General features: G+C 45.2%; 45 protein-coding genes and 1 pseudogene. 23 read left to right on the forward strand and 23 right to left on the reverse strand.

Features of this window, described 5'->3' with window-relative positions:
* Positions 1–397 precede the first annotated feature (397 nt).
* Complete coding sequence (locus tag HLM86_RS08150; RefSeq protein WP_076589539.1) at positions 398–2,242, reverse strand: ABC transporter ATP-binding protein; 1,845 nt, start codon at positions 2,240–2,242, stop codon at positions 398–400.
* A gap of 300 nt (positions 2,243–2,542) precedes the next feature.
* Here HLM86_RS08150 and HLM86_RS08155 point away from each other — a divergent pair, with 300 nt between their 5' ends.
* Both HLM86_RS08155 and HLM86_RS08160 read left to right on the forward strand, forming a co-directional pair.
* The gene (locus HLM86_RS08155; RefSeq protein WP_170882571.1) at positions 2,543–3,508 is read left to right on the forward strand and encodes an arginine deiminase-related protein; all 966 of its coding nucleotides are present in this window, start codon (positions 2,543–2,545) and stop codon (positions 3,506–3,508) included.
* A 120-nt stretch (positions 3,509–3,628) separates the two neighbouring features.
* Complete coding sequence (locus HLM86_RS08160) at positions 3,629–4,552, forward strand: LysR family transcriptional regulator (RefSeq protein WP_170882572.1); 924 nt, start codon at positions 3,629–3,631, stop codon at positions 4,550–4,552.
* A gap of 27 nt (positions 4,553–4,579) precedes the next feature.
* On the opposite strand, the gene HLM86_RS08165 is transcribed toward HLM86_RS08160, so the two are convergent.
* The 4 genes from HLM86_RS08165 to HLM86_RS08180 form a co-directional block, all read right to left on the reverse strand.
* Positions 4,580–5,554, reverse strand: a complete 975-nt coding sequence (locus tag HLM86_RS08165; RefSeq protein ID WP_170882573.1) for a TAXI family TRAP transporter solute-binding subunit — start codon at positions 5,552–5,554, stop codon at positions 4,580–4,582.
* A gap of 22 nt (positions 5,555–5,576) precedes the next feature.
* Positions 5,577–6,446 carry a beta-keto acid cleavage family enzyme gene (locus HLM86_RS08170; protein WP_170882574.1) on the reverse strand — a complete coding sequence of 290 codons (870 nt, stop codon included), beginning with the start codon at positions 6,444–6,446 and terminating at the stop codon, positions 5,577–5,579.
* Positions 6,437–7,768, reverse strand: a complete 1,332-nt coding sequence (locus HLM86_RS08175) for an aspartate aminotransferase family protein (protein WP_170882575.1) — start codon at positions 7,766–7,768, stop codon at positions 6,437–6,439. Before HLM86_RS08175 ends, HLM86_RS08170 begins: the two co-directional genes overlap by 10 nt.
* A gap of 148 nt (positions 7,769–7,916) precedes the next feature.
* Positions 7,917–8,834: a polyprenyl-phosphate transporter gene (locus tag HLM86_RS08180; RefSeq protein ID WP_076589545.1), complete on the reverse strand. Its 918-nt coding sequence runs from the start codon at positions 8,832–8,834 to the stop codon at positions 7,917–7,919.
* A gap of 634 nt (positions 8,835–9,468) precedes the next feature.
* On the opposite strand from HLM86_RS08180, the gene gltS reads away from it, so the two are divergent.
* Entirely contained in the window at positions 9,469–10,695 is a 1,227-nt protein-coding gene (gene gltS, locus HLM86_RS08185; protein ID WP_170882576.1) for a sodium/glutamate symporter, read from the forward strand.
* Between the two features lie 54 nt (positions 10,696–10,749).
* On the opposite strand, the gene HLM86_RS08190 is transcribed toward gltS, so the two are convergent.
* The 6 genes from HLM86_RS08190 to deoD form a co-directional block, all read right to left on the reverse strand.
* Complete coding sequence (locus tag HLM86_RS08190) at positions 10,750–11,880, reverse strand: HlyD family secretion protein (protein ID WP_170882577.1); 1,131 nt, start codon at positions 11,878–11,880, stop codon at positions 10,750–10,752.
* Positions 11,880–12,263 (reverse strand): DUF3302 domain-containing protein, encoded by a 384-nt coding sequence (locus HLM86_RS08195; protein ID WP_076589548.1) that lies wholly within the window; start codon positions 12,261–12,263, stop codon positions 11,880–11,882. Before HLM86_RS08195 ends, HLM86_RS08190 begins: the two co-directional genes overlap by 1 nt.
* Before the next feature lie 193 nt (positions 12,264–12,456).
* Entirely contained in the window at positions 12,457–14,037 is a 1,581-nt protein-coding gene (locus HLM86_RS08200) for a GGDEF domain-containing protein (protein WP_076589549.1), read from the reverse strand.
* Positions 14,021–15,505 (reverse strand): hypothetical protein, encoded by a 1,485-nt coding sequence (locus tag HLM86_RS08205; RefSeq protein WP_170882578.1) that lies wholly within the window; start codon positions 15,503–15,505, stop codon positions 14,021–14,023. Before HLM86_RS08205 ends, HLM86_RS08200 begins: the two co-directional genes overlap by 17 nt.
* Before the next feature lie 124 nt (positions 15,506–15,629).
* Positions 15,630–17,099 carry a lactate dehydrogenase gene (locus HLM86_RS08210; RefSeq protein ID WP_076589551.1) on the reverse strand — a complete coding sequence of 490 codons (1,470 nt, stop codon included), beginning with the start codon at positions 17,097–17,099 and terminating at the stop codon, positions 15,630–15,632.
* A 64-nt stretch (positions 17,100–17,163) separates the two neighbouring features.
* Positions 17,164–17,874, reverse strand: coding sequence for a purine-nucleoside phosphorylase (deoD, locus tag HLM86_RS08215; RefSeq protein ID WP_076589552.1), 711 nt, complete (start codon positions 17,872–17,874; stop codon positions 17,164–17,166).
* A gap of 350 nt (positions 17,875–18,224) precedes the next feature.
* Between deoD and HLM86_RS08220 the strand changes: the two genes are divergently transcribed.
* The 5 genes from HLM86_RS08220 (at position 18,225) to tpx (ending at position 23,106) form a co-directional block, all read left to right on the forward strand.
* Positions 18,225–19,175: a YbgA family protein gene (locus HLM86_RS08220; RefSeq protein WP_076589553.1), complete on the forward strand. Its 951-nt coding sequence runs from the start codon at positions 18,225–18,227 to the stop codon at positions 19,173–19,175.
* A gap of 1 nt (position 19,176) precedes the next feature.
* On the forward strand, positions 19,177–19,962 hold the full coding sequence (locus HLM86_RS08225; protein WP_170882579.1) for a MerR family transcriptional regulator: 786 nt from the start codon (positions 19,177–19,179) through the stop codon (positions 19,960–19,962).
* Between the two features lie 3 nt (positions 19,963–19,965).
* Positions 19,966–21,381 carry a deoxyribodipyrimidine photo-lyase gene (gene phrB, locus HLM86_RS08230; RefSeq protein ID WP_170882580.1) on the forward strand — a complete coding sequence of 472 codons (1,416 nt, stop codon included), beginning with the start codon at positions 19,966–19,968 and terminating at the stop codon, positions 21,379–21,381.
* 1 nt (position 21,382) lies between these two features.
* Entirely contained in the window at positions 21,383–22,303 is a 921-nt protein-coding gene (locus tag HLM86_RS08235) for a L,D-transpeptidase family protein (RefSeq protein WP_076589556.1), read from the forward strand.
* Positions 22,304–22,599: 296 nt separating this feature from the next.
* On the forward strand, positions 22,600–23,106 hold the full coding sequence (tpx, locus tag HLM86_RS08240) for a thiol peroxidase (RefSeq protein ID WP_076589557.1): 507 nt from the start codon (positions 22,600–22,602) through the stop codon (positions 23,104–23,106).
* A gap of 269 nt (positions 23,107–23,375) precedes the next feature.
* Here tpx and HLM86_RS08245 read toward each other — a convergent pair whose 3' ends face one another.
* Positions 23,376–23,603, reverse strand: coding sequence for an Lpp/OprI family alanine-zipper lipoprotein (locus HLM86_RS08245; protein ID WP_076589558.1), 228 nt, complete (start codon positions 23,601–23,603; stop codon positions 23,376–23,378).
* Between the two features lie 350 nt (positions 23,604–23,953).
* Between HLM86_RS08245 and HLM86_RS08250 the strand changes: the two genes are divergently transcribed.
* The 6 genes and pseudogenes from HLM86_RS08250 to HLM86_RS08275 all read left to right on the forward strand — a co-directional run bounded on the left by HLM86_RS08250 (position 23,954) and on the right by HLM86_RS08275 (position 35,053).
* On the forward strand, positions 23,954–25,297 hold the full coding sequence (locus HLM86_RS08250) for a DEAD/DEAH box helicase (protein ID WP_076589652.1): 1,344 nt from the start codon (positions 23,954–23,956) through the stop codon (positions 25,295–25,297).
* Positions 25,298–25,585: 288 nt separating this feature from the next.
* A pseudogene (locus tag HLM86_RS08255) lies at positions 25,586–27,945 on the forward strand (collagenase).
* A 300-nt stretch (positions 27,946–28,245) separates the two neighbouring features.
* The gene (locus HLM86_RS08260; protein ID WP_170882581.1) at positions 28,246–29,571 is read left to right on the forward strand and encodes a sphingomyelin phosphodiesterase; all 1,326 of its coding nucleotides are present in this window, start codon (positions 28,246–28,248) and stop codon (positions 29,569–29,571) included.
* The gene (locus tag HLM86_RS08265) at positions 29,571–30,512 is read left to right on the forward strand and encodes a chromosome segregation ATPase (RefSeq protein ID WP_170882582.1); all 942 of its coding nucleotides are present in this window, start codon (positions 29,571–29,573) and stop codon (positions 30,510–30,512) included. The genes HLM86_RS08260 and HLM86_RS08265 overlap by 1 nt, the downstream gene beginning before the upstream one ends.
* Positions 30,513–30,692: 180 nt before the next feature.
* Positions 30,693–33,119, forward strand: coding sequence for a M9 family metallopeptidase (locus HLM86_RS08270; protein WP_170882583.1), 2,427 nt, complete (start codon positions 30,693–30,695; stop codon positions 33,117–33,119).
* 746 nt (positions 33,120–33,865) lie between these two features.
* Positions 33,866–35,053, forward strand: a complete 1,188-nt coding sequence (locus HLM86_RS08275) for a DUF3103 domain-containing protein (protein ID WP_076589563.1) — start codon at positions 33,866–33,868, stop codon at positions 35,051–35,053.
* 447 nt (positions 35,054–35,500) lie between these two features.
* On the opposite strand, the gene HLM86_RS08280 is transcribed toward HLM86_RS08275, so the two are convergent.
* Entirely contained in the window at positions 35,501–36,265 is a 765-nt protein-coding gene (locus HLM86_RS08280; protein ID WP_076589564.1) for a transcriptional regulator, read from the reverse strand.
* 196 nt (positions 36,266–36,461) lie between these two features.
* Positions 36,462–37,664 carry an MFS transporter gene (locus HLM86_RS08285; protein ID WP_170882584.1) on the reverse strand — a complete coding sequence of 401 codons (1,203 nt, stop codon included), beginning with the start codon at positions 37,662–37,664 and terminating at the stop codon, positions 36,462–36,464.
* A gap of 102 nt (positions 37,665–37,766) precedes the next feature.
* Here HLM86_RS08285 and HLM86_RS08290 point away from each other — a divergent pair, with 102 nt between their 5' ends.
* Positions 37,767–38,666, forward strand: coding sequence for a LysR family transcriptional regulator (locus tag HLM86_RS08290; RefSeq protein ID WP_170882640.1), 900 nt, complete (start codon positions 37,767–37,769; stop codon positions 38,664–38,666).
* Positions 38,667–38,825: 159 nt separating this feature from the next.
* On the opposite strand, the gene HLM86_RS08295 is transcribed toward HLM86_RS08290, so the two are convergent.
* The 5 genes from HLM86_RS08295 to HLM86_RS08315 form a co-directional block, all read right to left on the reverse strand.
* On the reverse strand, positions 38,826–40,049 hold the full coding sequence (locus HLM86_RS08295; RefSeq protein WP_254868781.1) for a multidrug effflux MFS transporter: 1,224 nt from the start codon (positions 40,047–40,049) through the stop codon (positions 38,826–38,828).
* Between the two features lie 339 nt (positions 40,050–40,388).
* Positions 40,389–42,704: a methyl-accepting chemotaxis protein gene (locus HLM86_RS08300; RefSeq protein ID WP_170882585.1), complete on the reverse strand. Its 2,316-nt coding sequence runs from the start codon at positions 42,702–42,704 to the stop codon at positions 40,389–40,391.
* Positions 42,705–43,000: 296 nt separating this feature from the next.
* Positions 43,001–44,245 carry a propionate CoA-transferase gene (locus tag HLM86_RS08305; protein WP_170882586.1) on the reverse strand — a complete coding sequence of 415 codons (1,245 nt, stop codon included), beginning with the start codon at positions 44,243–44,245 and terminating at the stop codon, positions 43,001–43,003.
* Complete coding sequence (locus HLM86_RS08310; RefSeq protein WP_170882587.1) at positions 44,238–45,506, reverse strand: FAD/NAD(P)-binding protein; 1,269 nt, start codon at positions 45,504–45,506, stop codon at positions 44,238–44,240. The genes HLM86_RS08305 and HLM86_RS08310 overlap by 8 nt, the downstream gene beginning before the upstream one ends.
* A 17-nt stretch (positions 45,507–45,523) precedes the next feature.
* On the reverse strand, positions 45,524–46,435 hold the full coding sequence (locus HLM86_RS08315) for a PLP-dependent cysteine synthase family protein (RefSeq protein WP_170882588.1): 912 nt from the start codon (positions 46,433–46,435) through the stop codon (positions 45,524–45,526).
* Between the two features lie 73 nt (positions 46,436–46,508).
* On the opposite strand from HLM86_RS08315, the gene HLM86_RS20420 reads away from it, so the two are divergent.
* Positions 46,509–47,369: an AraC family transcriptional regulator gene (locus HLM86_RS20420; protein ID WP_170882589.1), complete on the forward strand. Its 861-nt coding sequence runs from the start codon at positions 46,509–46,511 to the stop codon at positions 47,367–47,369.
* Positions 47,370–47,576: 207 nt separating this feature from the next.
* Here the strand turns inward: HLM86_RS20420 and arfB are convergent, their stop codons facing one another.
* On the reverse strand, positions 47,577–47,990 hold the full coding sequence (gene arfB / locus HLM86_RS08325; protein WP_170882590.1) for an alternative ribosome rescue aminoacyl-tRNA hydrolase ArfB: 414 nt from the start codon (positions 47,988–47,990) through the stop codon (positions 47,577–47,579).
* 100 nt (positions 47,991–48,090) lie between these two features.
* Positions 48,091–48,519 carry a PACE efflux transporter gene (locus HLM86_RS08330; protein WP_076589572.1) on the reverse strand — a complete coding sequence of 143 codons (429 nt, stop codon included), beginning with the start codon at positions 48,517–48,519 and terminating at the stop codon, positions 48,091–48,093.
* A gap of 89 nt (positions 48,520–48,608) precedes the next feature.
* Between HLM86_RS08330 and HLM86_RS08335 the strand changes: the two genes are divergently transcribed.
* A complete protein-coding gene (locus tag HLM86_RS08335) occupies positions 48,609–49,490 on the forward strand; it encodes a LysR family transcriptional regulator (protein ID WP_076589573.1) in 882 nt (293 codons plus the stop codon).
* Between the two features lie 377 nt (positions 49,491–49,867).
* Here HLM86_RS08335 and HLM86_RS08340 read toward each other — a convergent pair whose 3' ends face one another.
* Positions 49,868–50,998: a fumarylacetoacetate hydrolase family protein gene (locus HLM86_RS08340; protein ID WP_076589574.1), complete on the reverse strand. Its 1,131-nt coding sequence runs from the start codon at positions 50,996–50,998 to the stop codon at positions 49,868–49,870.
* Between the two features lie 103 nt (positions 50,999–51,101).
* On the opposite strand from HLM86_RS08340, the gene HLM86_RS08345 reads away from it, so the two are divergent.
* The 3 genes from HLM86_RS08345 to HLM86_RS08355 all read left to right on the forward strand — a co-directional run bounded on the left by HLM86_RS08345 (position 51,102) and on the right by HLM86_RS08355 (position 54,092).
* Positions 51,102–51,764 carry a response regulator transcription factor gene (locus HLM86_RS08345; RefSeq protein ID WP_076589575.1) on the forward strand — a complete coding sequence of 221 codons (663 nt, stop codon included), beginning with the start codon at positions 51,102–51,104 and terminating at the stop codon, positions 51,762–51,764.
* Positions 51,754–52,968 carry a sensor histidine kinase gene (locus HLM86_RS08350; RefSeq protein ID WP_076589576.1) on the forward strand — a complete coding sequence of 405 codons (1,215 nt, stop codon included), beginning with the start codon at positions 51,754–51,756 and terminating at the stop codon, positions 52,966–52,968. Before HLM86_RS08345 ends, HLM86_RS08350 begins: the two co-directional genes overlap by 11 nt.
* Before the next feature lie 83 nt (positions 52,969–53,051).
* Positions 53,052–54,092 carry a DUF2860 family protein gene (locus HLM86_RS08355; RefSeq protein ID WP_076589577.1) on the forward strand — a complete coding sequence of 347 codons (1,041 nt, stop codon included), beginning with the start codon at positions 53,052–53,054 and terminating at the stop codon, positions 54,090–54,092.
* 161 nt (positions 54,093–54,253) lie between these two features.
* Here the strand turns inward: HLM86_RS08355 and HLM86_RS08360 are convergent, their stop codons facing one another.
* Positions 54,254–54,799, reverse strand: coding sequence for an HPP family protein (locus HLM86_RS08360; protein WP_076589578.1), 546 nt, complete (start codon positions 54,797–54,799; stop codon positions 54,254–54,256).
* A gap of 135 nt (positions 54,800–54,934) precedes the next feature.
* Between HLM86_RS08360 and HLM86_RS08365 the strand changes: the two genes are divergently transcribed.
* The 3 genes from HLM86_RS08365 (at position 54,935) to HLM86_RS08375 (ending at position 57,671) form a co-directional block, all read left to right on the forward strand.
* Positions 54,935–55,495: a TetR/AcrR family transcriptional regulator gene (locus HLM86_RS08365; protein WP_170882591.1), complete on the forward strand. Its 561-nt coding sequence runs from the start codon at positions 54,935–54,937 to the stop codon at positions 55,493–55,495.
* Between the two features lie 267 nt (positions 55,496–55,762).
* Complete coding sequence (locus HLM86_RS08370; RefSeq protein WP_076589580.1) at positions 55,763–56,134, forward strand: RidA family protein; 372 nt, start codon at positions 55,763–55,765, stop codon at positions 56,132–56,134.
* A gap of 397 nt (positions 56,135–56,531) precedes the next feature.
* Positions 56,532–57,671: a histidine decarboxylase gene (locus tag HLM86_RS08375; protein WP_076589581.1), complete on the forward strand. Its 1,140-nt coding sequence runs from the start codon at positions 56,532–56,534 to the stop codon at positions 57,669–57,671.

Raw genomic sequence — 57,671 nt, forward strand, 5'->3', positions numbered from 1 at the left:
CAACGTGAAACGCAGTGATAATAAGGTGTGGCAGCCAGGCAGATTTGTTGGTTGCGTGCTCGTGTCATGATGGTGCCTAGGGATGGAATGAGAATGTCACGACTGTAACGGTTTCTTTTCTAGAAAGCGGAATAAAGATAAGTAGTTACGAGGCAGAGTTGATTTTTCTGCTGGGCGTCATACTTTGCTTACAAGTGCCTGTCCTTGTTTAAAAACGCTTGTTTAAAAACGCTTGTTTAAAAACGCCAGATCACCTCATGCAAGCTGTTCAGCTAAATCCACTTGAAAATTAGTGGCGACAAAATGGCGACAACTGTCAATTGACCTCGGTTCTAGTCGGTTATTGTCAGTATGTCGCCATTGTTCAACTTATTTAGTTTCTATATAAATCAGTTGTTTAAGCAACATCGGTGTCATCTGCGATGAAACCACCCGTTTGGTGGGCCCAAAGTTGCGCATAGATACCTTTGTTCTGTATCAGCTCCTGATGGGTACCTTGCTCAACGATTTGCCCCTTATCTAACACAATCAATCGGTCCATTGCTGCGATCGTGGATAAGCGGTGGGCAATGGCGATCACGGTTTTACCTTCCATTAACTCATTGAGACTTCCCTGAATCGCGGCCTCGACCTCTGAATCGAGTGCTGATGTGGCTTCATCAAGAATGAGCAAAGGGGCATCTTTGAGTAAAACACGAGAGATAGCAATACGTTGCCTTTGCCCTCCTGAGAGCTTAACACCGCGTTCGCCAACTTGGGCATCGTAACCTTGGTTGCCAAACGGGTCGTTGAGGGCTTCGATGAATTCGTGTGCATGAGCTTGTTTTGTTGCGCGCAGCAGTTGTTGTTCTGAAGCCTCTGGGTTGCCATAAAGAATGTTGTCACGAATGGAGCGATGTAGTAGCGATGTATCTTGGGTCACCATTCCTATATTGCTGCGCAATGAATCTTGTGTGACGTCTGAAATTACCTGACCATCTATTTTTATCGCCCCATCTTCTACATCATGAAAGCGCAATAATAGGTTGACCAGGGTCGATTTTCCGGCACCAGAACGTCCTACAAGTCCCACTTTTTCTCCGGGCTTAATATTGAGATTGAGGTGACTGAGAACACCTTTATTTTTTTCGCCGTAGTGGAAGCTAACGTTATCGAACTCTATTCCCCCTTTGTCGACAGACAAAGGTTTGGCATTGGGCTTATCTTCGATGTCGATTGGTTTGGAGAGCGTTTTCATTCCATCGACGACGGTCCCCATATTCTCAAAGAGTGCGCCAACTTCCCACATTATCCACATGGACATACCATTGATACGCAGTGCTAAGGCGATCGCGATGGCAATGGCTCCGACACTGATAGAATTGTCCATCCAAAGATAAATTGAGAATGCACTGATGGAAAACACCAGTAAATAGTTGGTAATTTCAACGGCAACATCGAAGCCAGTGACTAGACGCATTTGACGATAGACGGTGTTGAGGAAACCGCGCATACCATTTTCTGCGTAGGTCGTTTCGCGCTTGCTATGAGAAAAGAGTTTTACCGTCGCAATATTGGTGTAACTGTCGACGATACGGCCTGTCATCGTCGAACGCTCATCGGCTTGCTTTGAGGCGATTTGTTTGAGCTTTGGGACGAAATACAATTGAATGCCAATGTAAATCATCAGCCATGCCAGCATTGGAATGACTAAACGCCAATCTGCTTGGGCCAGCAAAACCACGATCGCAGTAAAGTAGACCAAGACGTAAACAAAGACATCCATTGTCTTCATTACGGTTTCTCTCACTGCCAAAGAGGTTTGCATTACCTTAGTTGCAATACGCCCGGCAAAATCATCTTGATAAAAGTTGAGGCTTTGTTTGAGCAAATAGCGGTGTGCTAACCAACGAATGGACATCGGGTAGTTTCCGAGCAATGTTTGATGAATGAGCAGAGAGTAGGTAACCACTAATATAGGCATGACTATCAGCAGTAATCCACCGTATAACATCAACTGTGACTGATTTTCTTGCCAAAAAGTCTCTGGGTTGCTGTTCGATAGCCAGTCAACCAGATTGCCCATCGCACCAAAGAGCGAGACTTCTACAATGGCGACTATCGTCGCCATAATTGACATAATGATCAGTGGTACTTCAAAGCCTTTAGTGTAGTGGCGACAGAATGCAACTACACCATCAGGCGGCTGTGATGGGTCATCACTTGGAAAAGGTTTTGTGAATCCTTCAAATTTTTTAAACATAATGGGTCCTAATATCCAACGCTAAACAACGAAATGGATAGCAATAGCGTTCATAGATAATGTTATCGTTTACTGTGCTAAATGTAACGAAATATCAATATATTATGATGTGACGAAAAGTATATTATTCAACCAGATCGATGATAAAGTCATAGTGACAATAAAAATCACTGTATAAAGGTGTATTTTCAGTAATAATGGTTACTTTATCCGGTTGAGATAATGTAAATTCAGGCAAATTTGTTTTAACATTATGTCTACAATTCAGGCTAAATAAGTGTGAAATATGAGTCTGTTGCTATGTCAAATCCACAAGTACAGTTAGACAATCCCGTTTTATTGCCTCAGAACGCGAATTGTGTAGTGATGGTGCCACCTAAAGAGTTTGCTTTTAATGCTGAAACCGCTCAGGACAATGAGTTTCAGAATCAGGTCAATGAGACAAGGGCTCATATTCGACAACAAGCGATGCAAGAGTTTGATGCGATGGCACAGCAGTTGCGTCAGGCAGGTGTGCAGGTGGTTGAATTTGATTACCCAGTAGGGAAGATCGAAACCCCTGATGCCGTTTTCCCAAACAACTGGTTCAGTACAACATCAGATGGGGCTCTTTATACTTTCCCTATGGCGTGTGAGAACCGCCAGCAGGAAGTACGCCCTCAGGCCTTGCGTGAAGCGTTAGAAAAAGCCGGACGAGCGGTTGAGTCACAACCATCATTGACGGGCTACCTGGCTGAAGACGCTTATCTTGAAAGCACGGGAGTGATGGTGATTGACCATGTGAACCGTACTATTTATGCGGCCTTATCTCAACGTTGTGATCGAGAAGTATTGGAAGATTATGCCGAGCGCATCGGCTATCCAAGAGTTGTCTCTTTTCAGACAGCGCTACCTTCAGGCAAGCCGATTTATCATACCAATGTCATGATGGCGATTGGGGAAAAGTTCTGTGTTATTTGTGATCAAGTGATCCCTGAATTTGAACGCCGGTTTGTCCTCAAATCACTGGCAAAAAGTAAGCAGGTTATTTCAATCAGTCTCGACCAAATGAATCAGTTTTGCGGCAATATATTAGAGTTGGAGAACCGGGACGGTGAGAAAGTCATCGCTATGTCTCAGTCCGCTTATGATGCATTTTCACCCTTACAACTCTCGCAGTTATCTGGTCACGGGCAGTTGTTCCCCTTCAATGTCAAAACCATTGAATCGATTGGCGGTGGAAGTGTTCGCTGTATGTTGGGTGAGGTTTTCTTAGCTCGTCGTTAAATCGAGTTTGAACAATCGCCTGTTCAACGACAGGCGGTGCAAATGATACCGTTTGCTTTACAAGTGGCTAGGTTAGCTCTTATTCTGCGAGGACGGCGGAATGAATGAGACAGTGGCCTAATGTTGAAAAACAGTGAACTTCCTTCAATGAAGGCGCTACGTGCATTGATTGCGGTGGCACATCACCAAAGCTTCTCAAAAGCCGCGGTAGAACTTTGTGTGACTCAGGGGGCCGTCAGCAAGCAGATTGCCCTCCTCGAAAAAACGGTTGGTCAGCCACTGTTTTCAAGGCAGCTCAATGGCATGGAACTTACCCCTGCGGGTCGACAATACTTACCTAAAGTGGTTGAAGCGCTAGAGGTTATTCAACACGCGACCGCCAGCCTTATTCAAAGCGATACTGACCGAGAACTCTTAAACATTGATGTGACTCCCTCATTGGCCAGTTTGTGGTTACTGCCTAATATTGAAGACTTTTGTCGGCGGCATACTCATCTTCAGGTCAAAGTCCGTACTCGTGAGGATACGCCTTCAAGGCTGGCTGGAGACGGTGATCTTGTTGTACGTTGCTTACCTCTATCTGACCACTATGAGCACAGCGAGTTACTCTGCCATGAAAGACTGTTATTGATCGGTGAGGGTGTATTTAATTCTCATGACCTCGACGTTGGGTCGCTGTTAACACAATATCGATTAATCCCTCATACCACCAGACCACAGTTGTGGGAATGGTTCAAACAGGAACATCAATGTACTGGGGCAATGCACTATTACAGCGTGGGTTATGAGCATTTTTACTTGTCACTTGAGGCGGTGAAGCGTGATAAGGGGTTGGCCTTGGTTCCAGACTTTATGGCGCGAGAAGCCTTGCACAGCAACGAGATCAGTAATCCACTTGGGTTGAGTATATTAAGTGGTTACGGTTATTATCTGAGCGTCCCTAATTACAGGCTTGTGGCCAACAAGGTCCAGTGGTTTAAGACATGGCTTAAGCAAGCGTTGTTAGAAAGCTCATTGTGTCGAGAATTTAACGGCTTGCTCTGAATGGGGCAAGCCGTTGCTGTCATTGTGCTATTTAATTAGCCCGGCCTCTTTATAATATTTGAGCGCACCGGGGTGAAGGGGAGCGGAAAGGCCATCATTGACCATCTCTTCTTTCTTCAGGTTAGCGAAAGCGGGATGTAATCGTCTGAAATCATCAAAGTTGTCAAAAACGGCTTTGACAATATGATAAATGACTTCATCGGGCACCTTGGTTGATGACACAAATGTCGCGCCAACACCGAATGTTTGGGTATCCACTGTATTCCCTTTGTACATTCCACCGGGTACCGTTGCGGTGCGATAGTAACTTGCATCGGACAAGAGCTTATCGACCTCAGGGCTGGCAACGGTGATGATGTTACTGTCACATGATGTGGTGGCTTCTTGAATGGCACCACTTGGGTGGCCGACCACATACACCATGGCATCAATTTTGTTGTCACAAAGCGCCTTAGATTGTTCGGCCGCTTTCAGTTCTGAAGCGAGTTTAAAATCGCTTTTTTGCCAACCATAGCGTTCCATCAGTACTTCCATGGTGCCGCGTTGTCCAGAACCTGGGTTGCCTATATTTACACGTTTACCCTTAAGATCTTCAAATCGTTTGATACCAGAATCCGCGCGTGCAACCACGGTAAAAGGTTCAGGGTGGACGGAGAAGACGGCTCTGAGTTCTTTAAATGGCCCAGCCTTTTCAAATTTACTGGTACCATTATAGCCGTGATACTGCCAATCAGATTGTGCGATGCCAAGATCAAGCTCCCCAGCACGTATGGTATTGATGTTGTAAATTGATCCGCCCGTTGATTCAACGGAGCAGCGTATACCATGTTCTTTTTTTGCCTTATTGACTAAACGACAAATCGCACCGCCCGTTGGATAATAGACGCCAGTGACGCCGCCTGTACCAATAGTAACAAACTTATCTTGTGCCAACGCCGAAAATGTGGTCCCTAAAAGTGCGGCTGTGCATGCCGCTGTCATTACGCTTTTTAGTAATGTCATAACAATTCCTTTTCATTCACTGTCACTGATCCCCGTCAGTTTTACTTGGAGGGCCTGAATCAGTCGCGTTTAGTGCCCTGCGAAAACTATAAGCGTCATCATGAAAAACGTTGAATAATTTATTAATTTTTATGAGGTTTCTCACCTGATCTGCGTTAGTTCGCGCTGGAATTTCCATAGGGGTCATATGATTGTTCTCAAAGCCAACACGCACATCCAGACCGAGTAAGAGAGCAGAGAGCAGGCAATCTTGCTCTTTGCTGCCGAATGCACAAATGGCGACGCGAACATTGTGCTGTTCAAAGGCATCGATGTTGAGCCGCTTTAAGTCCCAAGGACTGGCTTGATGTCTGTTTTTATAGCGCCCTAACACGACGAGAGCATGTTGGTTTTGGCATGGGAGTACCCCTAAAGATCGCAGCAAAAAAAATCGGTCAATATCGGATTGATCATAGAGGATGATTTGGCTCACAATCGCCTGCTCGACGGTCCAAGCAAAGAAATCCTTGGCCACTTGATAGCAGGATTCATCTGCGACTAACTCTCGCAGTGCAAAGGAAGCGGCTTCGGGTTGGATCGCTCTAATCAGGTCCATTTGCTGCTCTGGGGTATACCTTCCGACGGCTTCCGTGGTCAATTGAACAAGGAGAGTATCGCCTACCGCCTGTTTTACTTTGTTATAGAGGCGTCGGTTGGTTTCAATATCTAAACTATGATGTCCGTCTTTATCTCGTGCATGAAGGTGGACCATTGCCGCCCCAGCGTCCCTACACGCAATTACTTCAGACACCATCTCTGACTCAGTCATGGGCAAGTTAGGGTGGTCTGTTTTTGTTTTGAAGGCCCCGTTGGGAGCGACGATAATGGCCCGGTGATTGGATGTTAACCCCATGACTTTGATACCTCTAATAAAGTGGTTTTTAGCTTGCTGACCAACTCTTCAAGGTGATGGTTTTCGATAATAAAAGGGGGAGCCAACAAGATGTGATGGCCGTTTTGTCCGTCAATAGTCCCCGGCATCGGATAACACATTAGGCCATTTTCCATTGCCTGATGTTTAATCGCCAAGTGCGCTTTTGTCTCGATGTTGAGTGGGCTTTTATCGGTTTTGTCCTTGACGAGTTCAAGGCCTAAAAACAAACCTTTACCACGGATGTCTCCAGTAAAGGGGAAATCGCCCAGCTCGCTGAGTAGTAAATTTTTGAGCTGGCGGCCCTGCGTGTTGACGGCGTTTAGCAAGTGATCCTGTGTAATGGCTTCCAATGTGGCGAGGGCCGCCGCACAAGCCATTGGGTGCGCCATAAATGTGTGGCCATGCTGGAAAAATCCGCTACCGTTGGCGATGGTGTCATAGATTCGATCACTACTGAGGGTGGCGCCAATGGGTTGATACCCCGCCCCTAGCCCCTTTGCTATACAGACCAAATCGGGGTCTATGTGCTCTTGTTCGAACGCAAACATGGTTCCACTTCGACCTACGCCACACATGACTTCATCGAGAATCAGCAATACATCATAGCGATCACAGATTTCCCTAATACGTTTAAAGTAGCCTTGTGTTGCAGGCACGGCGCCAGCGGTCGCTCCGACAATAGGCTCTGCAACAAATGCCATCACATTTTCCGCGCCGAGCTGCAATATTTTTCGCTCTAACTGATTAGCACAACGCAGAGAATAGTCTTGCTCTGACTCTTGTTCTCCTTGATAGCGATAAGCATAACAAGGTTCAATGTGGTGGCTGGTGGTCAGCAATGGTAAGAAGGGAGCACGACGCCATTCATTCCCGCCGACGGCGAGCGCGCCGAGTGTATTGCCGTGGTAGCTCTGCTGACGGCCAATAAACAGCGTTTTGTTTGATTGACCCCTTTCAACAAAATACTGACGAGCCATTTTCAAGGCAGATTCAATGGCTTCAGAGCCACCGCTGACAAAATAAGCATGGTTAAACTGGGCTGGCATTAGAGCACAGAGTTGGGAGGCGAGTTGTTCGCACGCTTGGTTGGTAAAGAAGCCAGTGTGGGCAAAAGGGATTTGCTCCATTTGGTTGGTAATGGCTTGTTTGACTAAAGGGTGGCTATGGCCAAGGTTTGATACCGCCGCGCCTCCGCAAGCATCCAAGTAAGCTTTGCCCGTGCTGTCGTAAAGATACACGCCTTTACCATGGCTGATCACAGGCAGATGACGATGGCAGTGTCGATGAAATACATAGGACATAAAGGAGACTCTTTGATGACTGTCCCTTTATCGTGGTTGATGAGAAGGCAAGCTTCAAGTGATTAAAAGTTGACCGCAATGAGTTTTTGGAATACCCCTCGATGTGATAGACCAATGGACGCGTAAGCGAACATTGGCCTTTATTTTATCAACGGCGGTTGTTGTTCCACTTCTCCAAACCTAATACCAAAGCAAAAGCACAAACCATCAGTGCCAGCGCTAAACCGAGTTGAGCGGGTTGTGAGGTGATGGTTTCAAAGTCAAAAGGTGACAAGTTTTTCTCTAGCAATGGGACTTGTTCGCCACTTGAGTTGGTGCGCCAGCTCAGTGTTTCTTTCCATGGCCAGATTTTTGGGAGAGTACCAATCATGAGTCCGGTGAGAAAAACCAACGTCAAGTCTCTAAATCGGTTGAGCAGGAAATTGAGCAGGTGTGAGAAACTAAGTAGGCCGATGACACATCCACTCACAAATAGCGCCAGTACAGGGGTATTGAAGGATTTGACGGCGGCTAATATAGGGCCATACATCCCGAGCATGAGCAAAATGAAGCTACCAGAAATACCGGGCAAAATCATGGCACAAATCGCAATCGAACCTGCGAGTAACACGTTGAAGTGGGTAGGTTCAAGCTGCAGAGGGTGAATCATGGTAATGCTGAACGCCACTCCGACCCCAAGAATCAGAAAAGCCAGCCGGCTGGCACTTTTGGTTTCGATCTGTTTAAGCATGTGAAAGACCGACACCAGTATCAGTCCAAAAAAGAACGACCACAGCGGTATGGGGTGGGTAAGCAGCAGCCAGGATATCAATTTCGCCAGAGTCGCAATGCTCGTCAAGACCCCACTGAATAGAGCAACTAAGAACAAGCCATTAATGTGGCGGAATGCGGCGGATAGCCCCTCACGTTTTGCTAAGCTCAGCAAGCGCGGATTAATACGACGGATGCTTTCAAGCAGAGTATCGTAAATCCCAGTAATGAAGGCAATGGTACCACCGGAAACGCCGGGCACGACGTCAGCAGCGCCCATGGCTAAACCTTTAAGGAAAGTAGATAGGCAATTCATTTGGTTCAATGGTTTAGGTTTGGTTTTGGGATTATATAGGATAACGATCAGAAAAGTACTCAAAAATAGAATTGACAGAATAATTTATAAGATACTTGTTTGATATCGATTTGCACTTTTTTGCAAAATGCGATTATCATTTTGCATATTTATTATAATAAATTGGCCAAAAATTGGACCAATATTCCGATTTTTGGGGGTGTGAAAGTTGGCACGTATTATGCTTTATTAAGAGTGACCCTTATTAAGCCGAGGGTCACCTAGCCAACTGACGTTGTTAGTGAATGAATTTTGTTCACACTATATATAGGCCAATCGCACTCTATTGCGGTTGGTTTTTTTTTGCCTGATAGACCAATAGGTTCTGCGACTCTTCCAGACAATTTCCAAGCTTTTACTCGACAAACTGGACCAATTTTATTAATAATGTCGCCTTCTTTTTGAAACTTTACCCTTAGATATAGGGTCGAGGTGTTGAAGTGGAGTGGGGCTTTCTCACTGTAAAGAGGATATTTTTACAACACAAAATTCAAGCAAAGCCTGGAATTGTTACAACACCTTAGTAGCAATCTGGCACAGAGCATAGGCTCTGAACTCGTTAGGGAAGATGAGTGATAAACTATTAAGAGGTTATATGAATCAGATAATTTCAGTTGGACCACTAGAATCTTTCCTTATTGCTATTGGCGTTTTATTTTTGGGCCACTTTGTCAACGCCAAACTACCTATCCTGAAAAAATTTAATATTCCTGAGCCGATCGTTGGTGGTTTACTCGTTGCCGTTCTTATCACTCTCGTTCATTTTAATGGCGTGAGTTTGGAATTTTCATTGCCTTTGCAAAACACCTTTATGCTGATGTTTTTTAGTACCGTTGGTTTAGCGGCCAACTATACACAGCTTATGAAAGGTGGGGCGAAAGTGTTCATCTTTCTCGCAGTGGCATCGTTCTACATTATCATACAGAACGGTGTGGGGGTTTCATTGGCAACCGCTCTGGGGCTAGATCCTCTGATGGGGCTGATCGCGGGTTCAATTACTCTGTCTGGTGGGCATGGAACCGGAGCGGCTTGGTCGCAGACTTTTACTGAGACGTATGGCCTATCTAATACCTTAGAAATTGCGATGGCATCTGCTACATTCGGCTTAATTGTTGGCGGTATTATTGGTAGCCCAGTCGCACAGAAGTTAATTAACAAGAACAAGTTGGAATCGGCTTACGGCACTGGGACACAGACTCATGAAAAATTTCCAGAGCTAGTGACTTACAACGAGCATGAAGAAGATAAAGTGACCGCGAAAAAAGTCATCGAAATTCTTTTTGTGCTGCTGATTTGTGTCACAGGGGCGAAGTATCTGGAGCAATGGGTCAGTGGTTTAGGCATTAGCTGGCTAATGATACCTGATTTTGTTTATGCTTTGTTCATCGGTGTGTTTATCACCAATATACTTGAGGTGGCTAAAGTACACAAAGTGGATGTTGAGACGGTCGACATTCTCGGTACTGTATCGCTATCCTTGTTTCTTGCGATGGCACTCATGAGTTTAAAACTGTGGAATATCTTTGACTTGGCAATTCCGTTCTTGGTCATTCTCTCCGTTCAATCTGTGATTCTGGGTATTTTTACTTATGTTGTGACCTTCAAAGTCATGGGGTCGAATTACGATGCCGCCGTCATTGCTGGGGGGCACTGTGGATTTGGTTTGGGGGCAACGCCAACCGCGGTGATGAATATGGGATCGTTGGTCAATAAGTATGGACCATCGCCTCAAGCCTTTATGGTGGTGCCTATTGTCGGCGCATTTTTCATCGATATTGTTAACCTAGTGATCCTTCAAGGGTATATTTCTTTCATCGGCTAGGTGGTGATGGTCTTGTTTGATGGAAGCAGGCCTAATCACAGGCCTGCTTTTTTATCAGTGATCCAAATACAGGTAATTTTGCCAGCTCTTCATACGAATCAGTACTTTACGCATAATCGATACATGGGTAAATGTCTCTGAATAAACGGCGACTTCAACGGCTGTCCCCATAGGTAAGTGAAAATCAGACAAATCATCACGTACCTTAAGTGTTACGAAAACACGGCCACTTGTGCGCAGAGCGTCGGTTCCCAGCAGTGCACCACTGGCTTGAAACTGACTCTCACCAATCGCAGGTAGAACATCGACAACTTCTCCTTTAAATACCTTACCCGGCAGGGCTTTGAACATAAACTCGGCTTCAAAGCCCGGTTTAAGGCGTTGGAGTGAGTTCTGACGGAAAGCGGCAGTGTAGAGCGTGGCTTCAGTATGAACAAAAGTCATCACTGGGGCCAAAGGTAAAGGGACGGCCATCACTCCGGGGCGCAGAGCAAGCTGGGTGACAAAACCGTCGGTGGGTGCGGTGACAACCGTTTGTTCGAGATCGAATTCAGCTTGGCGACGTTGAGCAAGCAGTCTCGCCACGGTGGTATTTTCACCGCCGATTTCAGAGTTTAAGTTAATTTCCGCTTGTTCAACTTTGGCTTGTGCGACCTTTACACCTGCTTCCGCTGCTTTAAAAGCTTGTTGGCGGGTATCCAATTGCTGTTCTGTGAATGCCCCTTTGTTATACCCTGCCTGATAGCGTGCAAATTCCCTTTTTGCCTTATCACGGTCTGCGATTGCTTGAGTTTGTGCGGCTTGCGCTTCCTGTAATTCGGATTCTAACCCCAAAGCCCCTTGACTGGCCTCTTTAATCTGAGCTTCAATTTTATCCACTTCGGCTTGAAAGGGAGTCGGGTCAATCTTAAATAGAACCGCTCCTTTTTTCAGTGGTTTATTGGGTTCAACAGGGACTTCAATGACACGGCCACGTACTCCAGAAACAATCGGCGTACTTGAATACACTTGGTTACCCAGTTGGGTAAAAGGGTGATTGTAATTCATGAGAAGAATCAAGGTCCCGACCAGTAAGATACCGCCTAGTGCAGCGGTGGGCACGGTCCATTTGTTAAGAGGGATCTTAAAGAGTTTGAAAAGGGCAATACATAGAGCCGCGTAGGTCAGAATCAATAGTAAATCCATTATTGTTCCTCCCCATTTGATTCATTCTTTGCAGTGTTAACGTCTGCTTGTTGTTTTTTTATATTATTGATGTCTTGTTGAAGCGTCTCGACTTGATCGATTAGGGCATAAACCCTGTGATGAATATCGTGTTGTTCCTGCTCAATTTTTTGGAAACCCCACCCTCTCTCTTGGCGCCATAATGTGGCCCAGATCCATAGAAAAGGCCAAATAGCATGCAGAGTAAACAAGCTGACCCAGCCTGCATAGTGAATCGCATCTTGATGCGGGTGACCGCGTTGTTTGGCAATTTCATAGGGAATATCGTGGATAACTATGATTCCGTAAAAAATGACCAAGGCGACGAAAATCAATAGGCCGAGAGCGAAGTAATCTAAAAACATGCCGATGTTCCTGTTATCGTTAGTATGCAATACATTAAGTATAGGAATAGTCGAGCAATATTATAGCGGTGTTTACTTCGGTGAAGACGTGAATAAAAAAGACATCTTTGGACTTTGAACCGTTCCTGACACATAAATAGCGAATGAATGGACAAAGGGTATCAATTTAAGCGTGATAATATGGTGCTTTTACTTACTCAGTGCAGACCTGATTGCGGCCATTGGCTTTGGCGCGATACAGCGCTTTATCAGCGCGGTAGAAGGTTCGCTGAGTATTTTCCCCATCCCGGTGCAGCGTGATCCCAATACTGACGGTTAGCCCACGTTCACCCAGTATTTTTTGCCAACCAAACTTGAAAATACGTTCTCGATAGTTCTCTGCGTGCATCGTGGCTTGATCAAGGTTGGTGTTTTCAAGGATGACCAAAAATTCTTCGCCCCCAAAACGTACGACTGACGCCCCTCTAAATTTAAAGTAGCTTGACAGTTCGTGGGAGACATTCACAATCGCTTTATCGCCGACGAGATGACTGAGTTCGTCATTAATTGATTTAAAGTGGTCTATATCAATCACCATGATGGAAAAAGGCACGTCATGCAGAAGAAGATCTTTCAATTTCATGTCCAACCAACGTCGATTACGGAGATTGGTCAGTGGGTCGGTAAACACATCCTGCTGTAATTTGGCGACCGTGTGTTTCTGACTTTCGGTGGTTTCTTTGAGTTCACGATTTTCGAGTTCAGACAAGATCAGTTTGAGTTGTAACTCAAAACGGGACAGTCGCCTTAGCTGCGCAGCACCCAGCTCAACGATAGGGATCTGTTTCATCAAATCATTTTCGATGCGAAAAGCGCGTTTTTGACACTCTAGGGCCTGTTTAAATTCACCTTGTTCCTCATAAAGGTTTCCAAGGGCATTGTTCAACTGGAGATTAAGAACAGGGGATGCGTAACGTATGATTCTCTTTTGTGTGCTCTCTAATACCCAATTGGCTAGGTGAGGCTTATTTAATTCGGTAAGGCTTTGTGCGAGCTCTAATCGAATCATGATCGATAGCCACATTGACTCTAAAGTGCCGGGGTTGTATCGGACTTTTCCAAGGCAGCCTATGGCTTGTTGGTTTTGGTCTAAGCGACGGTAAACCTTAGCTTGATAGAGCAGTATTTGCCCTGCGAGTATTTTGTCACTGACCAGAATGGCTAACTCTGAACATTCTTTCAACAAGTCCTTAGCGGCTGAGCTGCGATTAAGTTCTATGTAGCAGGCAAGCATACATAGTTTATAGCGAAGACGAAGAGCGCGGCTAAAGATAGCATGATCGATACTGTCAATTTTCTGATAATAGCGCAAAGCGCGACTGTGATCGCCGTACGCATCACATAAATTTCCCATACCAAGTACTGCCAATACGTAAGCGTCAATCTGGCTGTGTTCAACAGCGATAATCGATGAGGATATAAATTCTTGTAACGCGCCTGAATAGTCACCGGATTGGTAAAGTCGATCAGCAAGGTGTTTTTTAACGTCCAGCAGCAATTCGGCATCGGCGGGTAGCGTAAGATGTTCGAGAGCCCCTTTGAGTTCAACAATGCTCGCTTGTGGTTGCTGGAGTAGGCTTCGATATTCAGCACTCACAATGAGACTTTGTGCCTTTTCTTCTGGCGTGGTCGCTATATGCTGGCGGATGTGGTTCCAAAAAATGATCGCCTCTTCCCCAGTGACTGAAGATACATCTAAACCGGACTCGGCTATCTTATTAAGTAAGGTTTCCATTATGTAATTCCAATGGTTGAGTCTCTTCTAGCTGATCGAGAGTGAACGGGAACGTCAGAATATCCTGAAAAATAACTTTCGGTAGGCACTTATTTAGCCCTTTTCTATGCCAAGGGTAGATTTCAATCATTTTGGCCAGTACATGAAAAATTTCCAGCGCGGCTTCGTCCCGTTCAGCGAGTAACAGCCCAAACCGATCACTGCTGAGTCTGGATAACAAATCGTGATGATGGCACAGGGAATGGGCGAGTTCTGCACAGACTTCAAGATAGTCAGAATCCGGATGTTGAATAACAATAACCGAACGATTTGAATGTTTTAGCTCGGTCTTAAATTGGACTAATTGTTCCCACCAGTAAATCTCTGACACCATTTGACTGAGTTGTTTATCTGGGTCGTATTCATGTTGGCCACGAATTCGGTTAATTAACTTTCTTGCGCGCTGCTCGAGTTGACGCTTTGATGCTCGAGCTCTGTCATTGCTCACTCTGGCGGTCTGTTCACGGAGAATGTCAATGGAATACTTACGGTACTTCTGAAACGCCCGCAGTGCCGTTTTGTGATCGTTTTGTACCTCAGCGACTCGGGATTGTTGGAAACAAATTTGCGACAACAGTTCACCGTTATCGAAAGCGTTGGCGGAACGCTCAGCCTGAACCAGCAAACTCGCGGCTTTCTCGGGCCGTTTTCGCAATAATTCAAGTCTCGCCTGACTAATAAATGAGTGCGCTTTCATCCAAACTAAGTTATGTTTTTCAGCGAGATCCTGCGCTTTTTTTGTCGCAACTTCCGCATCTTCAATTCGCTCAAGCCCAAGCAGAGCTAACCCTCGAAAGTCCCACACTTCAGCTTGCAGTGTCTTGTCATCATGATCTTTTAAGGCTTCCAAAGCCCCATCAAGTGAGGTGAGCATTTCAACATAATTATTGAGCAGGTAGAGATCCCATGCGAGCAAAATTCTAGCTTTGCCTTCCAACCAACTGATTCTGGTATTGTTGGCGACCGTGACCGCCAGTTCGTGCGTGGTACGAGCTAGCTGGTACTCGTGGGTCATACGCCAGACGTTGCCCAAGCCAATCAAAGATTCAATTTGAATCTCTATTTCGTCGATCAGAGCTGATTGTTCAAGGGCATTAATCCAAAACTGCTGGGCAGAGTAATATTTTGCCTGCCCCCAAAAATGAAGAGCATGAATGTGCAGAATTTCGGGAAGGAAATCGTCGGTATCCATTGCATTGAGCCTACTATAGGCTTCTTTAATGTGCTTTAACCCACGTTTATGGTCTTTCAGGAGCAATGAGCAACGGGACATGATGATCAGGCACTGAACTGAGCCTTCTAAGTATAAGGTTTGGTCGGTGCGAATCACACATTGCTCAGCCATCGCGAGTGTTTTTTGCGGTTCACTCTCAACTCGTGCCCTTAAATGCTCAATCTCTGTTTCCAGTAGGTGTTGGCTTTTATCCAATGAGTCAGTCCCTAAACAGCTAGGTTCACAAATAATACGAAAGTATTATAAAAATAGCGGCTGATTCAATTCTAGTAAAAGCTTTTTTGCGCCATTTGCTTGGTGGCGCGCTTCACATCAATTGTTATGACAATAGCTCGCGAAGTGTTAAGGGTGAAACCGTGAGTCCTAACTTCTGCGCTGCTGTTATGCCGCTCTTTCCCTGATAGCATAAATTATGCCATGCTCGAAATATATCCAGCATTGGCATTAGCCCCCCTGGGCGAAGTTTACGTCTGGGCTCATTGATAAAGCTTTCAAAAAGTGTTTGAAACCTTTGCTGATAAAATCGGGTCTGATTAAGGCTGGCTCTATTAAGCCACTCTTTTGGTTGATTATTCGCCCCTGCCAGATAGCAAATCCCTTTTGAGGATTGGCCAAAAGACGAGATGGCCCAACGGTCTCGCCACCAGCCCATATGGACAATATCAATCTTTCCAACAATTTGATGTGTACTCCAGTTCTCATCTTCTTCGACATACATAAGGTCGACATTTTGACGCTTTATCCTTGGCAAACATACACTGAGTGCCGCCGAGCGCAGAACGGGATCCTGAGGCAGATAAATAGAAACCTGACGTTCACTGTGGCATAAATCCAGTACGTGAAGAAAGTGGGCGTATGATGTGTAGGGAGGACGGATCAACGCGCCTTTTGATGGATAATGGAAGGTCGTCAAATTACCCATGGGATCTTCAACATTACCTCGCGCTAGAATGGTTTGGTATTGTTGATCAATTCGCTCTCGCAGAATGGCGGAGGGCTCTGGGACTGGCATACTGGCTTCGGAGCAATGATCGCGTGAAACAAAACGAGCCGGAGACTGATAAGGGTCGTGGTCAAGGCTACCTTGAGGTTCTTCATTGTTGGCATAATTGACGTGTTGGCAGAGGATATAGCCAGAATGAGCTTCTCCGGTGGCGATCCAAAAAACGCCATTATTACTCTTGGGCTGCAAAGATGAAAAACACGACGCCAGTTCATATTTTTCAGCATGATTAACCCAGCGCGCGTCAAACATGGCCAATTTTCTGCGGCACCGACTGGCGATATGATCGAGGTGGTCGTAAAACGTTTTTGGGTTTATTTCTAGCTTACGACATATTTCTCGTACCGAGTAACCAGTAAAGAGAAGGCCTAAGAGGTTTTCCTGAAAAGACAGTTTCTTGTTATCACCTGACCATTTATCAACAAAAGTGGATTGGCATAATTTGCAGCGATAACGCTGACGGTCGCCGCTGTAACCAAAAGCGTGATAGAGGTGTTTGTGGGTGTGAACGGAGATACCCGCATTGTCACAGTCTTGATTGCGACAAGTGGGTAAGCCATCACTATGGAGTTGCCTTAAACGATGCAGTTCGTTTAAGACTTCATGATTATTAAGTAAGGGGGGGAAAGCACCACACTCCCGACAAACCATCGAAGGTCGCTTAGGATTAGCATGTTGCACCACGTATCGATGTGCATCGCTCAATCCAAAGTTGTCACACGCCAATGTTTTACAAAAGTTGAGTTGTAAGCCTTCAGCTTCCTCGGGTAATCTACCGGTCGTCACTTCCACCCCCTCGGGACTATTGGGGCTACCAACGTTGTTTTCGCTGGCAGCAAACCTTAGGTGATCAGATGTTGATGGCGGTTTCTAAAGCCACTTTCATCATGTCATTGAACGACTCTTGGCGTTCTTCTGAACTCAATTTTTCACCGCGAGTGATGTGATCTGATACCGTTAAGATGGTCAGCGCTTTTGCACCAAGATCAGCCGCAACACCGTAGATTCCTGCGGCTTCCATATCTACGCCGAGAATGCCCAGTTTCTCCATTTTTTCAAAAATGTCCGTTTCAGGGGAATAGAAAAGGTCAGCAGAAAATACGTTACCTACTTTAACTGGTACGTTTTGAGCTCGGGACTGATTGACGGCTTCCTCAAGTAAACCAAAATCAGCGATAGCGGCAAAATCGTGGTCATTAAAGCGGATACGGTTGACTTTAGAATCAGTCGAAGCGCCCATGGCGATGACCACATCCATTAGCTTAACATCTTCTCGAACTGCGCCACAGCTGCCAACGCGAATAATATTTTTGACCCCATATTCTGAAATCAGCTCGTGAGCGTAAATGCAGCTTGAGGGGATGCCCATACCATGACCCATAACAGACAAACGCTGGCCTTTGTACGTCCCCGTATAGCCGAACATGTTACGAACGTCACACACTTGTCGAACGTCCTGTAGAAAATTCTCTGCGATGTACTTGGCGCGAAGGGGATCGCCTGGCATGAGAATGGTCTCAGCGAAATCACCGGCTTGGGCGTTAATATGTGGGGTTGCCATAGTTGTTACTCCGATTTTATTAGCGATCTTTTCTAATGATTACTAATTTTGTTGACTCTCAGAAATTGATTGAGGAGATACTAGCTAGATATGACCATAACCCTTGAGATCTGAGTCACAAAAGTGTTCGTTTTTAACCCTATCAATAACATTGATAACGTTTTTTGTTGAAATGGTTAGAGCAATCGATTTGGCAAATCGATTGCTTGAATGTCGAAGAAAAATAACCACGGTGACCTAGTCTGTTTTTAATTGTACAACTTATTTTATTGTATAACTTTAAGGATCTGTGCTAATACTTATACAAAAGTTATTTTTGTACACCTCAAACAGAGTGACAGGAGCATAAAATGAGCAATGTGATTAAAGTCGGTATCAGTTCTTGCGTGTTGGGTGAAAAGGTTCGGTTCGATTCTGGCCATAAGATCAGCAAGTTTGTGACCAAAGAATTAGCGCCTTACTTCGAATTTGTGCCTGTGTGCCCAGAAGTGGGGATGGGCATGCCTGTGCCAAGGCCGACGATTCGTTTAGTTACCGATGAAGAACGGATTTCATTGGTAGAGACCAAAGACCCGACCAAAGAATATACCGAGCAAATGATGGAATACTCACGAAACAAAATTACCGAGCTACAGCAAAGTGAACTTTGTGGTTACATTGTTTGTGCCAAATCGCCAACGTGTGGTATGGAGCGAGTTAAGGTGTACAGAAAAGGTGGGCCAGAAAACATTGGCGTAGGCTTGTATACGCAAGAATTGATGACGAAAATGCCTTGGCTACCTATCGAAGAAGATGGTCGATTGAATGATCCTGTTCTCAAGGAAAATTTTATTACTCGCATTTATACCTTGAAAGACTTTTACGATTCGATGGATGGGAACCCAACCGCAGGAAAAATCGTTGCTTTTCATTCACGATATAAATTGACGCTAATGGCGCATCACCCTCAGTCATATAAAGCATTGGGGCGTCTTGTGGCGAATATAAAAGATCGAGATATTAAAGATTTTTATGAGGAATATCGAGTCGGACTAATGCAGGCAGTGGCGCATCGTGCCAGTCGCAAGAACAACACCAACGTGCTTATGCATCTGCAAGGCTATTTTAAACGTGATTTGGCGAAACAACAGAAAGCAGAATTGTGTGGTGTGATCGATGAGTATCGCCAAGGGACATTACCTTTGCTTGCACCACTCACGTTGATAAAACATTATTTGGCGTCTTACCCGGATGACTACCTCGCGGAACAGGCGTTCTTGCAGCCTCATCCACAAGAGCTGAGATTGAGATACGGATTGTAAAATGAAGAAATACGCAATAAGAGAAATATCAGACCTGACTGGTGTCAAACCCGTCACTCTGAGGGCGTGGCAGCGCCGTTATAGCCTAATTGAGCCTGAACGTACTGAGAAAGGCCATCGACTTTACTCAGAACAGCATCTTCAGAGGATCAATGACATACAAAGTTGGTTAAATAAAGGGGTGTCCATTGGCAAAGTGAAATCTCTGCTTGAAGGAGGAGAAAGTGTTCAGGAGACCATGGTGGCCTCCCCGCTTTATTTGGAGGATGTAGAGTCGGTGTTGGATGCGTTGGCCAATCTCAACAAAGGCAGAGCGGAGACATTGATTCACTCGGTGATGAAAGAATACCCTCTAAACGTTGTTGAAACACAGTTCATCCAACCGATACTCAATGCATTGTCTCTGGTCCGACAAAATTTACGGTCCATACAGTTGGGGCTGTTCAATACCCTAATGTTTAACAAGCTGAATTCGATTATCGAAGCAGAGAATAAAGCGGCGCGAGAGGGCAAGTGCTTGTTTATTAGTTTTGAAGGTCAGGCTGATTTAGGGGCTCGCTTAGCTGCCCTTAGATTAGTCGAAGAGGGCCAGAATATGACGTTGATTGATGGTGTTGATGATCTGTCTGGGCTAGTGACTCACCCACGGGTACGGGAGTTTTCAATGATAAGTGTCTATAGCGACCATTCTATCAGCGATCATCAACTGGGGTTCATAAGGCAACTCCACGACACTTTCTCCGGTAAAATCATTTTGTCTGATATTTTGAGACGGTTACAGGGATAAACCATGCATCTAGTTTGGCTAAGACGTGATTTAAGAACGCTGGACAACTCGGCACTGATTAATGCGATAAATGCCGGCCAACCTGTGGTGTGCGTCTTTGTCGCAACTCCTCAGTCATGGCAGGAACATGGCTTGGCACCGATTCAGGCGGATCTCATCTATCGGAGGTTACAAGTACTCCAGAAAGAGCTGGAAGCACTGCACATTCCTTTTTTGTATAACGAAGTGGATTCCTTTCGAGAAAGCAGCGATTGGGTTGCTGAATTGGCAGTCAATTTAAACGCAAAAAAGGTTTGGTTGAATAAAGAGTATGAGTGGAATGAGCAAGTTCGAGACCAGTCACTGAGCGAACAATTAGCGAAATCGGGTGTTGAATATACAGCGATAGACGATAAGTGTGTACTCGCACCTGGCACTGTACTTAATCAGCAAGGGCATTACTTTAAGGTGTTTACGCCGTTTAAAAGAGCGTATTTGGCCAAATTGGATCATGCAGGTTTTGAGGTCAGAAAACCGACTTTGGTGTCACCTAGCCAGCCATTAGATTATCTCGGCTGTATGACGGTTTCAGAGCAAATACCTTTTCATTACCCGCGTCAATCTAGTGCTCATTATGTTATTGATACCGCCTCGATCATTCAGAAGTTGCGGGATTTTGAACACCATCGTGTGGATCAGTATGACCATCACAGAGATTTTCCAGCAATGGCGGGGACCAGCCAGCTTTCGCCTTATCTTGCCATTGGCGCCTTGTCAGTCAGGCAGTGCTTAGCGCGTCTTAAGCAAGGGCAAACTTCGCCGTTCAGCCAAGGACGTGAAGTTTGGCAAAGTGAATTGGTTTGGCGTGAATTTTATCAGCATTTGATTCACTTTGAAGCCAAATTGAGTAAAGGACGTGCTTTTCTGGAGTGGGGAGAACGTCTGATATGGGATAACGATCCTGCAAAAATACAAGCATGGAAACGCGGTCAAACGGGCTATCCGATTGTTGATGCGGCAATGCGACAGCTTAACCAGACAGGATGGATGCACAACCGATTGAGAATGATCGTGGCCAGTTTTCTGACGAAAGATCTTCACGTTGACTGGAAAGTTGGCGAGCGCTATTTTATGAGTAAACTGGTTGATGGGGATTACGCGGCGAACAATGGAGGCTGGCAGTGGTGCGCGTCAACTGGATGTGATGGCCAACCATATTTTCGTATTTTCAATCCGACGACTCAGGGTGAGAGGTTTGATCCCGACGGGCGTTTTGTCCGGAAATGGGTCCCCGAACTGACCCCAGTCCCCGACAAATTTATACATCAGCCTTGGAAGTGGAGTGGTGTTAAAAGCTTGTCATATCTGGCACCGATTGTTGATCACAAGACAGAAAGAGAAGTAACCTTAAGCCATTACAAACAAGCAAAGGGAACGTGAGATGCTGCGATACATGCTGGCTCTTTGTGGGGGTTTTAGCGCGTCACTACTGGCGGCGACATATGAATTGCCACCAGAGGGCAGCAGTCTGGTGGGACGGACACAATATCACCAAGTACAAAGTGGTGACACCATCGCCGATATTGCAAAGCAGTATGATGTAGGTTTTCTGACTCTAATGGCCGCTAACAAAGGTATTGACCCATTTCTGCCGGCAAAAGATTATGTCTTGACGATCCCGACACGCATTATACTCCCGGACGTTCCACGTGATGGTATCGTGATTAATCTTGCTGAGTTAAGATTATATTACTTTCAGCCAACCAAGAATCAGGTTGATATTTTCCCTGTGGGGATTGGGCGAGTTGGGCGGGATACGCCAGAAATGGTAACGTCTATTAGTCAAAAACGCGTCAACCCAACGTGGACGCCCCCCAAGTCGATTCGTAAAGAGTACCGTGAAAAAGGCATTACCCTTCCTGCTGTTGTTCCATCTGGCCCAGATAACCCACTCGGAGACTACGCGATGCGTTTGGCCTATGGTATTGGCGAGTACCTTATTCATGGGACCAATAAAGAGTTTGGTATTGGTTTGCGAGTGAGTGCGGGATGCATTCGTATGGATCCTGAGGATATCGATTGGCTATTTCCTAGAGTGAAACGTGGAGAAAAAGTCCGCGTCATCAACCAACCCGTAAAAGTGGCGTTGGAACCTGATCGCAGTGTTTTTCTTGAAGCGCACGAGCCGCTGACAAGAAGCGATGGCAGTCAAATTGATTTAGAAATCCCGCAAGCATTGAAATGGTGGTTAGACGAGTTTAACTTTTCAGATTCTAAAGCCCGTGCCGCCATTTTAGCAGAGAATGGTGTGCCGATAGAGGTGGTGTCTCCAGATTTGACGGTATCTAGTGCCGTCGATTGAATAGGGGGGCTCACTTTTGAGAATGGAAAGGGGGAGGTTGGCATCTGCTTAACTGGACACAGAGATAAACTTTTGTGAATAGACAAATAAGACGTCCACTTTATCTTTCTTGTAATCAATGCCTTATTCATTGTTGATCGTATTATAAATATTCATAGAGGTTTATTGGGCATATCGGGTCGTTTTTGGAAAAATAGAGTCTGTTCCCTGTCGTCTCACTATCGATAAGAGAGACACCTAAGCGTTGGCAGGAACACTCTTAATCAGATATTTTTTTGAAATCACTAGAGGTAAGTATGTCCGTAACATTTTTAGGCCAAACCGTTGCATTATCCGGAGTCTTTGCACAGCAAGGTAAGCTACTTCCATCGTTTGAATTATGCGATAAAGATCTGTCCGATTTTGGTCTGGATAGATTTGAAAGCAAAAAGGTTATCATTAATATTTTTCCAAGTATTGATACGCCCGTATGCGCGAACAGTTGCCGCGCCTTCAACACGCTTGCTGAAAAAATGGAGAACACCGCTGTCCTTTGCGTTTCTGCTGATTTGCCGTTTGCGTTAGCGCGTTTTGTTGACACGGACGGTCTTGAAAATATCACGGTTGCTTCTTTCTTCCGTCATTCAAATTTTGCCAACGATATGGGTGTGCTGATCAAAGAAGGCGCTTTGCGCGGATTGGCCTCCCGTGCGGTACTTGTTGTGAATGAATTCGGGAAAGTTATACACGCACAATTGGTCTCGGAAATTACTGAAGAACCTGATTACGACAGCGTTTTAAACGTTGTTCAAGGTGAAAACTAATGGAGGAGTGTTTGTATTGATGGGGCTCTTGGCATCAACGTGGTCACTGGCCAGCTTTGATGTCACTCAGAAAACCGCAGGATGAGATCCGTGTCCAAGCAAAAGCTTATCTGGTTAACCTTACGCAGTCGATCGTATTGGCCCGATTTAGTGACACAAACATAAAGGCAAAAGTGGCGGCATGAGATTAAGCCGCCAATATATCGCCAATTATCGTTTGGTTATTAGTTAACTCATTGATTATAAATGGCTATTTAAATTCGTTAATCTTACTTAGTATAAGACTGAGCAATGTTGTCGATACGATCGTTGGCGCGATCGGCTTCTTCCTGCGCGGACATCGCGTCAGATTGAAGGGCTTTTACATCTTTACTCAGTTGGCTGACCTGATTACTCAGCTCATCAAGTTTTGCAGAGGTGGCTCCATTGGTTCCGGACGCACAACCGGCTAGAAAAAGTACAGAAGATGCCGCTGCTGCGATCAACATTTTGTTCATGGATGAACTCCTTGGCTGTTAGGTATCAAATAAAGGGTGTCTACTATATTTTGCTTATATAGTGACGATTAATAAAGCGTAGACATTAGACATGATTCTAGACTGCAAAATGCATAAAAAAGTCAAAACTAGCCAAGAGTTTAGACAAAATTTCAATTAGTAGAGTTATCTCTCATTGGAAAAGGGATTGAGAGTTGATGCCTGAAAGCAACTTAAGACCAAATCATGCAAGGTGAGATAATTTTATGTGATCGCTATCCTGTACTGAGCTTTCACGGTATCATGTCGCGTTTTTGAAATTTTTTGCGTTTGAGCCATTCTTTAAGCACGGCTTACTCGCACATATTAACTTGGAGAGTACTTTGCACTTTAAAGATTTAGGCTTGGATAACCGCTTACTGAAAAACCTCAACCACCTTGCTTTCAAGAAGGCGACAGAGATACAGCAACAAGCCATTCCGGTGTCGATTGCTGGTAAAGATCTGTTGGCTTCATCGAAAACTGGTTCAGGAAAAACATTGGCGTTTGTGCTTCCTATGCTCCACAAGTCGTTAAAGAACAAGTCCTTTTCTGCCAGAGACCCTCGTGGCGTCATTCTAGCCCCAACTCGTGAATTGGCGAAGCAGGTTTATGGGGAGCTGCGTACCATGCTCGGTGGCCTATCCTATGATGCGACTTTGATTGTCGGTGGTGAAAACTTCAATGATCAGGTTAACGCTTTGCGCCGTTATCCTAAGTTTATTGTCGCAACCCCAGGACGATTAGCCGATCATCTTGAACACCGTTCTTTGTATCTTGAAGGTCTGGAAACCTTGATTCTGGATGAGGCTGACCGTATGTTGGATCTCGGGTTTGCGCCCGAGCTTCGTCGGATCAATGCGGCAGCCAAACACCGACGTCGCCAGACATTGATGTTTTCGGCCACGCTTGATCATGCTGAAGTGAATGGTATTGCCGCTGAAATGCTGGATGCGCCAAAACGGATTGCGATCGGTGTTTCAAATGAAGAGCACAAAGACATTACCCAGCGTTTCTATCTTTGTGATCACCTCGACCACAAGGAAGCCATTTTACAACGCATCCTTGAGGAAGCTGAGTATAAGCAGTTGATTATCTTTACCGCCACCCGAGTGGATACTGAGCGTCTGACCGATAAGCTGAATGCTCAAAAACTCAAGGCCATTGCGCTAAGTGGTAACCTTAATCAGACACAGCGTAATACCATCATGAGTCAGTTTGAGCGTGCCGTGTTTAAAATTCTGGTGACAACCGATGTCGCGTCTCGTGGTCTGGACATTGCTACGGTGACCCATGTGATTAACTTTGATATGCCGAAGCATACGGAAGAGTATGTTCATCGCGTTGGACGAACCGGTCGAGCTGGGAATAAAGGGGATGCAATCTCCTTGGTTGGCCCTAAAGATTGGGATAGCTTCAAACGCGTAGAAGCCTACTTGCACCAAGACCTCAACTTTTCTGAACTGGAAGGTCTTAAAGGTAAGTTTAAAGGCCTAAAACCAGCCAAAGCTGACTATCGCGGCGGTAACAAAGCCACTAAGAAAACCAAACCAAACGCGAAAAAGGCGGCGAAAAAGCCAGCGAAGAGAGATAAAAGCTTTTATCAACATGTTGCAGTGGGTGATACCGTCTTCATACCTAAAAAGAAAGTCGCCCCAAAAGTCGACGACGAGTAATCGAGTAAGCCACCTTATCTGGTGGCTTTTTTATTTCGTCTGCGTTCTGTTTGGTCTATCCAGCGGAATTGATATTAAACGAGTAGCCTATATTGTCTTTACAGAGGAACGTTTTGTCTGAGCACAGGTTTCTGGGTCTTCCCAGACTATAAACTGAGACCGGATAATTAAGTTGTCCTCATTTTTTTCTGCGTTGTTTTTCTTTGTCTAGAGTGAAGGTGGGTCTGATGACCCTTCGCTGTGCCGGCCGTTAGGCACGTTTACTGGAACTCAAAGAGAACAACAATAATGAAACTGAATATCCCCCCAGGTGCAGTCGCTAGAGTCCTAATCAGTGCCAGTGTTTTGTTCATTGGCCAAACCTTAGCCTCCAATGTACCCGTTCCACAGGTCATTGAACGTCACCATGAGCACAATGATGAGCGGGTTCATGGTATTGAAAATTTACCATTAGACTATCAGCCAACCCAGCTAACCGTCACATTCCCGCATACGGAAGAGCAACCTTCTGCTTTAAGCCGTCAGTGTGATCTTGAAGCCTTGTCTACGTCAGACAGCAAACGTCTTATTAGTGAGCTAATTTCTCAGGGTGCTGGATGTATTAATGGACTGTTTTCGGCGCAAAGTAGCATTCAGGAAGTGGCTTTTTCCTCAAACAACATGCGTGACGTGGCCAATTACACCGCGCAGCAGGCAAAACACTATCAAGGAAACGGCAATGATGGCTTAGAGGCCTTGTATCTTTATCTAAGAGCAGGTTTTTATGCGGCATTTTACAACGACAATATAACGTTGGCTGCTTGGGTAAAACCTGCAGTTCAAGCCTCTATCGATGAGTTTGTTGCCAGCCCGCATTTTTACAACAATAGTGATGCACACGGTAAAGTTCTGACGGAAGTCATGATCACAATGGACAGTGCCGGACTACAGCATGCTTACCTTGAAGAAGTCACCCAATGGCTAAAGCGTTGGGATGCGAATTATGCACAGAGCTGGTACATGCGAAGTGCGGTAAATAGTGTTTTTACGATACTTTACGGCGGGAGTTGGAATGAACAATATGTTGATATCATTGGTCAGCAGTCTGAGTTAGTCAAAGCGTTATCGCGCTTTGTAAGGAGTGGAGATTCTATTGGGCGTGACGATGAGTTCATGACCGCTAACGCTGGCCGTGAGCTGGGGCGCTTAACCCAATATAAAAATGTGGCGATTAGTGGCCGTGTCAAGACCGCGCTGGGGCAGCTCTTTGAACAATATGAAATGTATGGATTTGGTGATGCGGTCTGGTTAGGGGCGGCTTATACCGCTTCCTATTATTCCGACTGTGCAGAATATCGTATTTGTAATTTTGGACAACAACTCAAACCCTTGGTTTTGGCCCAAAGCTATTCTTGTAGCCCGAGTGTACGCATCTTGTCGCAGGCGATGACGACAGCACAGCATCAGGCGGCGTGCGATAAAATGGGGTATGAAGACGGTGATTTTCATCAGCGCCTAGAAACCGGTAATCAACCGGTTGCCGACGACCACAATACCCAGCTTCAGGTGAATATCTTTGACAGCAGTGATGCGTACAGTAAATATGCTGGTCCCATTTTTGGTATTGATACCAATAATGGGGGAATGTACCTCGAAGGTGACCCGTCCAAGCCTGACAATGTCCCTAATTTTATTGCTTATGAGGCTGACTATGCCAACCCTGATCATTATGTGTGGAACCTAGAGCATGAATATGTCCACTATTTGGATGGTCGATTTGATATGTACGGTGATTTTAATCATCCGACTGAAAAGGTAGTTTGGTGGAGTGAAGGGATTGCCGAGTATATCGCCCAACAGGATAACAATCAGGAGGCGATCGACACCATAATTGATGGCTCGACCTACACACTCGATGAGGTATTTGAAACCACCTATGAGGGTTTTGATGTTGACCGAATCTATCGCTGGGGTTATTTGGCTGTCCGTTTTATGTTTGAGCGACATAAGGCAGAGATAAACCAAATGCTGACGATGACCCGTAAAGGAAATTGGGCCCAATACAAAGTGAGAGTCGATAGCTGGTCACTCGCGTATCAAGACGAATTTGAGCAATGGCAACAGCAACTGGTCGATGATGCAAACCAGACGCCGCCTACGGCAGTCATCAAGTTCAATAACCCAGGCAAAACGGGTGAATCCATATTCTTTAGCAGTGAAGGCAGTTCGGACCAAGATGGTCAGATCTCCGCTTACTACTGGGAGTTTGGTGATGGAGTGAGCAGTACGGAGGCGAACACCGCACACCTCTTCCGAATGATTGTGCTGTGCGGGATACCATCAATGGGGGCCGCTTGGAACCGGGCACCGCGCAGTGTCTTGCGGCGCAATCTCCTATCTGGCTCAGTGTCGCAGGGGTAAATCAGCCGAGCACGATCGCTTTGACGTCGGCCAATGGGACGGGTGATCTTAAGGTTGAGTACAGTAATTCGGGTTGGCCAAATGAGTTAGGGACTAATGTGGATGGCTGGTCTGATAACCCGGGAAACGCAGAATGCATTCGCTTGTCCCAGCAAACGGGTTATTGGGGTTATATTAAAATCTCTGGTGACTTTAATCATGCGGCGATCGTGGTTGATTTTGATGAGCCGAGCTGCCGAGAACCATGATGACTTACGCGTCTTTAGTGGGGGGCTGAAGGTCAGGGTTCGACTCGATGATGAAGTCGATTGGAGGTGAAGGTTTTTCGTGTGCGTCACTGAAGCTTCGGCCACGCTCAATACAAGAGTGAATGAGTTACTAGTGGATTGGACTAATGAGCGCTTGACCTGAAAGATGAGAGATAAACCCCTAGCAAGATCACATAATTTCATTAACTTACGTGAATTCTTCTTTGTCACATACCTATAACAAATGTGCAACCTATTTATTATAGCTTCGAGTCAACAAACAAAGACAAGGAAAGTAGAATGAATGTTATGCAGTGGAAAATCTTATTGGTGTCATTAGCTGCGGCGCCTGTTCTCGCGGATACCGATGTGTACTTGACCAACAATTCCGACCAAATGCTGACCATTCAGGTCAGCCATGAAGGTTCAGATCTACTCAAATATGGCGATGAGTGGCAACAACATACCCAGACACTTGGGCCATGGGAAACAAAACAGGTTGTGAGCTTCAATCGTTGGGAAGGCGTAGAGTCAGGCGAAACATATCGTTTTAATACCGTGGTCTCCAATGCTATGGGTGAGAGTGTGGTGTTGAATCAGGTGATGGAAGGACACTGGTATAATTCGACTATCGATTTTGGCGTATCTTCATCCGATGTCGAGCTGTCACTCAAAGATGATCGCAAAGTACATCGATATACCACCTCGTCATTTGGTGAGCGTCCGGCAGAGCTAGCGTTTAAATCTGACAATACAGCACGCTATGATGATGTGTACTACACGATCACACCACAGAAAATAGACGAGGTTGTCGAACCGGATGACAACATACTGAAAGTGATGACCTACAACATTTGGGCTTTGCCAGCGATTGCTTCCCACATCAATGATCGCTACGACGTTATTCCAGAATATGTGAAAGGTTATGATGTGTTGGCATTGCAGGAAGTGTTTGCGAGTGGTCGTGATCGGTTCCTGAGAGAATTAGCCCAAGAATACCCTTATCAAACTAAAATGCTTAATAAAGACGGGTTCAATATTTATGATGGTGGCGTGATGATTGTTAGCCGTTATCCGATCGTCAATCAAGCCCAGTACGTGTTCCCCGATTGCAGCGGAACCGACTGCTTTGCTGACAAGGGCGTGAACTATGCGGAGGTGATCAAAGGAGGGAAAGCCTATCATGTCTTCGCCACCCATACTGCATCATATGATACCGACACGGCTCGTACCAACAGACAACGTCAGTTTAAACAAATTCGGGCATTGGCGACATCCCTAACCATTCCTGATCACGAGACGGTTGTTTATAGTGGCGATTTTAATGTCAATAAACGCAAATTTCCCGGAGATTATCAACAGATGTTGGCGAACCTGAGCGCGATTGAACCCCAGTATACCGGTTATACGGAATCGACATTTGATCCTCGTATCAACGATTTTGCAGGGGATCCGGTGTCTGGTGGAGAAAATGTGGAGTACCTCGACTATGTGATGGTCAGCAATGAATATGCTGTAAAATCGGACAACAATAATCGAGTCGATGTCCCACGTAGTACTGATGAAAAGCTATGGAAGCACTTCAATCTCTCGGATCATTTTCCCGTGGCTGCGGTGATTAAATAATGCGATTAGGGGTTATTATTTTGATGCTTGCCATTACAGCAAGCATCCCCTTTTGGCTGTGGCCACAGCCACGTTTGGCTAGCGTTGAGCCGCATCAGCGATATCAACAACAGCCTATCGTCATGGAAACGCCAGCAAAGGTAAGCGTGGTTGACTCCGATGCCATCGCCCCAAATCATGATGAGAATAACGAAGAAATGGCGGCTTTTCTGGTCAGCAGCAAAGGGCGAGATTTGATTCAAGCGATAGAAGCTCTGTGGATAGCGTGTCGCCGTCAGAGTAACTGCGAGCAGGTTTTAGTGGGTCTGCGGACGAAAGTGTCTGAAGCCCGTTACACCCTTATCGCGCAGTACCCTCAGCTTAAAGCTCAGTGGCAAGAGGTATTGGGGGATCTGTCGTTAAATGAGCATACTCCATTGAATGATAAGGTCGCTCAGGTAAAACGTCAGGCGAATGAGATATGGGGTGAACTGGCAGAGGTTATCTTTTCGGACCAGTTTGCTTTGTATGAATTCAGTATTGAGTCTCAGTCTTTACAAAAAAGTGAGTCAGAAGATTATCTGCAGGATTATCAGGACTTACTTAACCAGTGGCAAGGCAGTGCAACGTCCCTTGCGCTTAACCATAGTGAAGCCCTTTACGAAAAAGGGGTCAGTTTGATACCAAAACAGTACACTGATCATCAGCACCGCCAGATAAAACAACAGTTGGCTCAACGATACCTGACCGAGGAACAAACGCGGTCCATTACGGAAAGAGAGCAGCAAGTCGAACGTCAACACGCAAAAGTCAGCGATTATCAAACCCAATTGTCCGCTCTGAATGCGTTTTTGGATCAACAAAGAGCCACGATGGGCGCCTCTATGCCTGAGAGTGAGTGGCAAGCGTATCGGCAACAGCAAGTCAGCAACTTTAGAATTCACTTCTATACTGACGACTGAGATGAGCAGCATGGTTAATTAACCAATTGTTACATAAGAGTTTTATGTAAACGTTTACAGTTGAATTCGATTGGAAATTATCGGAACCAGCCTCAAAGTTACCTGTTAACCCGTTTTAATTAATCTATTGATCATTGATATAACGCGGCCTTAATTAATCAGGTCATTACGTTGTTGAGTATGAAATATTCTAAACCTCTTGGTATTGCCAAGACTCTAGCCAGTTCATTGTTGTTGGCAGGGACGAGCTTTAATGCTTTTTCCGCCTCGGAGTGCGAGTTTGACGCTCTCACTCAATCTTCTGATTGGCTACCAAAAATTACACAAGCAGAGTCGTCTTGTTATCACTCGTGGTTTAATGCACCGAAAACAGCGGCACTGACCCTGTATAGTGAAGCATCGATACAACAAGTCCAAATGGAGCTGTCCAAACAGGTACGTGGGTATCAGGGCCGTGCGGAACACGCTAAATTGATTGCGAACCTCAGTGAGTTTGTTAAGGCGGCCTATTTTTCCCGTTACGCGACCCAATCCGATTACGGTTACTATTCTGAACGATTAAGCCGAGCTTTGGCTGGCAGTTCGGTGAGTTTTCTAAATCTGCCTTATGTTGAGAGTACTGATGCCGATCAAGTTCAGGCGATGTCGGCAATGACATTGATGCTAGATAGTGTCAAACAGTTACCCGTGGCTATCGGGCCTATGTTAGATCTGCTTGAATCTTTTGATCGCAATAACAGTGAGAATCTTCAGTATGTCGATGGCTTGAATAACTTATTTCGGGCGATGAGTGGACATATTGTCAGAGAAGAATTTTACGCAGAGTTTATTGCTCACCCAGAATACCTTCAGCGGCTTGAAAACTTTGTCAATGATAATCGCTGGGCACTCGGAAGCGACGCGGAGTTTCTGATTTACAACGCTGTTCGTGAATCCGGAAGGTTATTGGTCAGCCGTGATGACAGCTTGCGCCAAAGAGTGCTGTCTTTTATGGAACGAGTATTGGAGCGCAATGCTATTGGCAGCGAGGGTGAGATATTATGGGTAGCCGCGGCTGAAATGATCCTCCATTATGCGCCAGAACGTGGCGCTGACTTGGGGCTTAAGCAAAGTAAACTTGTGCTTGAACAACGGTTATTACCCAATCGTTATCTATGTCAGGGACCTGCGATCATTCGTTCTCAAAATTTATCGCAGCGTCAATCTCAACAGGCGTGTGAGGTATTAGCTAATACAGAAACTGAGTTTCATGAGGTGGTGAACTCAGGTGGTACATCGGTTAAGGATGATTTTAATCACAAAGTCGAAGTGGTGGTCTGGCAGGATAATCAGGATTATGTGTCCTACTCCAACTTCCTATTTGGCAACAGTACGGATAACGGTGGTCAATATCTTGAAGGGGACCCAAGTAAAGTCGGGAATATTGCACGTTTTATCGCCTATCGCTTTGAGTCGGGGGAAGCGCTCTCCATTCTCAATCTAGAACACGAATATGTGCATTACCTTGATGGCCGTTTTAACCTGTATGGTGGCTTTAATGAAACATTAAGCCGTGGAAACATCGTGTGGTGGTTGGAAGGTTTTGCAGAATACATGCATTATCGCTCTGGCTATGTCGCGGCGGTCAACTTGAGTTGTAAAACACCGCTGACATTGGCGGAGGTTTTCGCGACCACCTATGAACATGATCTGGATCGCATCTATCGCTGGGGATATCTTGGCGTAAGGTTTATGTTTGAAGAGCATCCGCAAGAAATGGACCGTTTACTTCAGCTGGCCAGAAGCGGAGATTATGAGCGTTGGAGTGATGAAGTGTCACGCTTGGGAATCGAACTCAAGAGCAGTTTTGAGTTGTGGCTTGCGACGCTTCCGTGTGTGCAAACAGACAACGATGATAGCCATGGTGGTAACGGTGATGGGGGTAAAGAGCCTGACAATTCGCAGGACATCCGCCAATTTGGACTGAATGATTCGCAACCGTTTAGTGCGAATCAGTATGACGAATCACTTTTCTACATCGATGTTGGCAATGATGTGACCCAGTTGACGGTTAAGATCCAAGGAGATGGGGATGCAGATTTGTACGCTAGCCATCAGAAAGTCGCACATTATTATGATTATCAGGTGTCCAATTTTCAGCGAGGGAGCGATGAAGAGATCGTATTTTCTCCTCAAGAGAACGGTCTCATAGCACCGGGACGTTATTACTTTAGTCTGTCCGCCCGTGAAGCATTTTCTAATGTTATCGTGACAAGCTCGGCACAAACCCGATCCCCCTCAAAAGGGCAAGATGATCTCACCCCTATTTTGATGGATATTGACCAAGCCCTAACACTGGACGTGAACGCGACTCGATATGTAGGACTTTATATTAAGGAGCCGACGACGGTTAGGTTTTGGATGTCTGCGAAAGGAAGCCGTGGCAGTGACATCGACCTCTTTGTTGGAACGCAGAGCTGGGCGACTGAGGATGATTTTGATGTGTCATCTCAGCGCTCGGGGAGTGATGAGTACTTTGAATTGCCCGTGGATGAAGCGGGGTATCTTTACGTCACGCTGAAGGCTAACCAGCAAGGCGGTCAAGTGGAATTATATGCCATTGACTGATTGACAATATGCTGTATCCCGTAGCGAGTCGAAAGGCTCGCTTTTTTATTAAAGGTGCACTCTAATCAGTGAGATTTTTGCTCCGATTACCTTACTTTTACACCGATATTCTCTGGCGGTGTTTTTGATGCTTGTGTGACCAACGCTAAGGTGACGGCCAAATTGGCGGCTAAATTGAAGGTTTGATAACATCCAGAGACTGTGATTACGCGTGATTGAAGTGCGATATTTACTGGAAAAACACATTGTACAAAAAAAAAGCGTGCCCTTAAGGCTCGCTTTTTTTTATATCTGCATTAAATGGTCCCATTTATGTATATAAATGCATATGAATTGTTCGCTCATAATAGAGTGGCTGAAAATTCATACACTTTATGATTCAGTGCCTTAGGGCTAAATTTGGTTGATAATCGGGTAGAAAGCCTTAAAAATAAAGAGATATCGCGCAAAAACACCGACCCTCAGTAAGATTCAGTCGGGATTCATTTCAAACACAGTCGAACCATCTGCCCTAAGATACTAATTTAGCTAATAATATTGTCACTTGCATAATGACCGGATTATTAATTTTATAATTTCAATAAAAATAAGATTAAATTTCGCCCTATTTGCTTAAAAAGTGATCTTTAGCGGAAAAGTGAAACAAAAAGCAAACGTTTTACTTCCACTTGTTGATATAGCTGTTAAGTTTTTTCTGGTAGGGCAAAAGCTCTACAACTGATAAAAAATAAAATAAGGATCATTTTATGAGACCAAATCTAACTATCAGCATGATGCTAGCAACGGCAGTGGTTGGCTTTCCGTCGCTTGCAAAGCCTTCAAACACAGCAAACACACCCTCTCAAGCTGAGAAAGTCGCTCAGCAGAAACAAGCACTTGCGATGCAAATCAGTGCTCGCTATGCCAATTTAGAATCGTCACTTAAATCACAAATCAGTGAAGAGCATTTGGCAACACCTCTCGAGGACTTGCAATCGGCTCAGCCCTATTCCACCTTTAGCCAGAAGATGCAAAAGGCGGATAAAAGCTACCGAGATATGAAAGGAATCAGTGAGTTCACCGATTCTGTTATGGAATTGCGTATCGCCGATGCCTCAATGGTCCAAGAATGGAAAGATGGGGAAAGCCCACTGTTTGCTTTTGAGCCTTCCGGCGATGATGCAAACTGGCAGTATGTGGAGGCATACGACGTGTATGGGCAGGTGCATCAGTTGGATGTCTATGACATGCCGGATGTGCCTGTGTTTGTGGTTGATAGTAATGGCGCAGAGGAACTTCGAGCGGGTCTATTGGCAATGGAAGCGGAAATGCAACGTCTTGGTCAAGGAACGGAATTGATCACACAAGATTTTGCTCGTAAGGCTGAGAAACGCAAAATGAGTCGGATGACAATGACTCAAGATGTTGAACCATTAAAGACAACGCAATTAACCAAAATTCGCTTGAATGATGATAAAGAACCTTGGATTTCTGGCAAGGCGGAAGTGTACGCCATTATTACTGGGGTCGATCCAAGCCGTGTTGCGCCGCAAATTGATCTGGTTGAAATGCCTTACCTTGATTATTCCAAGCAAGATTATTATCCACAGCAAACCATGATCTTATGGCCTCGTTACCGTTGGGGAGCCGTTGATATGGTATTGATGGAGCGTGATGACGGCACCAACTATAAGGAGCTTGCTCAGAAACTTGTAAAAGCGGCTGAGGAAATTTTGAAAATGATCCCTGATCCTGAGGTTCAAGGCTACGCGATTATTGCTCAAATCACGGGAAAAATCCTTGATGTGATCCCAAGCCATTGGATGACCAATGATGATGATTTTGTCGATGTATATTATACACTTATGCAGAGCACACCTTACGTTAGCCGACCAGGGGCAGGGGGTAATGCGACGGCAACGTTCACGCCAGTGACCATTTCGCCGACGGAATAATACCATCAGAATTGACGCTGCGCATATACCTTGTATATGCGCTTTTTTATTTCACTAAACCCATCCTTATGCTGTGTTCTATGGTGTGGTGCGCTGATGATTGAGCGATGTGGTGAACCATGTCATACAAGGTGAATTTACCAAAGTCTGGTTTTGCCATACCCAATACAGCATGGCGAACGGCTTCTAGTCGTTTGAATGCCCATACTATGAGACGTGCGCCAGCATAGATATCGCTTAACTAAGTGGCAAAGATGAATCTATTGTGAAAGATTTCAGCATTTTCCTCGGGCCAGCTCAAAAAACAATATCCTTTGTATTGGCTGTTGCATACCCGATTAGATTTTTTGGCAAACTTGCTTGAAGTTGAAAGCATTGATCTTAGTCAATGATTGTTCATCGATAGCTCGTAGTTTCCAGCGTATAGAAAGGGTGGCCATGTCTGTGCTACGTTGGTTTGAATTTTGCGGCGATCTGCTTCAGTAACTCCCCATTAATTTGGGGTAATCCGTCGGAAAAATAGATCTGTTGCCCTGACGTCATTCTCAGTAACACATTGGTTTGCTCTCCCATTTGATTGGCGCAGTTCACCGCATGCATTTCGCTGACGGCATGGTCGATTTCTTGTTCGAGTTTCTGTTGTTGCTCCTTGGTCAGCCGGACTCGAGCCTGACAGACTTGAGACAACCTGGGATCGGCCATCGATATTTTTTCAAACCGAGACTTAAACAGCTTATCGAGCGCGCTGCCGTCCTCCATAATGAAACGTTTGCCTGAGTGGTACATCACTTTGTTGCCATGCATTTCCCAGTATCCAAGGATCTCACCAATACTAAGATAGAATCTCAGACTGTGTTCATTCAGCTGATAGTGTTCGGCGATGTCATCCGGCGTTTGATTACGTGAGGTGATGAGATAAATAAAATCAAGTAGATAGGGGTGCTCGGCGAACAACGCATTCTGTTCGTCGGAGAGAAATTGTTCATTATCACGTTGGATCTGAATCGCGATTTGGGTCAGTTCAATCAAATCGCTGTTCAACTGGTGGGCATACATCAGCACTTTATCCAAACCTAAAGCAGGATTATGGAGATGGCGCTTTACCGTGGATAAAGGCACGCCCGCTCTTTCTGATATTTGACTGTAACATAGGCCTTCGCTTTTGATTTTTAAACGAAGCGCTGCGAGTAAAAAATCCGCTCCAATGTGCATAGAGTTTGGTCCTGATGGTTGGCTTGGCTTGCATCCGACGGACAACATTCCGTCGGCGATAAGTGAAATAAAGTCGCGCTAACCTAGTCAATTATAGGTAATTTCCTCGATCTCTGATTGAAACGGGACTTAACGCTCGGTTAAGCCGCTAACGTGGCCAATATGAATGTACTGAGACTTAATCCTTGTGGTCGGCTTAGTGTTTTGTGTTTAGACGTGTGCGCCACCACCAAAGTAGGGGGGTGACGGCGATGATGGCAGGGGCAAAAGCCACGAGCCGAGAAAAATCCAAGCTTAAGTCCTGTTGGGCCTCAACCAGTATGCCAGCGATGCCCCCGCCGACCCCGATAGCGAAATGTTGCAGTGCTCCCTGCAGGCTGATCAGCTTTTGTCTTGCTTGTGCAGGTAAACCGGTGATCAGCTCAGTGCTTAAAATGAGCGATCGGACCGAGCTTGAGATCACAAACCCGACAAAGGCCGTTGCAGCAGTAAAGTTATTGTTTGTCGTAAAGCCGACCCATACCGAGGCACCCATGACAATCGACAACAAGACCAGCAGCCTGCCAATCGCGTCAGCGTTAAGTTTGGCGCGGGCGTAGCCTTGTATCATCATAAAAGCACCACAACCGCCGAAGGTATAACAAAGGCTTAAGCCTTGATCAGACAACTTAAGGTTGAGTATTAACAAGACAGGGAACTGCGTTGACACAACAAAGGTGCCGAGAACGGCGGAAAATATCAGTAAAGCTGCAAAATATACGAGTTTTAAGCCTCTCTTAGGGCGATTGAGGAGTTCAGAGTGCTCATGCTGTGGCGGGGATTGGAGAGGCACGGTTGAGCTGAAAAAATAGCCGGTAAGGACCAGAAAACCGCCTCCAAGCAATTGTAAACCCAAACGCCAGCTTTCAGTCGACGCGAAAACCAGCAGTGTGGGCACGCCAACGGCGAGCGCTAATGGAAAGGCGCTCATAAGCAAAGCGGCGTTGCGTTTTTTATGTTTTTCGCTGCTCAGAAGTAGCAGATAGTTGATATTGATGACTGCCAGAGCGCCAGCGAAAAAGCCCGTCATTACCCGAAGGCCGAGTAAGACATGGAAGTGTGTGACGAAGGCGCTCAGCAATGTCATGAGTGTGAGCCCAGCCAGCAACACCCTTAATAGTTGAGTTTCCCGCCCTAGGTTGCTGGAACCTTGAAAGAGCAAACATGAAGCAGCCGCCGAGATCGCATACGAGCTGGTCAGTAATGCGGTTTGCGAAGGCAGGGCCCCTAAATTTAGAGTAATCGCGGAGCTAAAAGGCACAATGACCAAAGCTTCGAGCGCGATGAGGAAATGGAGAGCAAAGCTCGCATAAACCCATTTGTGAGGGGGTGAGCGAAGAAAACCCAGTAAAGAGAGCATAAATTAGTCCGTGATAGAAACGTGAAGTATTGATTGTATAAATTTATATTTGGCAATAAAGTGGCTAATTTTGATTTAATAAGCTCATAAAATGGGATAATAATTATGGAGTCTAAAGATCAGCAGTGGCTGCTTAGCTTTCACCGAGTGTATGAACTTCATAGTTTCAAGCAGGCTGCTGAGCAATTGGGTCTGCCTGCATCGAACGTCAGTCGACATGTTGCACTGCTTGAAGAACGCCTCAATGTTCGTTTACTGGAAAGAACCACTCGCCGTATGTCCCCCACACCAGCAGGGGAACACTTGTATCACTCAACGGTTCACTTATTATGCTCGCTAAATGAGGTGCTAGAAGAGGTACGTTTGGATGCGCAGTCAGTCACTGGACACCTTCGGGTATTAATGCCCGATATTCCTTTTTTGGGCGATGCCGCAGTACAATTTTGCACCGATCACCCTACGGTATCATTAAGTTGCGAAACCAGTTTAAGCCCAAAAGAGGCTCTTTGTGATGGGTTTGACCTTATCCTCGCTTTTGGACGTGGAAGGCTCATTGATAAGAGCTGGGTGGCGAGGGAAGTGGCTCGATGGCAAAGTGTGGTGGTGGGTTCACCTGATTTGATAGACAAAGTCGGCGCCCCCTATGCACTTGAGGATTTGAAGCAGACTCCTTGCATCAGTAGCCTGACGGCGCTGCAAGGGATGCCTTGGGTTTTTAAAGGCCACGATGCTCAACCGATCAAACAGGCTGTGCGTTCAACCTTTAAAGTTAACAGTGGTTATATGGCCAAAAGTGCGGCGATTAACCACCTTGGGTTTGCGATTCTTCCCAAAGAAAGTTGTGAGCATGAGCTTCAACAAGGGCGATTAATTGAGCTGGAGTTGCAATCTCAGCCAGAGGATCTGGTGCTGTATGCGTTTTATACAGGAAGAAAGCATCAGGCGAAGAAAGTGACGGTTTTTATCGATTATTTACAAAAAGTTAAAACACAATCTGAGTAAGCGGGCAGTCAATCTCGTATTGAGATAAGAACAGAGAAGAACAACGAGAACAAAGAACAACGAGGACAGGCAGGGTAATTACTTGGCAGGGTAATTAGATTGGCCGGTAACAAGATTCAACCCAATGCTCTCATCAGGTTGAATCTATCCGTTTAGGTGTTAGAGCGGCGTGATATCATCAATGGCGGGTTGTGTGGCGCGGTATGCATAATAAGCCAAGGTCGTGGCAAGGAGCAATACGACGACAGAGGCCACAGCTTGAACCAAAGACTCAGGACGACCATCATAGAAATTACTCGCCAAATCAATTGCAACCGCGACGATAATCAACCTAATTGCTGTGACAAGTGAAGCCGCCACGCCGGTAAGGTCGGGAAATACTTGCATCGATTTTGAGAAAAACAATCCGATAGAGAGCCCTGCACCCACTGAAAACAGGCACATGATTCCCGTCAACCAGAGTGGTGAAGACAAGGCGGTTTCAGGGACCAGAAAAAACAAGGCAGTCGCCATGAAGACAACCCCTAGCCCGATATTCTTCAGCTTGTCCATCCCAATCATGTCGATCAATCGTCCGTTGTTTAGGCTAACCACAACAAAGGTGCCGAGTGTCGCTATCTGATAGTATGGAAAGTGCTCTTTCTCTACGTGCAATTGCTCAACATACAGTAGAGACATACTCGAAACATAGACCATGTAAGCAGCTAGGATGAGGCTCGTGACCAGTGTGTTGTACCAAAATGTTGCAGAACACATTACGGTCGTGTACTCAGACATCACTCTTTTGCCTGCGAACCTTTTTCTGCGAGCTGGCGGCAGCGATTCAGGCAGAAAGATCCCGCACGTGAATGCAGACATTGCTACAAGAGCGGCAATAAAAATAAAGTTAGCCTGATAGCCCATTTTTATATTGATCCACCCGCCAATAAGCGGTGCAAAAGCCATCAAGCTGACCACTAAGGTGTTGAGATCGGCAACGAGTTTGGCAGCGGCTTCTTCTTCAAACAAGTCAAATACCATGGCTGCACCGATGATCATACAAGCGGAGCTCCCAAAGCCTTGTACTAACCGAAACGCCAGCAGCTGTTCAATCGTACCCGCTAGGGTGCACCCTAAGCTTGATATCAGAAACAGGGTGAAACCAAACATTAATACCGGTTTGCGGCCAAAATGATCCGACATTGGTCCATATAATAAGGAACCGATACAAATGCCGATGAAATTAAAGCTAAGTATGCGCTGCACCATGACCGCATTAGTGTCCATATCATTTAAGATATCTGGGAAGGTGGGGAGATAGATATCCGTCTCGACTGCTGCTGCAACGAAAACAAATATCATCAGAAAGCGAAACCACTTTCCATGATGAGAAATGGGAAACATCGTTAATCCATATTTTATAATTATATAGTCGAGGCTTAACCGTTTTAATCATTATAACGGCGTATCCAAGAGAATAGGTTGGGGTTGTCTACGAGGAACATTGCGGGTAGAGAGGCGTCACACGCAATCAGATGACATTCCTGTCACTTAGTTGTGAATAAGTGCGGTGTAAATGTAACACTTTTTCATCGTTTGACAAGTATATTGAGCAACAATGGGCATATTTAATGTTCAGAGCAATGCCCATGCAGACAATAATGTCAGTCAACATGAGCACAAAGGGAGCGTCTTTGATGTTGCCAAAAAGCGTGGTGTCACCTGAGAGCGTCTGTGAAGAGACTACTCTACTCTGAATTTATTCACCAGCTCCTGCAGGCTGTCAGACACTTGGGCAAGGCCCATGGCCGCATTATCAATTTCCTCTGACGCTTCTTTCAGGTTGGAGGAGGCCCCTTTCACTCTAGACACACTGTCGTTAATCCCGTTAGAGCTGGCTTTTTGTTCCTCCGTCGCGGCTGAGACTGTTGCATTTATGGTTGATAATTCTTCAACACTGACACTGAGATCCTTGAGGTTGTTGCTCACCTCGTTGACTAAATTGATGCCCTCCTGAGCAGAGACGTTGCTGCTTTGCATTGAATTGACCGTAGAATCCGTTACGTTCGTTAACTTTAAAATGTTGTTTTGAATGTCCACTGTACTGTTCTGAGTTTTCGTGGCCAGTTGTCTGACTTCATCAGCCACTACAGCAAATCCTCGTCCGGTTTCACCTGCTCGTGCAGCCTCAATCGCCGCATTGAGTGCCAGCAAGTTGGTCTGCTCTGCGATTCCGGTAATAATCTTAAGAATATGATTGATACTCTCGACTTCATGTTGCAGCTCACCGAGCTTGTCCGCCGCCATTTTTACCTCAGCCCCCATTTTTTCTACATGCTCGGCGGCTTGGGCGGCTTGATCCGCATTCTTTACCGCGACTTCACGGCATCGGTAGGTATATTCGGATGCAGAGGCACTGCTTTCTGAGACCTCTTGTAATGCTTGGTTGAATTGACTCATTGACTCTGTGACATCGGTAACTTGCTGGGCTTGATCTTCTGCAGATTTGTATGAGCCTTCGGTGATCTTACTGAGCTTTTTGGTCGAATACGTGATCATATCAGTACTGGCTTTGACCGAATCAATAATAATTCTGATTTTTTCAATAAACGTGTTGAAATTTTTGGCCACGGAATCAAATTCAGAAATACTCGACCTTTGGAGGCTCGTATTCAAGTTGGCGTCGCCTGAATTCAGTGCAATAAATTGGCGCTCTAGGGCTGCCAATGGTTTAAGTAAATAACTGATAATAAGAACAGAAATCAGCCCAAAGAGACACACCATAATGAGCGTTGTGATACCTCCTGAGTAAACAATATAATCACCCAGTCTTTCTTTAGGCGCAAAAGCTTCCGCTTCATCAATCTCTGAGAGGATCGCCCACCTTTGTCCCGCGAGTTCTACTGGACCATAGGCAGAGAGAACGGGGATACCGCGATAATCTTCAAAAATATCAAAGCCATTGGTACCGCTTAATGCGCTCTGTACGCCAGACGTATTGACGGGCTGCAAGGCAATACTGGTGTCTTTTAGCTCAATGTCCTTTGCCTCGGAGAGGCCATTGTTGCTTAACGCTTCTAAATACCCAGCTTTATCTTCAATAAAAAACCGGCTTTCATTGCGTAACGTTTTATCTGAGCCCACCAAGTAAATCTCACCGGATTCACCAAAGCCATGTTCTTTCCAGAGGCCGTTCTGCGTCATCAATTTGTTCAGTTCATCAATTGGCATCTGAAAAATCAAAACACCGTGCAACTGTCCTTGGCGAAAGATTGGCGTAGACATAAAGCTAGCAGGAGCATTATAGGAAGGTAAGTAAGGGGCAAAATCCGTCAAAGAAACCTCGCCTTTTTGAAGCGACAGCGCGTTTTTGAACGCGATCCCTATCCCCGTGTTTGCGTAGGGGCCTTGAGTCAGGCTAGTCGCAAAGTCCAGCTCTTTAAAGACACTGTAGACAATGTAACCATTCTTAGGTTCTACCAGAAATATATCATAGTAACCAAAGGTTTGAAGGAAGGATCGAAACGTATCATGGTAGCGCTGATGATCTTGATCGTACTGAGTGCCGTTATTGAGGCTCGCAAGCTTATCTTTGTTACCCAAAGGGTTAGGGTTGCTGGCGATAAAGTCATACTGCATTTTGAATGAGATAGCAGGCAGAGAGGATAACATTTGCGATGTGTCGGCGGTATCCTGATTCGACTGGCTATATTGCTTCGCAAATTGCTGCGTATAGTAATTCTCGACTTTATTTTGATAACCTTCTGCCACAGGCTGCTGCGTTTCATAATTTAAAAAAGAGCGGTTAAAGTCACTCATTGCTTCTTTTGTTGCGACATTGTTTGCCAGAGCGGTAATCTGATTCTCAATCACCGAAAAATAGTTTTCTACCTCTGCACGCACCAATTCTTTGGATGTGGTCAGCCTCTCGCGTGACTGCTGTAACAGCACGGTTCTCATTTCTTCAGTCGACAGGTATGTATTGATGCTGGTACTGGCAACGAGCGAAAGAACTATTGACGCTAAAATAGCGATGATAATCCTGAACTTTAATGACATGCTGATCCTCCATTTGCTTCGGTGAGAGCAATATTGTTATGTCCCTTTAAAACAATGAAATAGTAGAACTATATGCATGCGTTTGCTTTTTTGTCAGGTACAAATAGTCAGAATTAGTGACCTAGATACGGTATAAATGAAAAATGACGTCTATTGATGGATGGGTCAACAACAATGAAAGGCCCAACCTTGATCCGATGAGGAGGTTAACCATCAGTGCACGTCGGATGTTCTCTAGGAAAAAATCCTACGCTCACTGAGGCTATGATGCTTTTTTGAAAAAGGTTTTGGAGTTTCTAACCGCAAAGAAACATCACATCTTGTTTGGGATTATTGGCATAACTGACCTCAGGAAGGGACTCAGAAATAGGTTTTTCTCGATGGCAAAACGTCAGTTTATCAATGGACTGACTGATGTCGATAAAACCACCCACACCAAAGAATTTATCGCCTAATTCAGCCACATGAATATTTCTGTTTTGGTCAATGTCACCCGCTCCGAGAATCGCGTGGTCAATATCACCAGACCATATTTTTGTAAAAATCTGATTTTGAGAAAGGTGTTTTTTCCCATTGTAGCAATATCCAAACCCTTCGCCATCGTAGAGGATATCTCCAAGCATCCCAGATTCAATGTAAGTGGAAAAGGGCCGTCGGTTAGGTGTGTTGCGAATGATATTAACAGCGGGAACAGGCAGGCCAATACCGACAATCACTTTTTCATCTAAGGTAATACGTTCAGAGAGTTGTTCAGCAAGCCTCGAGGCGACTTCACAACGTCGAGAAAGATTATCTGGATTGAGGTGATAACGATGTGGCAAAAACGTGACCTTGTGTAAAGCAGAAGGTGCAATAAACACCTCGTCAAAGAGTGATGCGTCACAAACCAATTGAGGTTGCTGAACAATGCGATCGGGGATCTGAATAGCAATTTTTGCTCCTCTGGCTTTTGCCGCTTTTAGACAAACGTCTAAATCGAGGTCGATCGGGTCATTTTCCAACACAATCATCCCATTTTTTGTTCTGCCACTGCCTCTCATCAGTAGTAAATCACTATTGGGTATGGTGTACCCTATCTTGTTTTCAACTCGCCGACTGACTGTCAGTTTAGGGCAGTGATCTCTGTTGGCCAATGTCCCTTTATGTACAGGGTCAATAAACGTGCCGATACCGATGTGACTCGTGACGGTTCTCTCTTCGGTACTTAAGAGTAAGCTGGCGATTCCCTGTGGGATATTATGGACTTCAATTTGATTCTGTTTTAGTGGGGCATTGATATGGTCTACAGTCCCAAAAAAGCCGCCAATCACCCAATCGACATGATGGCCGCACAGTAGTGTATTGAAGCCAGCGTGCCACCCGTTGCCTGGCAAAGAGGATCCGATGAAGCCATATCTCTCACTATATCGACCATTCCAACTGGCTTGAGCTAACAAGTTAATGAGATATTCGGGAGAAATCGCACTGCCAAAGGCGAGGATATCGACAACATCCACGCCTTTCAGTAGGTGGCGAAAACGCATGACATCATTCTCACGCATAAGTTCTTCGCTCCTGCTTGTTGGTTAGAGATTGGACAATGACCTCAGCGTCCCGCACCGTGAGAGAGGTGGCCTCGGTAAAATAGCGGCTACCGTTGGTTAATGGGCCGAGACAAAAGATCGAGCGATGATCTTTCACTTGGCAGGTATGGTCGACATCGACACCAAAAATTGAGTGTCGGGGTAAACGGCTTTTTTCGACAAAATCGAGACGACTGGATTGGTTAAATCCTAAGACCTCGTGGCTTTTTGATGATTGAGGGTCATAGGCCCCCTTTTCAATGGTTAGCTGTTTGTCGTTGATCAGGGTGGCGAGCTTTTTGGCATTTTTTAATGGAAACATCGCTCGTGTTTCGATAAACGATGAACGCTTTTCGAAAAACCGACGCTTATCCTGATGAGAAAGCTGTTGATAAACCTGTAAGTAATTGGAGGTACCGTTATAAAGCTTCCTTTGCCATTCAGGAAGGGTCGACTCACAATACTGAATTTCATCCGTTAGGCTAAAGTTAGGATCATAAACAATGCCTTTTTCAGTTTCATTGTTTAAACAGTGATGGAAGCGATTCAATACCCCTTCATACGTAATTTCGCTATCCTGTAATCCATCAAATATAGAATCGCCATCACTTTTAAATTGGCTTCTAACTCTTGGGAATCGGCCTGAAAGTGAACGGCAATTTAATTTGAAGTTTGGATTAGTTTTATGTGCGAATAAAATAATATCAATAGAGCTTAACCCAGAGCCATACAAGGTGATAGGTTGACTTGAATCACAGTTTTTTATTTTTTCAAATAAAGATTCATTTAATAAGTCACTGCCAAATCCGATACTGATCACAGAGGCATCAACACAATATTCTCGATCATTGGAAATGACATTGCCATTACTGTTAATATAGTCAGCACGTGGTAAATTTTCACAATTAACACCTTGTTGATATAAGGTGTCTAAAATCCTTTCTTTGACAGATTGTAAATACTTACCATATAAATCACGTGGGATGTAATCATCATCTTCATAGTGTTTGTTCTTATTGTCCAACCACTGATTAATGGGCAGGACATCATTAAACTGAGTTAATGAGTCCAGTCGGGTATTCATAATAAAAATGTCTGGTGCGGCTTTGTAAGCATAACCGACTTGTTCATGGTCTTCTGAAAACAGGTATATGGTTTGAATGGTATGATCATGCTGAGTTATCTGGTTTAGTGTGGCAATACAACCTGCTCCACCACCAACAATTCCAAGTGTATTCATGAAATAATCCTTACCCGCTACAGACCGGCTGAGAAGTAGCGTTCTGATTGGCTAGCAGCAACCGTTAATATGGTCTTTCCTTCATTTTCCTTTTTCTTGGCCAGTTCGATGGCGCAAGTTAACGAAGCCCCGGAGGAAATACCGATTAAGAGCCCTTCATTTTTAATAATATCGCGCGTTGTTGTGAAGGCGCGCTCTTCATCGACCACGTAGATTTTATCAATCACTTCTGTGTCGACTGTGTTGGCAATAATGCCAGGGCCGATGCCCAGAATACCGTGGTTTGAATTGACCGACTCAAGAGGCGTTATGCCACTTAAAACAGCAGCCTGACTGGGTTCTATTGCGATGACTTGTGTGTTGGGATTGTGTTGCTTTAATGTGTTGCCTATTCCGTTACAATGTCCGCCCGTACCAATACCTGCGATGAAGATATCGGGCGTGCCAGAGAAGAAATCAATAATTTCTCTGCCCGTTTGCTGATGAGCTTGCGGGTTGGCTGGGTTGTTGCCTTGATCAACGAGGAAATGGCCAGTTTGCTGAGCGATTTGTTGTGCTTTTTTGACCGCACCCGCGTAATTTAACTCTCTTTCCGTGAGAACGATTTGTGCTCCGAGCATTGTCAGTAGTTTTTTACGCTCTTCAGAAACATATTCAGGCATGACGATAATGAGTTTAATCCCCATTGAGGCACAAATACCCGCCAATGAAATGCCAGTATTGCCTGTTGTGGCTTCCACCAATATGGTATTTTTCGTTATGTCACCTGATTTTATTGCTGACTCCAGCATTGATTTAGCCGCTCGGTCTTTTATTGAGCCCCAAGGGTTTAAAAACTCCATTTTGACATAAATATCACAAAATAAATCATTTGAGGTATTTTCTAGTTTAATTATCGGCGTGTTTCCAACGGTGTCTTTTAATATCATTATCAATTCTCACTGACTGTTAGTTTTATAAAACAGACTGTAGTTTATTCTATTTATTATGTTAGAATTGGCGGTGGTAGGCCAATTATTAGACGTTTTAGCTCAGTTGAAAAAAATAAATATTACACATTTTTCTCCTCAATGCTCTGTCAGGGTGCATCAACTCAATAATCACCCTGATATATTTGATGGGCATGCTTATGATTGTTACGAACTCATTATGTTAGTTGGAGGGAAAGGTAATCGATGCATTGGTGATGTAATTTCTATTAGTGTCAATAAAGAATTGATTCTTATCCCACCGTTTGTTTCTCATGTATGGGATACTAATTCGACCGCGGAATATGCCATCGTGGTATTGTTTAGTTCGGATTTTATGGATTCAAATATCCCAGAGCAGGCCGAATTGATGACTTGGTTGTCAACTCTTCGACAGGGCGTTTCGTTATCGCTCGCGGATCCCCAACATGATCAGATATACATTGAACCGCTCACCAAAATAAAAAAGAGTTTGCCGTTTGAGCGGGTACTGATTTTATTATCTGTCATCCACCAGTTTTTTTGTGACTGCCAGCTTGATGCCGATGATCGGATCGTGCAGCCCCAAGCAAAACTCGCTCATTTAACTGAATTTTTGCAAGGAGAGGAGAATAAATCTCTGACGTCATGTGCTGAAGCCTTAAACATGAGTGACTCGACCCTCAAGCGATGGTTAAAAAACGACTTTGATACGACCTTTACCGAGCTGTATTGTCAGTTGCGACTTAAGGAAGCGCAAAAATTGTTGGTACGCACTGGTATTCCGGTCAACGTTGTCGCCGAGCAAAGTGGTTTTAATAGCGTCAGGGCGTTTAACGAAGCGTTTAAGAAACATCTTCAGGTCACGCCAGTGGTTTATCGCAGTCAATATAAGTGGAGAACGGTAAGAAGGTAGTGAAACCGCGATGAGCGTGCGGCGAAACGGAAAGACTCATTCCCAGCCTTTCCCATCAATCAGCACGGCGATGGTGATTAATTTGTGTCGATCGTTTGGACTATTTGAGAGCATATCTAGGATTTTATTTGCCGTGATATTCGGGGATTGAATAGGGGCTACTTGGATGTTTTGCAGAGATCAGTGTTTGCCTCTGGCCAGCTTGGCTTAATGGCTTATCCGGCCCCGCAGAGATTTGGTTTGAGATTTGATGCCTTTGGCCTTTAAACGTCGCTCTTTGGAGCCTTTTGTCGGCTTAGTCGGGCGACGTTTTTTCTGGATCACATTGGCCGAACGGATAAGCGCCGCCAGACGGTTGAGTGCATCCTCTTTATTTTTTTCCTGAGTGCGGAACTGCTGCGCTTTTATCGTGATGATCCCATCTTTAGAGATACGTGAGTCACTCAGTGCCAATAGACGCTGTTTGTAGATGGGCGGGAGCGTCGAATGCGTGATGTCAAACTGCAAGTGAATCGCAGAGGAAACTTTGTTGACGTTTTGCCCGCCAGCGCCCTGTGCGCGTATCGCGGTAAGCTGAATTTCCCAATCTTGAAGTGCGATGGTGTTTGAAATCTGAAGCATGAATAAGCTGGATATAGAGACTCATGCGTGAAGTGTAAAGCCAATAGCGTTTAAATACTACGGGCTTGAAGCAAATCAAGCCCGTCAACGGATATTTAACTTAAGTGGATGACACGAGCCGCTGGGTGAGGATGCGCTGACGAACCGTGTCATATACCCAGTTGAAGCTAATGGCGTAGAAAACGAAGAACAGCACCACACCGATATCCATAAGCAGTAGGACCCAGAAGCCAAGTTGCAATACCCACATTAGAACAGGAAAAGAAATGATCATCATACCCAGTTCAAAACCAAGTCCATGTAGGATCCGCACTTTTAGGGTCCGCTTGCTGCGGTCTTCGCCGAATATTTTGTCGTACCCTACGTTGTAGAGATAGTTCCAACCCATGGCGATCAAGGAGAGGCTCAGTGCCAGCCCCGCCATTTTGCTGGCTTCTTTTCCGGTGATAAATGTGGCCAATACGGCCATTAGGATCAGGGCAAACAGTTCAAACAGCACCATGTGCAGAAGGCGTTCCTTGTGTGTCATAGTCTTTCTCACTTATGTACGAATGATTTGCCATTAATAATATCGTTAATTATGATTGAATAAAGATAGTAACTATCAGTAATGGTGATATGTATAACATTGAACAGTTAAGAATGTTTGTTGAAGCGGTGGAGCAAGGCTCGTTCTCGGCCAGTGCACGTAAGCTGGGAAAGGTTCAGTCGGCGGTCAGTCAGGGGATCAGTAACCTTGAGATTGATTTGAATCTCCAATTATTTGATCGTTCGACCAGAAAACCCACTCTCACTGGTCAAGGGCGTCAGCTTTTTAAACAGGCTAAAGCGATTGTCTTACAAGTAGAAGAACTTAATGCGTCGGTTGAATCGATTGCCAATGGGGATGAAGAAATGATTCGGTTGGCGATCGACGATGCGTTAATGGTCAAAAGCCTGCCAGTGATACTCCACCAGTTCGCCACTGAATTTCCCGCCACCGAGATTGAGCTTATTTCAACCGCCAGCATGGATGTGATTGAGTGCTTAATCGCGGATCAGGCGGATATTGGCATCATGTTTACCGAGATGAATTTTCATCAGGATATTCACCCTTGTTTTATTGGCCACCTGCCCTTTAAGGCGGTGTGTCACCCTGAGCATCCTCTTGCCGCTTTGGCGGGTGTGTCTCTGACGGATGCGATCAAATACCGCCAGTTTTTATTGCGCGGGAGTCAGGGAGGGACACTACCACAGTTTCCTGTGTTGGCGTCTAAGGTGTGGTGGACAAACAGCTTTGCCTCGATTAAACACACTCTCTGCCATGGTAATCTGGGTTGGGCCTATTTGCCGGTTCATCTGGTGGAAACGGCGATACAAGATGGCCAGCTCGTCCAACTGAACGTTGCCATCGACCACAAGACATGGAGTCCGCCAGTGGATGTTGTTACCTTGAAACGTTCAGGTAAAGGCCCTGCGATACTTTGGCTTGAAGACAACCTGAAGCGATTATTGGACTGAAAAACAGGCTAAACCGTGTGTCAGTAACTCGGTTTTACCTGCCTATTTTGTGTAATAATATTATGTGGCACTCTTTCCTTGCGGAGAGGTTCGCTCGCGCGCCACATTGTCTGACTTGTTTTGATCGCCATCCCTTGTTGCCCCCTGATTATGGTTCAAGTCTTGGCTAATAGTGCTGCACCAAAGCTGATTAATCCCGAGCCACACACTTGATTCTATGTCTAAATTTCTGGAATACGCCCGGCACTGTGCTTTGTCCATAGTGCCTCAGTATCATTTCTCTGCTTTCCTTATGTACGTGCCTGAATACTCAGGCACGTATTTTTCTTGTGTGTTCTCCGGTAATGCCAGATCTATAAGATGATGAGTCTTTGTGCTTAGTCGGTGATAGTGACGTCGATGCTCCCCAAATAAGTACCGATGAGCTGGACTTTATCGCCCGCTTGTAGGTAGTTCTTGTTCGTAAAGCTTTCTTCGATGTATTGCTCCAAAATGTAATCTATCGGACCAGAATCTAAGAATGAAAAGGTGGCCAGCCACTTGATGGATTTTAATACTCTGTAGCTCCAACCTGGGGTGTTATACACGACACCTGCAGGGGTACCTGTCACGAGATTCTGATGTGGCTCAATCCCTTGTCGATTGAACAGTGGAATATTCTGGCCTTGATATTGCCAGATAGGCTCATCTCCCTTGTCTAAAATCATACCAATCAGAGCATTGGGTTGACGAATCATTTCAGATGCAGACGTTTGTTGGCGCAGTCCACCATTCACATAGGTGGCCAGAGAGATATTTTCCAAGAATGATTTCCAGTCTTTTGGTACAACGATGTACGGTCCAGTTGGAAAGCGCGCTTCACCACTTTTCGCGTCACTGAAACCAAGCCCTGACGTGACGTTATCCACGTCGATCTTTCGCAAAAGCTCTGCTCTATCGGTAAAGTCACCACATACAAACATACCAGCATACCCATCACTTTGTTCAGGGTTGCTTATTGGGTTCACCCACCTCATGCACAGTTCTACTTCGTAATCTAGAAGTACATCAGATTGGTAGCGTATTTCGGTATAGTTTGGTGTTGGTTTGGAAAGTTTTGGGAACAAGAAGACTTCGTCAATATCCGCCTCTTCACCATGCTCTAAGTAGTTGGTTCCCGCAGCGATATGTTGAGAGCCTTCACCGCCCGCCGCGAGTAATTTTTTATGGTCAATGGATTGTACAGGGAGGCCATCATTGACTTGAGATAAGGTATCGTAACCGTAACGCTCGATAAAGCTTAGGGGTTCACTGGGATAATAGTCATAATGGCGACTTAGATTGATCGCTTTGACTTTTTTCCCCGTATTTTCAGTCACTAAAAATGTGTGGGTTTGACCGGATGGGTTAAGGACTTGTGCAAGAGTCAGGGCCATATCCGTCGGCGCGATTTCTGTCGAGTTAGCGTAATTAAAAGGGAAAAACGCGATTAGTGCGGTGAAACTGATGACTTTTGGTGATATTTTCATTTTAACTCTCCGTTTCTTTGATGTGATCAGAGTACGCTTGTCAATGTCACAGTTACGTCACCAATCTGCACGTCGAATCAACCGGCCTTGAAAAGGACATCATATGAGAATACTTGTCGCGGAAGACAACCACGCAACCGCCGCTAATTTAGGCGACTATCTAGAGCTCTTTGGTCACGATGTTGACTTTGCGTACAACGGACAAGCAGCGATTCACTTGTTGGATGCATCACGTTTCGATTTAATTATTTTGGACATCATGATGCCCGTAATGAACGGGCTAACGGCTTGTCATGCCATTCGGACGGGTATGCATGCCGATATACCGATTATCTTTTTGACAGCGAGAGATACGCTAGAGGACAAATTAGCGGGTTTTAAAGCGGGTGCGGATGACTATTTAGTGAAGCCGTTTGAGTTAGAAGAGTTACACGCTAGAGTTCAGGCATTAGAGGCAAGAAATCAACGCCGTTTAAGTCCACAGCTTCGATATGGTGCTTTGGTATATGATGTTGGAACGGATACTGTCACGGTGAATGATGAAACGCTTTTGTTAGACCCAACCCAAAAACGTATCGTTCGCTTACTCATAAAAAAAGCGCCCAAGCTAGTCGACAATCAAGATATAGCGTATGAAATTTGGAATGGCGAGGAACCCGAAGAAACGAGCGCACTGCGCACGCAAATATACCGTCTGAGAAAAGCCTTGCCAGAAGGGATGCTTATTACAGAACGTGGGAAGGGATATCGACTGAATGTTCATTAATGTGAAAAATTCATTGAGGCAATGGTATTTTCGTCACCTTAGGCATCAAGTATTTACTGTGATTTCGGCGCTAATGTTATTGGTGGTCATCGCCATCGGTGTGATTGCTTGGGCGGCGACTGAGATTTCAGCAGACAGCTTTATTAATCAACGTGTAAAATTGCTGCAGCAGCATTTTCTACAAACATCGATAGCCGCCGGAGAATGGGTGAAACAGGAAGAAAACTTCGTCGTCATTTACGAATTTGAAGACGATAAGAAGCCGGCCTTTCTTAAAGGGATCTCAACCCTAGGTATCGAAGAGTTTGAATTCAGTGATGCCCACACGGTGACATTTATTTCACCGTTCCAACAAAAATGGATGCACTTTGTCTATTTTCCTGAACAGGACCCTCAAAGGGTCGATTATGGTGAGGGCGTAATGGCGTATGTCGGTTACATGATGATCGTGGTGTTTATTTTGGGGTTAGCCGCTGCCCATTTGCTGTCACGTCACTTTAGCGGTCCAATTGACCGCTTGGTGCATCAAATTCAATATCCGTCTGAACATGCCAATGACAGTGCGATTTCGTCACGTCAAGATGAAATTGGTGCATTGTATCGAACTTATCATCAGTCCTATTCTAGGATTCAATCGTTTTTGAAACGAGAGCAGCAGTTTACTCGTTTTGCCAGCCATGAATTACGTACACCCGTCAATGTGATTTTAGGCGCGACCGATCTGCTAACAATCTCTGAAACGAATGAGAAAAAACGGCAAATAATCAATCGAATTCAAGTCGCCAACAAAGAAATGGATAATTTGATCAATACCTTTTTGTTGCTTGGTCGAGAAGAGGTGGGTAGTCAGCCCAAAAAGTCGTTACAGGCGGTGATCGACGAAACGATTGAACAGCATAATTATTTACTCTTTGGTCGAAGTATTCACCTAGAAAAAGGGTTACACGCGGAGATTGAAGTAGAAAGTTATTTTGCTAAGGTTATTGTCGCGAATTTGATTCGTAACGCAATGAGTTATACCGATGGCTATGTTTCTATCCAATTGAAAGGACGACGACTCACGATTGAGAATGATGTTCGAGAACATGGTGAGCAAGGGTTTGGCCATGGTGATGAAATCATTTCAGCGGTGTGTAAGAGTGCCAACTGGCGTTATCATTTATCGGTGACATCGAACAAAGCGATGGTGGTGGTGTATTTTTAAACAAGTTGAACGGTGAGTTGTGACTTTGTTGTGACATAAACCTGCGTAGAGTCATGGCTATCTAAGCACATAAGGATAGTATAATGACCCACTCAAACTTGTTACTTTGCCCAATGTTATCTAGGCCGTCGTTGAGTTCTTTAAATGGGACTAAGGGGACTGTTTCATTATCAATGAAGCGGTGCAGTCAGTGGTTGACGGTTGGATGTCTGTTGGCGACCCCGTTAGCCTACGCTGAGCAACAAAATACAACCGGTTTTCATGGTAGTGTCAGTCTTTTTACTGGTGTCGATGGCACGAACTCGGTGATGGATACTGAGTCTCAAGCAAACATTACCGACTACTCGGCCTCACAAGATCGACAAAGTGAAGCGGTCGTGATTCCTTTTTGGGATCTGAACTATCGTTTTGACGGCTCAAGTGAGGTGTATTTTAAAACCGATATTGTCGGGATGGCGAGCGACTTTTATGCGCAAGCTGGGTATCGGCATTATTGGTCTGATGGTTCAAATCTAGCGATCGGTGTTGTACCTGGATTTTTAGAGAAAGAAGTGTGGAAAAACCCTTATCAACTCTACTCAGATAGGGAAACCACCAATGCGGCAGTTCAAGGCCTCGTCTTGAGTTATGACCGAGTATTAGGTTCAGATTGGTCTATCGAGCTTGCTCGTGGGAAATATGAGGTGGACCAAGAAGAGAGCCTTGCGCAGCTCGACCGAAACTCGAACCTGAGTTACGCCGAACTCAACTACAGGGCTAATTTGAATGCGTCTTGGGGAGTTGAGTGGTTGATCAGTTACCTTGATGTTGACGCGTCAGGCTCGGCACTAAAGAGCCAGCGAGTGAGTACCGAAGCGGAACTTCAACTCAGGAGTGGTCGACACATTGCTCTGCTAGCGGGTAGCGCGGGATTGCAAAAGTTTGATGACACTCATCCCATTTGGGAGCGTACCCGAGAAGACACGACGTTTGGTGTGTCAGCGACATATTTATATGCTGCGCCATTTGATTGGCAGAATACCCTTTTCATTGCCAGAGGTGGCTGGGACATCACCGACGCCAACATCGACTTTTATGACCATGATGAATACTTAGTGACATTGGGCATACAATATCGATTCTGACAAGCCGGCATGTTGAAGACAGGCAGAGGGCACTGATTTTTTTCAGGCTCATTGACCTCTTGTGTCGGGCGATCATTTTTAAATCAACTCGCCACTCGTGCGTTAACACGACCATATTCATGACGCGCTTAGAAAAGGGGATACGTCGAACTTCAATGGGCTCAGTCCAATTTGGATTGATGACCAATGCGTCTTCTAACGCCATGCCAGTACACGGGCCAGCCATCTTTAGCGCGATAGTTGTTGACAAGAGAGGCGATGATGACGAGCAGGAGGCTTCCCACTAAAACAGGCGTCAGCAAGAAACTCAGTCCAACCATAGATTTACCGGCAAGAATAATCATAATCGGATTAGCGCCAGCGGGTGGATGAACAGCACGCAGAGACTGCATTGCCATGATGGCCACGCCGACAGCCAAAGACATAACGATGTAGGAGTCACCAAAGCCGTAGAGAGCTGCCAAACCAATCGATGCGGTAATGAAGTGACCACCGATCACGTTTCTTGGTTGAGCAAGAGGTGAGGTTGGTGCGGCAAACAAAATCACGCATGTGGCGCCAAATGGCGCCATTAACCAGGGTACGCCTGAGTAATGACCAAGAAGGCACAAACACAACACCCCAAGCGTTCCCCCAATGAAGCCTTTTGACAGTTGAAGCAGTGATGGTCGTGGTGGAAGTGAGCCGCCACCTTTTAGTTTGTTCATAACCTTTCCTCAAAATGAATGATTTCAGTAATATTTATGCTACATTGGGCCTAGTACAGATCTGTACCTGTTAAAAAATGATACAAGTCTGTACACATTATGCAACCGTTTTTTTGAAAATTTGGAACTGTATTTATGGGCACGAAAGAACACATATTAGAGACCGCGGAATCCTTGTTTAATACGAGAGGGTATGCGGCTGTTGGGGTCGACCTAATTCGCGATACGGCGGGCGTATCGAAAACTTCGATGTATCGTCACTTCGGCTCGAAAAACAAACTGATAGTGGCGGTTCTTGCCCGAAGACATTGGCGTTTTGAAGATGAATTAGGCCGTTGCACGACACCGGACATGAACATGGAAGAAAAGTTGGACGCGTTCATTGACTGGCACGTCGAGTGGTTCAGTGCTGAGGATTTTCATGGCTGTATGTTCATGCATGCTATGTCGGAGTTCAAAGACTCTGATGATACTATTGCTCATTCAGCTTCTCTGCATAAAAAATGGCTTAACGGGCGGATAAAATTAATTATTTCGGAACATCCTGATGTTGATGAACACCAAGCAGAAGCCAAATCAGAAGCCATTATGGCGTTGTTAGAAGGTATGATTATTCGAGCTGAATTTGGTGATATCACACCGCACAGATCCCTTTATCGTTCGGCGATTCACACGTTATCCAAAACCTCTTTCTAAGGGAGAGCCATCATGAGGTCTTTGATGAGTGGAACACATCATATCGGGTGACGTTACTTGGCTTTTCAGGTTGAGAGTCCATCCATATGATGACGGATGTAAAGATTCGAACTCTACTTTTTTAGGGTTGATGACGCCCAATGTATGGCGACCTACGTTTCATAAGATGAATTGAAATTTTTCGTTAATATTGATAATTTCAATGACTTAAATTAATTGGTTTCATGTTTATTCTGCAAATATTGAACGAAAAGTGAGGTAAATCGGTTGGAAAGAGTAAACTATGCGTTTTTGCCTGAGGTTCACGGTCCCTATGTTCATGCGACGAAACATAAGGGAGTTTTATATGTTTCCGGCCTAACCGCCCTAAACACCCGTTCCCAGTCATTGGCACTCGATGGACAAATTGAAGAAGTGCTCAGGCAGCTTACGTTGATCTTGGAAGAGGAAAATAAAACCGTAACCGATATCATTAAAGCAACGATTTTCTTACGAGATATAAGCCAGCTTTCATTGATGAGAGAGCATCTGAGCGCCTTCTATAATGGCGTTTTTCCTGCCTGCTCTTTGGTCGAAGTATCAAGGCTTATTGATGATGAATTAAACGTTGAAATGGAAGTCCTCATATCAATGGACTAAACATCTGCCCACTGACTTCAGTGTTTTCGTGCTCTGGTTAGCGATGTTGCAAGGTTGACCAAGTATTTCAGACAGTTGGTATCATGCAGAAATTTCGGCCATCAAGAAGAGATATCGCGCCATCCCGTACGCCTCCTATTGAGAGGCGTTTTGTGTTGCAAAATAGGGTAACATCGCTGTTCGGTGAGGTAGGGTGATAGGATCGTCTCTTCCGACGTTTTGTGACATCGACCAAGGGGGGTACTCAGGTTTTTTTTCTTTAAGTGATTCATCAAAAAAAGACGGGGTATTTTTTATACTGACTCACACATCCAGATCGAGAGGGCAATTTTTTGTTGTAATTGTCTGTGGAAAGGGGCATTTAGTCGTCCAGTTAATTCGATGTCAAGGATCAAAAATGTCGCTTTCTTATGAGGATACTCAAAGGCTTAGAGAGTTTTACAAACTGTGCCTCGACAGCCAACATCAGATGTTGGGTTACCCTGTTGCTACCGATTATGATTATCAGGATTTATGGTCTTTCTTTAAGTTTTCTATCAATAATGTTGGTGACTGGGCGCAAGCGTCCAACTATCCGATGAACACATTTGAATTCGAGCAAGACGTTGTCGATTACTTTTGCCGGCTTTTTCATACCACCACCGAACAGGCATGGGGTTATGTCACCAATGGAGGGACAGAAGGCAATATGTACGGCTGTTATCTCGCCCGTGAGCGATTTTCAGATGGCGTGGTGTACTTCTCCAAAGATACCCACTACTCAGTGATGAAAATTGTACGTTTTCTCAATGTAGAGCACTGTATCATTGATTCTCAGCCCAATGGTGAAATGGATTATGATGCGCTTGAGAGTGCACTCCGAGAGAATCCGCACAAGCCCCCTATTATTTTTGCTAACCTTGGGACGACGATGCTGGGGGCAATCGATGATTTGACTCAGATTCAGGCGCGGTTGCACAGTGTAGGGTTTGCTCGTGAGCAGTATTACCTCCATGCGGATGCCGCTTTTCACGGTATGGTGGTGCCCTATGTCGACAACCCGCCCCCGTTTTCGTTTGAAGATGGTATTGATTCTATTTCTGTGTCTGGACACAAAATGCTGGGTTCACCGATCCCCTGTGGGATTGTTTTGGCGTTGAAAGCACATACAGACAGGATCAGCCATCAGATCGAATACATTGATGCTCCAGACAAAACGCTATCAGGCTCACGCAACGGCATCACACCTTTGTTTTTATGGGCGTATATCCGAGGGTCAACAAAAGCGGAAAAGCAGCAGCGGATCAGGGATTGTTTAGTGTTGGCGCAAGAAACGGTGGAGATTCTGCAGGCGCACGGCGTAGAGGCGTGGCGAAATCCCAATTCTCCCATTGTCGTTTTTCCTAAACCCTGCGAAGTGGTGTGGAGAAAGCACCATCTTGCTGTGGCCAATGGTGTCTCTCACCTTGTGATTGCGGGGCAAACTTTGGCGTGTCGCCAGCGTTTGAATCAGGTTATCGACGATCTTATTTCTGAACAAACGTACCTCGCAATATAG

The organism is Vibrio ostreicida (assembly GCF_013074385.2).
GTDB lineage: Bacteria > Pseudomonadota > Gammaproteobacteria > Enterobacterales > Vibrionaceae > Vibrio > Vibrio ostreicida.

Excerpts from the sequence above, each read along its gene's own strand:
- HLM86_RS08150 (WP_076589539.1), bottom strand. The coding sequence starts at position 2,242 with ATGTTTAAAAAATTTGAAGGATTCACAAAACCTTTTCCAAGTGATGAC.
- HLM86_RS08155 (WP_170882571.1), top strand. The coding sequence starts at position 2,543 with ATGTCAAATCCACAAGTACAGTTAGACAATCCCGTTTTATTGCCTCAG.
- HLM86_RS08160 (WP_170882572.1), top strand. The coding sequence starts at position 3,629 with ATGTTGAAAAACAGTGAACTTCCTTCAATGAAGGCGCTACGTGCATTG.
- HLM86_RS08165 (WP_170882573.1), bottom strand. The coding sequence starts at position 5,554 with ATGACATTACTAAAAAGCGTAATGACAGCGGCATGCACAGCCGCACTT.
- HLM86_RS08170 (WP_170882574.1), bottom strand. The coding sequence starts at position 6,446 with ATGGGGTTAACATCCAATCACCGGGCCATTATCGTCGCTCCCAACGGG.
- HLM86_RS08175 (WP_170882575.1), bottom strand. The coding sequence starts at position 7,768 with ATGTCCTATGTATTTCATCGACACTGCCATCGTCATCTGCCTGTGATC.
- HLM86_RS08180 (WP_076589545.1), bottom strand. The coding sequence starts at position 8,834 with ATGAATTGCCTATCTACTTTCCTTAAAGGTTTAGCCATGGGCGCTGCT.
- gltS (WP_170882576.1), top strand. The coding sequence starts at position 9,469 with ATGAATCAGATAATTTCAGTTGGACCACTAGAATCTTTCCTTATTGCT.
- HLM86_RS08190 (WP_170882577.1), bottom strand. The coding sequence starts at position 11,880 with ATGGATTTACTATTGATTCTGACCTACGCGGCTCTATGTATTGCCCTT.
- HLM86_RS08195 (WP_076589548.1), bottom strand. The coding sequence starts at position 12,263 with ATGTTTTTAGATTACTTCGCTCTCGGCCTATTGATTTTCGTCGCCTTG.
- HLM86_RS08200 (WP_076589549.1), bottom strand. The coding sequence starts at position 14,037 with ATGGAAACCTTACTTAATAAGATAGCCGAGTCCGGTTTAGATGTATCT.
- deoD (WP_076589552.1), bottom strand. The coding sequence starts at position 17,874 with ATGGCAACCCCACATATTAACGCCCAAGCCGGTGATTTCGCTGAGACC.
- HLM86_RS08220 (WP_076589553.1), top strand. The coding sequence starts at position 18,225 with ATGAGCAATGTGATTAAAGTCGGTATCAGTTCTTGCGTGTTGGGTGAA.
- HLM86_RS08225 (WP_170882579.1), top strand. The coding sequence starts at position 19,177 with ATGAAGAAATACGCAATAAGAGAAATATCAGACCTGACTGGTGTCAAA.
- phrB (WP_170882580.1), top strand. The coding sequence starts at position 19,966 with ATGCATCTAGTTTGGCTAAGACGTGATTTAAGAACGCTGGACAACTCG.
- HLM86_RS08235 (WP_076589556.1), top strand. The coding sequence starts at position 21,383 with ATGCTGCGATACATGCTGGCTCTTTGTGGGGGTTTTAGCGCGTCACTA.
- tpx (WP_076589557.1), top strand. The coding sequence starts at position 22,600 with ATGTCCGTAACATTTTTAGGCCAAACCGTTGCATTATCCGGAGTCTTT.
- HLM86_RS08245 (WP_076589558.1), bottom strand. The coding sequence starts at position 23,603 with ATGAACAAAATGTTGATCGCAGCAGCGGCATCTTCTGTACTTTTTCTA.
- HLM86_RS08260 (WP_170882581.1), top strand. The coding sequence starts at position 28,246 with ATGAATGTTATGCAGTGGAAAATCTTATTGGTGTCATTAGCTGCGGCG.
- HLM86_RS08265 (WP_170882582.1), top strand. The coding sequence starts at position 29,571 with ATGCGATTAGGGGTTATTATTTTGATGCTTGCCATTACAGCAAGCATC.
- HLM86_RS08270 (WP_170882583.1), top strand. The coding sequence starts at position 30,693 with ATGAAATATTCTAAACCTCTTGGTATTGCCAAGACTCTAGCCAGTTCA.
- HLM86_RS08275 (WP_076589563.1), top strand. The coding sequence starts at position 33,866 with ATGAGACCAAATCTAACTATCAGCATGATGCTAGCAACGGCAGTGGTT.
- HLM86_RS08280 (WP_076589564.1), bottom strand. The coding sequence starts at position 36,265 with ATGCACATTGGAGCGGATTTTTTACTCGCAGCGCTTCGTTTAAAAATC.
- HLM86_RS08285 (WP_170882584.1), bottom strand. The coding sequence starts at position 37,664 with ATGCTCTCTTTACTGGGTTTTCTTCGCTCACCCCCTCACAAATGGGTT.
- HLM86_RS08295 (WP_254868781.1), bottom strand. The coding sequence starts at position 40,049 with ATGTTTCCCATTTCTCATCATGGAAAGTGGTTTCGCTTTCTGATGATA.
- HLM86_RS08300 (WP_170882585.1), bottom strand. The coding sequence starts at position 42,704 with ATGTCATTAAAGTTCAGGATTATCATCGCTATTTTAGCGTCAATAGTT.
- HLM86_RS08305 (WP_170882586.1), bottom strand. The coding sequence starts at position 44,245 with ATGCGTGAGAATGATGTCATGCGTTTTCGCCACCTACTGAAAGGCGTG.
- HLM86_RS08310 (WP_170882587.1), bottom strand. The coding sequence starts at position 45,506 with ATGAATACACTTGGAATTGTTGGTGGTGGAGCAGGTTGTATTGCCACA.
- HLM86_RS08315 (WP_170882588.1), bottom strand. The coding sequence starts at position 46,435 with ATGATATTAAAAGACACCGTTGGAAACACGCCGATAATTAAACTAGAA.
- arfB (WP_170882590.1), bottom strand. The coding sequence starts at position 47,990 with ATGCTTCAGATTTCAAACACCATCGCACTTCAAGATTGGGAAATTCAG.
- HLM86_RS08330 (WP_076589572.1), bottom strand. The coding sequence starts at position 48,519 with ATGACACACAAGGAACGCCTTCTGCACATGGTGCTGTTTGAACTGTTT.
- HLM86_RS08335 (WP_076589573.1), top strand. The coding sequence starts at position 48,609 with ATGTATAACATTGAACAGTTAAGAATGTTTGTTGAAGCGGTGGAGCAA.
- HLM86_RS08340 (WP_076589574.1), bottom strand. The coding sequence starts at position 50,998 with ATGAAAATATCACCAAAAGTCATCAGTTTCACCGCACTAATCGCGTTT.
- HLM86_RS08345 (WP_076589575.1), top strand. The coding sequence starts at position 51,102 with ATGAGAATACTTGTCGCGGAAGACAACCACGCAACCGCCGCTAATTTA.
- HLM86_RS08350 (WP_076589576.1), top strand. The coding sequence starts at position 51,754 with ATGTTCATTAATGTGAAAAATTCATTGAGGCAATGGTATTTTCGTCAC.
- HLM86_RS08355 (WP_076589577.1), top strand. The coding sequence starts at position 53,052 with ATGACCCACTCAAACTTGTTACTTTGCCCAATGTTATCTAGGCCGTCG.
- HLM86_RS08360 (WP_076589578.1), bottom strand. The coding sequence starts at position 54,799 with ATGAACAAACTAAAAGGTGGCGGCTCACTTCCACCACGACCATCACTG.
- HLM86_RS08365 (WP_170882591.1), top strand. The coding sequence starts at position 54,935 with ATGGGCACGAAAGAACACATATTAGAGACCGCGGAATCCTTGTTTAAT.
- HLM86_RS08375 (WP_076589581.1), top strand. The coding sequence starts at position 56,532 with ATGTCGCTTTCTTATGAGGATACTCAAAGGCTTAGAGAGTTTTACAAA.